This window comes from Pedococcus soli, assembly GCF_054782575.1.
This window is the reverse complement of the sequence record NZ_BAAGSF010000003.1, coordinates 580,357-623,039: the sequence shown is the minus strand read 5'-3', so window position 1 is coordinate 623,039 and position 42,683 is coordinate 580,357. Positions and strand designations below refer to the sequence as shown.

The following is a 42,683-nucleotide window of genomic DNA, read 5'->3' as shown; positions in this document are numbered from 1 at the left end:
GGCGACCACCACGACGATGAGCAGCCCCGCGACGGCGGCACGAGGACCGCTCAGCCGCGCGCCCACGAACGACTGGGGCAGGGCGAAGAACCGCGGGCCCGGGGGCGTCGGCCGACGGTGCCGACCACCCGTCGAGGGCCGCTGCGGCGGGCGTCGGTCGACAGCATGCGGACCCCCTACGTCCTCGAGCCAGTCACGGTCGGGCTGCCACGCGGTGACCGGTGGGGCCGCCGACGAGATCCGAGCCGGCGGAGGCTCAGCCGTGCCCCCAGCCGGCGGAGGGTCAGCCGTGCCCCGAGCCGGGAGGGCGCTGCCGGAGGCGAGCAGGGCCCGCAGTCGTGGAGAGGGCTCGGGCGGGCGGCGGCGCAACGGCATACGGGCACGCTAGGAAGCCCATCGCGGCTGGCCGAACCCGAAGGTTGGTCGTTGTGGACAGGGATCGCGGGGAGCTCAGGCTGTGGACGAGGAGCCGTCGCCGGACGTCGCGTCGCGACGGGCCGAGATCCACAGCTCGATGTTGCGCCGGTGGCGGTAGATGACGAGCAGCGCCAGCACGACGCACCAGGCACCCGTGTCACGCGAGCCGAACGGCACCCACCGCAGCCACGACACCAGGCCGAGGGCGAGGAGCAGCAGGCAGGCCGAGACGGACGCCCCCGCGACCCACCGCAGTCGCCACACGAGCAGCACGAAGACCAGCACCATGACCAGCCCGAACCACGGCTCGACGGCGAGGATCGCCCCCAACGACGTCGCCACGCCCTTGCCGCCCTGGCCCTTGAGGAACGGCGACCAGATGTGGCCGAGGACGACCGCGAGCCCGACGACGAGCGCCGTGACGGCACCGAGGAAGTGCGCCGCGAGCAGGACCGGCAGCAGCCCCTTGAGCACGTCGAGGACGCCGACCACCACACCCCAGCGGGCGCCGAGGACGCGGCCGGCGTTCGTCGCCCCGGGGTTGCCCGAACCCGACGACCGCAGGTCCTTGCCCAGGAGCCTGGCGAGGATGGTCGCCGGGTTGACCGCCCCCACGACGAAGGCCACGGCCGCGGCGATCGGTACCTTGGCGAGCTCCCAGGAGGAGGCGTGCCCGAGCGTGACGAGGGTGTCCACGACGGCTCAGGCCTCCACCGGGGGCTGGCCGTCGGCCGCCGCCGCGGAGCGCGGGGAGGGCTCCGCCTCGGAACGCGTGGATGGCTCCGTCGCAGGGCGCGGGGAGACCGCCACCGCCAGCGTTCCCGGACCGACGTGCGCCCCCACGACGGCACCGAGCTCGACGACCGACACCTCGTCGGCGCTCTCCACCCGCGACCGCAGCCGCTCGGCGAGGTCCTCGGCGCGGGCGGCGGAGTCGAGGTGGTGCACCGCGATGTCGACGCCGGACCCATCTCCCGACGACGTGGCCGCGGAGACCGCGATCTCCTCCAGCCGGGCCAGGGCGCGGGTCGAGGTGCGGACCTTCTCCAGCGGCCGGATGCGTCCGTCGACGAGCTCGAGGATCGGCTTGATCGCCAGCGCCGACCCGAGGAAGGCCGAGGCCGATCCGATCCGGCCGCCACGCCGCAGGTGCTCCAGGGTGTCCACGTAGAACACGACTCGGGCCCCGGCCGCGCGTGAAAGTGCTTGTGCCGCAACCTCGTCCAGCGAGGCACCCGCGTCAGCGAGCAGAGCCGCCGACACGACGCCATACCCCATCGCCATGCCGAGGGAGCGCGAGTCGACCACGCGCACGGGCACTGGGGACTGCTTCGCTGCGAGGTGGGCGGACTCGACGGTCGAGGACATGTCGGCCGAGATGTGCACCGACACGACACCGTCCGCTCCCCCGGCAGCAGCCTTCTCGTACGCCTCGAGGAACGCCTGGGGCGACGGCCGTGACGTCGACACCGGCCGGAACGCGCGCAGTGCCGTGGCCACCTGGGCGGTCGTCACGTCGACACCCTCGCTGAACTCGGTGCCGCCGATCACCACGTGCAGGGGCACGACCTGGATGCCGTGGGCGTCGACGACCGACTGCGGCAGGTAGGCCGTGGAGTCGGTGACGATGGCGACGGACACGTCCGAAGGCTACCCGCGCAGGGCAGCCGCGAGCAGCACCGCCGAGCCGAGGGCCAGCACGACCCGGACGTGGTTCCAACGGGTCCACGACACCCGGTATGCCGCCCACTCACCGGCGGCGCCCGGGTCGCCCGCGTCGAGCGTGGCCAGGGCGTTGTTGCGGGGGACGTTCGCAGCTGCGGTGACGACGAACGCGAGCACCCCGAGGATCGCACCCGCCAGCACGAGGGCACGCGACTCGCCCACGGGAGAGCCCTCCACACCCCAGCCGGCCAGGACCGCCACCGCGGACACGAGGGAACCCACCGGCGACACCATCAGCGGCACCATGAGCAGGCTGCGGGGCGCGTCCTCGTTGATCCGCTGCATCGCCCGGATCCCCTCCGGCGGGTCGAGCCGCCCGAGGGACCGCATGACGAACGCGGAGAACGAGAACAGCGCCCCCGAGAGCAGGGCCGAGGCCAGCGCGGTCAGCGCCACGACGACCTCGACCCAGCTCATCGGACCGGAGACCTGGCCCGGCGACCTAGACCGGGACCACGTTGACGAGCTTGGGCGCCCGCACGATGACCGTGCGGATGCCACCCTCGGTCGCGGCGACGACCTTCGGGAGGGCCAGCACCTGCTCGCGCAGGGCGTCCTCGCTGATGTCGGCCGGGACCTCGAGGCGGTCGCGCACCTTGCCCTTGATCTGCACGACGCAGGTGACGGTGTCCTCGACCAGCAGGGCGGGATCGGCCACCGGGAAGGCCTCGAACGTCACCGTCTCCTCGTGCCCCAACCGGGACCACAGCTCCTCGGCGATGTGCGGCGCCAGCGGCGCCGTCATGACGACGAGCTTCTCCGCGGCCTCGCGCGGCACTGCGTCCAGCTTGGTCAAGGCGTTGTTCAGCTCGATCAGGCGGGCGATGGCCGTGTTGAACCCCAGCGTCGGGAAGTCGCGCGAGACGGCGTCGATGGTCTTGTGCAGGGCCCGGGCCGTCGCGTCGTCCAGGGGCGCGTCGACGACCCGGACCTCCCCGGTCTCCTCGTCGATCACGTTGCGCCACATGCGCTGCAGGAAGCGCTGTGCACCGACGACGGCTCGCGTCTCCCACGGCTTGCTGAGCTCCAACGGTCCCATGGACATCTCGTAGACGCGCAAGGTGTCGGCGCCGTACTGCTCGCACATCTCGTCCGGGCTCACGACGTTGCCGAGCGACTTGCCGATCTTGCCGAACTCGCGGGTGACCGGCTTGCCCTGCCACGTGTAGGACGGCTCGCCCCCGGCGTGGTCGGGCACCTCGACGACCTCGGTCGCCTGGACGATCTGGCCGCGGTCGTCACGGTAGGCCGGAGCCTGGATGTACCCCTGCGAGAAGTACTTCCGGAACGGCTCGTCGCTGCTGACGTGGCCCAGGTCGTAGAGCACCTTGTGCCAGAAGCGGGCGTAGAGCAGGTGCAGCACCGCGTGCTCGACACCACCGATGTAGAGGTCGACGCCACCGGGGTCGGTCACGCCCGCGGGCGCACCGTCGACCGGCGTCTCCCGCGGACCCATCCAGTAGCTCTCGTTCTCCGGGTCCACGAACGCCGCGTCGTTCGCCGGGTCGAGGTAGCGCAGGTAGTACCAGCACGAGCCCGCCCAGTTGGGCATGGTGTTCGTCTCGCGACGGTACTTCTGCACCCCACGGCCGTCACCCAGGTCGAGCTCGACCTCGACCCACTCGCGCGCCCGACCCAGAGGCGGCTCGGGCTGCGAGGAGGCGTCATCGGGCTCGAAGGTCTTGGGAGAGTAGTCGGGGACGTCCGGCAGCTCCACCGGCAGCATCGACTCGGGCACCGCGTGCGCGACACCGTCCTCGTCGAAGACGATGGGGAACGGCTCACCCCAGTAGCGCTGCCGGCTGAACAGCCAGTCGCGCAGCTTGTAGTTGACGGTGCCCTCACCGAGTCCCTTGCCGGACAACCAGTCGATGATCGCGGCCTTGGCCTCGGCGATCGGCAGGCCGTCCAGCGAGATCTCGTCGTTCGAGGAGTTGATCGCCGCACCCTGGCCCGTGAACGCCTGGTCCTCCGGGTGGCCCTCGGTCGGCTGGACGGTCCGGATGACCGGCAGCTCGTACTTCGCCGCGAAGTCCCAGTCGCGCTCGTCCTGACCGGGGACCGCCATGATGGCACCGGTGCCGTACCCCATGAGGACGTAGTCGGCGATGAAGACCGGAACCTGTTGCCCGGTCACGGGATTCGTCGCGAAGGCACCGGTGAAGACACCGGTCTTGTCCTTGCCCTCGGTCTGTCGCTCGAGGTCGCTCTTGCGCGACGCCGCCAGCCGGTATGCCGCGACGGCAGCGGCCGGCGACCCCTCGCCCGCCGTCCAGGCGGGGTTCGTCCCGGCAGCCCACTCGCCGGCCGGGACCAGCGAGTCGACGAGCGGGTGCTCGGGGGCCAGCACCATGAAGGTGGCGCCGAACAGCGTGTCGGGACGGGTCGTGAAGACCTCGATCGCGGCGTCGTGCCCGACGACCGGGAACCTCACGTGTGCACCCTGGCTGCGCCCGATCCAGTTGCGCTGCATGGCCTTGACCTTCTCCGGCCAGTCCACGCGGTCCAGGTCGTCGGCCAGACGGTCCGAGTAGGAGGTGATGCGCATCATCCACTGGCGCAGGTTGGTCTTGAAGACGGGGAAGTTGCCCCGCTCCGAGCGCCCGTCGTTGGTGACCTCCTCGTTGGACAGCACGGTGCCCAGTCCGGGGGCCCAGTTGACCGGCGCCTCCGAGGTGTAGGCCAGCCGGAAGTCGTCCAGCACGGCGGAGCGCTCCACGGGCGCGAGGGACGCCCAGTCCCCGCCCCCGGGCACGGCACGAGCACCCGAGGCGAACTCCTGCACCAGCTCGTCGATCGGGCGGGCCCGACCCACGCCACCGTCGGGCCGCACGGCTTCGGGGTCGTACCAGGAGTTGAAGATCTGCAGGAAGATCCACTGGGTCCACTTGTAGTAGCCCGGGTCGATCGTCGCGATCGTGCGGCGGTCGTCGTGCCCCAGCCCCAGCCGGCGCAGCTGGCGCTTCATGACGACCATGTTCTCCTCGGTCGTCTTGCGGGGGTGCTGGCCCGTGCGCACCGCATACTGCTCCGCGGGAAGGCCGAACGCGTCGTAGCCCAGGCAGTGCAGGACGTTCTTGCCGGTCATCCGGTGGTAGCGCGCGAAGACGTCGGTGGCGATGTAGCCCAGGGGGTGGCCCACGTGCAGCCCGGCGCCGCTGGGGTAGGGGAACATGTCGAGGACGAGCAGCTTCTCGCGGTCGGCCACCTTCTCCGGCTCGGCCCAGGGACCGGCGGGGTTGGGCGCGTGGAAGGTGCCCTCCTCCTGCCAGCGGTCCTGCCAGGCCAGCTCGATCTGCTGGGCCAGCTCGGCGGTGTAGCGGTGCGGCGTCTCGCTCATCTCATCCTCGTGTCGTGTCGCGTCTGGCGGACGGGGGCTGCTCTCACTGCGGGTACCCACAGCAGGTGGTACTCACAACAAAGCCCCTCGCGGTGGAGGGGCTGGCCGCGGTGGCCTCGGTGATCCGGGGGCCAACGCGGCTATCGAAGGAGGAGCTGCCGTGCCATGCAGCTAGGTTAGCGCAGGCCAGCAGGGGTGGAGCAGGTGCACACGCGTGGTGGGTGGTCGCCCGAGCCGTCAGTGGTGCAGCCCGTGGACCACGGCGTGGCCCCGCCCACGGGAGATGAGCCACCGGTTGACCGGCACCGTGACGACGAACGCGATGGCGAGCGAGGCCACCAGCGACGCCCAGAACAACCAGCTGGCCAGCCCGGCGTCCAGGGCACCCGGGACGACGAGGATGAACCCGTTGTCGACGACCTCCATCACCGAGATCGACACCGTGTCCGCCGCGAGCGCGACACCGAGGGCGGCCCGCAGCGCGAGGCCCGAGCCGAGCACCGAGCGCATCGTGAGCCCGTACCCGAAGACGAACGCCAGGACGACCGACAGCAGGACGGTCCCGAGGTTGTGCAGGTCGAGGGCGGTGCCGATGACCATCCCCAGCACCTCCCCGATGGCGCAGCCCGTGAGGCAGTGCAGCGTGGCTGCCGTCGCCTGGCTCCAGAGCGACCCGCCGGGGTGGTGCATCGTGTGGGTGTCCATGGTCCGGGCAACGATACCCCCGGGGGGTGTATTCCTCAGGCGGCCGCAGCCACGTCCACGAGCTCTCGGCGGAGGCCGGCGATGATCGACGTCAGCAGCCGCGACACCTGCATCTGGCTCACCCCTAGCACCCTGCCGATCTCCGACTGGGTCCGCTCCTCCACGAAACGCAGGTGGACGATCAGCCGTTCACGTTCGCTGAGGTGCTCCACTCCCTGACGCACCACCTGGAGGCGCAGCAGGTGGTCGACGTCGGCGCTCTCCCGGGCCACGACGTCGACCCCGCCCCCGTCCTCCGTCGGCAGGTCGAGCGACACGGCCGTGTAGGCAGCGCCCGACAGCCGCGCGCTGCGCACCTCCTCGACGTCGACCGCGAGCGCCTGGGCCAGCTCGGCCGGCGTGGGCCAACGGTGCAGGTCCTGGCTGAGCCGGTCCTCCTCGGCGATGACCTGGACGCGGACCTCCTGGAGGCGTCGGGGCGGGCGCACGGCCCAGCCGGTGTCGCGGAAGTGACGCTTGACCTCGCCGAGGATCGTGGGGAGTGCGTACGAGGCGAACCCGTTGCCGGCACCGACCCGGTAGCCGTGAGCGGCCTTGACGAGGGCCATCCGACCGACCTGGACGAGGTCGTCGGTGTCGATGCCGCGTCCGCCGTAGCGACGAGCGACTCGTTCGGGCAGGTCCAGCGTGAGGAGCACGGCCTCCTGACGCAGTCGTTCGACGGTGTCGGCGTCCCCACAGCCCTCGGCCCTGGCGAGCAACCGGTCGGCCAGGTCGTGTCGGGACGCGAGGTCGTCGGGCCCGGACTCGGCCGGGTGGGGTAGGTCTTGAAGTGGAGCAGCCATGAAGGTCCCGTCGCGCGGAGGAGGACCATGGCGCCGCTGTTGGACCACGTGTCTGCCCTCAACACAACCACCGCTGGCCACCACCCGCAACAGCGGGCGGATCCCCCGGATGTGCGGGCCGCCGCGCGAGAGCGATACTTCTGCCATGTCACCGAGCATCCCCCGCGAGGCCTCCGAGGCCTTTGCCTCCCTGGCCGAGCTCGTCTACTCCGGAGCCGACTGCCAGGAGGTCCTGGACACCATCTGCGTCCGTGCCGTCGACATCATCCCCGGCGCCGACCACGTCTCCATCGCGTCGTTGGCCGCGGACCGCACCCTGACCTCCCGCGCCGCCAGCGACGACGTGGCGGCCCTGATGGACCGGCTCGAGACGGAGGCCGGAGAGGGACCGTGCCTCGACAGCATCCTCGAGGACTCCTTCCAGCGCGACGAGGACATCACGACCACGTCGACCTGGCCGGCCCTGGCGGAGCTGACGATCGCGCGGACCCCCGTGCGCGGCATGATCGGCTACCGCCTCCAGCAGGGCGAGGGGGGCCGTTCGGCCCTCGACGTCTTCTCCGACACCCCCGGCGCCCTCACGAGCGAGTCGGCGGACATCGGTGCCGTCCTGGCGGCGTTCACCTCGGTCGCGCTGACCGCGGCCGACCGCCAGGCCGACGTCGAGAACCTGCGTCGTGGGCTGGACAGCAACCGGGAGATCGGCAAGGCCGTCGGCCTGATCATGGCCGCCCACGACGTCGACGCCGAGCAGGCGTTCGCCATCCTGCGCAGCGCCTCCAGCCGCACCAACACCAAGCTCGCCGCCATCGCGGAGAAGATCACCAGTAGCCACGGCCGCAGCACCTCCTGAGGGCCCTCCCGTGCTCGCCGGTCGCCGTTGTCGGTGCAGGGGTCTACGTTGAGGGGCAGTAACCACTAGCCGGTCAAACCACGCGCCAGCTGCCCTGTCGGGCTCTGCTGACGCAGGCTCGACTCCCCTCCCTGGAGGAAGTCTTGAGCACGGTTGTCGCCTCGGTCCCTGCTGGACACGTCTACGTACGCCACCTGTCCCCCGTTGGCCCCGCCCCCACCGGGGGCAAGAGCCCCGGCCCGGGCGCCCCAGCGGTCGTCCGGCTGCCCGACCCGCCGTCGGGATCCTCCCCGGACTCGCCCTGGTGGCCCCCGCGCATGCTCACCCCGGAGTGGGTGCACGAGCACGCCGACGAGTTCGACGTGATGCACGTGCACTTCGGGTTCGACGCCGTGTCCCCCGAGGACCTCCGGGGCGTCGTCGCCGCCCTGCGCAGCCACGACCTACCCCTCGTGCTCACCGTCCACGACCTGCGCAACCCCCATCACGAGACCCCCGAGGCCCACGAGGCCCAGCTGGGCGTCCTCGTGGCGGAGGCCGACGAGCTCATCACGCTGACCGAGGGGGCGGCCGCGACGATCCTGCGCCGTTGGGGACGCGCCGCCACGGTCCTGCCGCACCCCCACGTCGTCCCCGATGCGTGGCTCGAGCAGCCGCGCGTCGACGGCCGGTCCTTCGTCATCGGGATCCACGCCAAGAGCCTGCGCGCCAACATGGACCCGGTCCCCCTCGTCGACGCCCTCCTCGAGGCCCTGCCCACCCTCCCAGGGGCGGTGCTGCGGGTCGACGCGCACACCGACGTCATGACCGCGGGCTTCCCGCGCCACGACGAGGTCCTGTCGGAGCGTCTGCGGTCCCTCGCCGACGCCGGGCGGCTCGAGCTCGCCGTGCACGACTTCTTCACCGACGACGAGCTGTTCGCCTACCTGCACGGGCTGGACGTGTCCGTCCTCGCCTACCGCTTCGGCACGCACTCGGGCTGGCTCGAGGCGTGCCACGACCTCGGCACCTGGGTGGTTGCCCCCGACTGCGGCTTCTACGCCGACCAGCGCCCCGTCCTGTCGTATGCCGCGTCCGGCCCCACCCGCACGTCCTCCTTCGTCGAGGCCGTCCGGACCGCCCACGACCACTGGCTGGCCGGGGAGGCGGCGCCGCGCGCGTCGGTGCGCGAGCGCCATACGGAACGGGCGTCACTGGCCCGTGCGCACGAGGCGATCTACGCGCGGGCCATCTCCCGCGCCGGGACACGGGGGCTCGCATGCACGTCGTGATCCTCGCGTCGGCCCGCCACCCGCTGCGCCAGCCGTTCGCCGGGGGGCTCGAGTCCCTCACCTGGGCCCTGGTCAAGGGTCTGCGCGCCCGCGGTGTGGAGGTGACCCTGTTCGCTGGGCCCGGTAGCGACCCTGCGCTGGACGCCCGCGAGATCACCGTGCTGCCGCTCCAGCTCAGCGACGCGGCCCGCTCCGACGTCTCGATGCCGGCGGAGTCCTGGCTGCAGGAGCACCACGCCTACCTGCAGGTCATGCTCGAGCTGGGCGGTCGCACCGACGTGGACCTGATCCACAACAACAGCCTCCACCATCTCCCGGTGGCGCTCGCGCAGTCGTGCCCGGCGCCGATGCTCACGACCCTGCACACCCCGCCGACGCCGTGGCTCGAACCAGCGATCCGGCTGATGGACCAGCAGCGGTCACGGTTCGTCGCGGTGAGCGGCTACACGGCCCGCCAGTGGGGTCACGTCACCGAGGCCGCCGTCGTCCACAACGGCATCGACACCGGTGTCTGGACCCCCGGCCCCGGCGGTGACGACCTCGTCTGGGTCGGGCGCATCGTGCCCGAGAAGGCACCCCACGAGGCGGTCCGCATCGCGGCGGCCAGCGGGCGCCACCTGCGACTGGCCGGACCCATCGGCGACCCCGCCTACCACCGCGATGTGCTCGAGCCGCTGCTCGGACCGTCCGCGGAGTACGTCGGACACCTCGACGTCCCGAGCCTGCGCACGCTCGTCGGCGCCAGCGCCGCCATGCTCGTCACCCCGGCGTGGGACGAGCCGTACGGGCTCGTCGCGGCCGAGGGGATGGCTTGTGGCACACCGATTCTCGGGTACCGACGGGGTGGCCTGCCCGAGTTCGTCGTCCCCGAGTGCGGGGTGCTCGTCGACCCCGGTGACATCGCCGCCGCGGCAGCCCAGGTCGATGCCGTCACCCGCCTCGACCGCGCAGCCTGCCGGGCCCACGCGGTCCAGCACTGCTCCCTCGACGCCATGGTCGACGCCTACCTCGAGGTCTACCTGAGCCTCGCCCGGACCAGTCTGGCCGCCGCGTGATCGGCTACTACGCGCACCACCACGGGGCCGGCCACCTCACCCGCATGCAGAGCATCGCGGCTGTCCTGGACGAGCCGGTATGGGGCCTCAGCTCCGGTCCACGCCCACCCGGGTGGACGAGCGGCTGGACCGACCTGGCCCGGGACGACGACCCTCCGACAGGGAACCCCTCGGAGCGGGACGTGACCGCCCACGGGGTCCTGCACTGGGCGCCCCGGCACCACACCGGCCTGGCCCGACGGGCGGCGCAGCTCACCTCCTGGGCCGCCGACGAGCGCCCACGCGCCGTCGTCGTCGACGTGTCGGTCGAGGTCGCCCTCCTGGCCCGCCTGTCCGGCGTACCCACCGTCGTCGTGGCCATGCCGGGACAGCGCGAGGACCGCGCCCACCGGTTGGCGTACGACACCGCCGACGCGCTGCTGGCGCCGTGGCCCCGCGGCGCCCACGACCTGCACTGGCCGGACCGGTGGGTCGACAAGGCATGGTTCGTCGGGGGCATCTCCCGGTTCGACGGACGCACCCTGCCGGCCCCCTCCACCGACGCGGCCACCCCGGCGGACCGTGCCGACGGGTCAGGCGACCGGACCGTCCTCCTCCTGTGGGGCGCCGGCGGCCGGGCGACCACCGACGCCGACGTCCGCGCCGCCCGCGCCGCGACCCCGGGGTGGACCTGGGTCGAGCGCTCCCCCGGGCACCACGGGTCGAGGGACCTCTGGGACGACCTGCAACGTGCCGACGTCGTCGTCACGCACGCGGGCCAGAACGCCGTTGCCGAAGCCGCCGCGGCACGTCGTCCGGCGGTGGTGGTGGCCCAGCCCCGACCCCACGCCGAGCAGGAGTGGACGGCTCGGCGCATCGACGACTGGCGGATCGCCGTGGGTCGCACCGAGTGGCCCGAGCCCGAGGACTGGCCGGAGCTGCTCGAGCTCGCCGTGGCACGCGGCGGGCACGGCTGGGCACGCTGGTCGGACGGCACCGGAGCCCAGCAGGTGGCCGACCACCTGACCCGGCTCACCAGCGCAGGGATCGCCCCGTGACCGGCCGGCCCCGTACCGCCGTGGTCACGATCGTGCGCGGCCGCCACGAGCACCTGCGAGGGCAGCTGTGGGGCCTCGCGCGGCAGAGCGCCCCGGCCGACCTGCACGTCGTCGTGGCCATGGACGACCCCGAGATCGCCGCCGTCGTCTCCGACGCCGGTTCCACCGTGGGTTCGACCGTCCTCGACCCGGACCAGGTCAGGTCCGTCTCCGGGTCGTCGTCCGGGTCGTCGTCCGGGTCGTCGTCCGGTTCCTCGCCCAGATCCACCTGCATGGGCACGCCCACGTTGGTCGTCCCCGTGGACCTCGACCCCGGTGGCGAGCTGCCCCTCGCCCGCGCCCGCAACACCGGCGCCCTGACCGCGATCGCCGCCGGAGCCGAGCACCTCGTCTTTCTCGACGTCGACTGCATCCCGGCCCCGGGGACGCTCGAGCGCTACACGCAGGTCCTCGGCGGTGACGGGCATGGTCCCGTCGGAGCGCTCGCCGCCCACCAGAGCCCGGTCGTGGCCTGCGGGACGGTCGCGTACCTCCCGCCAGTCGCCCACGCCCGGGACTACCGCCACGACCGGCTGGACGAGCTCGCCGATCCCCACCCGGGTCGACCGGCGCCGGACGAGCGCGCGGTCCTGGTCGCCGACGACCTGCGCCTGTTCTGGTCGCTGTCCTTCGCCGTGACGGCCGCGGACTGGGGGCGCCTGGGCGGGTTCAGCGAGGACTACACCGGTTACGGCGCCGAGGACACCGACTTCGGCCAGCGCCTGGGTGCTGCTCGCGGGACCATGCTCTGGGTCGGCGGCGCCGCGGCGTACCACCAGCACCACCCCACCGACACGCCCCCGCTGGGACACCTCACCTCGATCGTCCGCAACGCCAACGTCTTCCGCGACCGGTGGGGCTGGTTCCCGATGGAGGGGTGGCTCGCGGCGTTCGCGGACCGCGGCCTGGCACGGCTCGACGCCCGAACCGGCCGTTGGGTCACCACGTGAGCCGCGCCCGGGTGTCCGGTTTGAACCGGTCCTGCGCGGGTAGGGACAGACTGGAGCCGTCCGGCTCCAACAGCGTGGGCCGGGCGGCTCCACCCGAGGCGACTCCAGCGACCTCCGTAGCCATCCCCACCAGGAAGAAGCTCGAACCATGAGCAGGATCAGCACCGGCCACGACGGCATCGTCACCGTCACCAGAGAGGTCACCGCCCCGGCGCAGGCCGTCTGGGACGTCCTCGCCGACGGCTGGGACTACGCCACCTGGGTCGTCGGCGCGTCCCGGGTCCGTGACGTCGACCTCAGCTGGCCCGCCGAGGGGTCGCGGCTGCACCACTCGTTCGGTGTCTGGCCGTTGGTCATCTCCGACACGTCCAAGGTGATCCGGTCCGACGCGCCGACCACGCTGACCCTCGTGGCCCGTGGGTGGCCGGCCGGCGAGGCAGCCGTCGTCATCACCGTGACCGCCCGGGACGAGCGGTCGTGTTCGGTCGCGATCGCCGAGGATGCCGTCAAGGGTCCGGGCACGCTGGTCCCCAAACCGTTGCGGCAGCTCGCGATCGGCCCACGCAACGTCGAGGCCCTCCGCAGGCTCGCGTACCTCGCCGAGGGTCGTCACCGCGAGCGCGTCACGTCCTGAGCAGGCGGTCCCACGCGGTTCGGGTCAGCGCCCGGCGCACGGGCCCGGTGAGCCCGTTCGCCCCGAGAGCCGCCCGGGCGGCGTTCCAACCACAGGCACCGTGCACCCCACCGCCGGGGTGCGCCGAGGCGCCGGCGAGGTAGAGCCCGGGGATCGAGGTCTCCGGCCGACCGAGCCCGGGTGTGGGGCGGAACACCAGCTGCTGGTGCAGGGCTGCCGTGCCTGCGTTGATGGCTCCCCCCACGAGGTTCCCGTCCTCGTTCTGGAGGTCCGCCGGGCCCTGGACGTGACGTGCCACCTGGCTGCCACGGAAGCCGGGCGCAACGCGCTCGACCGCTTCCTCCATGCGATCCACGTGCGCGGCGAGCCGGTCCTCGTCCCACTCGTCGTGGGGCACGTGGGTGTAGGCCCAGGCCGACTCCGTCCCGGCCGGCGACCTGGACGGGTCCGAGGTCGTCATCTGCCCGAACAGCAGGAACGGCCGTTGCGGGACCCTGCCGACCGACAGGTCGGCGGCGAAGTCCACGAACCCGTCGTTGTCGACCCCGAGGTGCACGGTACCGGCACCCCGGGCGGCCTCTGCCGTCCACGGCACGGGTCGGTCCAGCGCCCAGTTGACCTTCACCGTCGCGTTGTCCCACTGGAACCGGTCGAGGTCGCGGTGCAGCTTCGCCGGCAGCGGGTGGCCGGCCAGCAGCTCGCGGTAGAGCGTGGTCGCCGGCACGTCGGCGAGCACGCCGCGACGGGCCCGCAGGGTGGTGCCGTCGGCCAGCTGCACCCCCGTCGCCTGACCACCGGAGGTCGTCACCGAGGTCACCGGGCTGCCCGTCAGCACGCGGACTCCGCGGCTCTCGGCGCGTCGTCGGAGCGCGCCTGCGAGCTCCCCTGCCCCGCCCTCCGGGACGGGGAAGCCCACGTCCTGGCCGAGCATGCAGAGCAGCCACCCGAACAGGCCGCTGCCGGCGGCATCCGGCGGCACGTCGCTGTGCAGGGCGTTTCCCGTGAGCAGCAGCCCCGCACCCTGTCCCCGGAACCGTTCCTGGCCGATTCGCCGCGACGGCGTCAGGGCGAGGCGGGCGAAGTCGAGCGTGCCGCCCGCGCCCATCCGTCGCACCATCCGCAGGGCGGAGGCCGCGGGCGGGAACGGTGTGAACAGTGCGTCGAGCAGCGGGTCGCGGATGCGGTCCCAGCCCTCCACGAGCTCCATCCAGGCCTCGCCGTCACCGGCCGCCTCGGCCTCGAGGCCCGCCGCGGTGTCCTCCGCGCGGGAGCAGAGCAGCGCAGCGCTCCCGTCGTCGAGGGCGTGCGCGAGGACGTGCGGCGCCCGACGCCACACGAGACCGTGCTCCTCGAGGTGCAGGTCCTTGATGATCGGGCTGGCGGCGGCCAGGGGGTAGAACGCGCTGAACAGGTCGGTGGTGTACCCGGGTGCGGTCACCTCGGCGCTTCGCACGGCTCCGCCCACCTCGTCGTTCGCCTCGACCAGGACGACGTCCCAGCCTGCGTCGGCGAGCGCGTTGGCGGCGACGAGGCCATTGGGTCCTGCGCCGACGACGACGGCGTCTGCAGTGCTGACGGACATGGGTTCCTTCGTCGGGTTGGGGCGGGTCCGGGCGGGTCCGGGCGGGACCGTCCACTCTGGCACGGCTGGTCCCGGCCGGCTCGCCCGGCCGTCAGGAAGGGGGGACGTTCCTGCTGTCGAGGGCGAGCTCGAAGACGTGGGCCATCGCTGCATACCCCTTGTCGTTGGGGTGGAAACGGTCCGGGGCGAGGCGGCCACGCCACGAGCGGGGGCCGTGACGCCGGATGTCCGCCAGGACCAGCCGGCCCTCTGCCTGGCGCTCGCGCAGCAGCGCATCGAGCCGACGGGCCTCCTTGTGGGGGTTGGGCAGGTTGAGCACGACGGCACCGTCGGGCAGCCGGTCGAGCAGGGTGGCGAACCGGGCCGACATTCCGGCCCGGTACCGCGGGGTCACGACGTCGTTGGAGCCCAGGACGACGGTGACGAGGTCAGGGACCTGGCCGGCCGCGACGAGCGCCTCGAGGGCCGGCACCTGTCGCTCGAGCGCGTCGTCGATCCGCGCCCCGGTGACGGCGAGGTTGACCACACGGTACGGCCGCCCTTGCTCGCGCAGGTGCTCGGAGAGCTGGCCGACCCAGCCCCGGTCGAACGACGAGGCGCCGATCCCTTGGGTCATGGAGTCACCGAGGGCGACCCAGAGCGGGCCGTCCTGGGAGAGGGCGCGTCGGTTGGCCTCCGCCCAGTCCTGGGCGTACGGGTCGATCTGCCTGCGCACCGACCGGACCCCGGGCAACAGGGCCTGCAGCACCGCCATGAACGCCCCGGTCGGGCGACCGCTGGTGTTGTCGTAGTCGAAGGTCGCGGTCACCGGTCCATCGTCCCAAACAGTGCGGGTGGCCGCCCGCGGGGCGGCGGGGCGCCGTCCGGGGCGGGCCGTCCGGTGCGGGCCGGTTCGAGCAGGAGGGAGGAGCTCGGTCAGCGGCTGGTGCGGGAGTCGAAACGTCCCGGGACGACGACACCGCGAGGGGCGGCGGCGGCCGTGCGCACGAGGACGCCGACGGCGCCGAGGACGACCAGGAGCGCGCCGGCCAGGAACATCAGCATGAGCATCTCGGGTGAGGTGGGGGTGAACATGGGTCAACTGTCTCCTACGACAATTGACGTACTGAGGTTTTCGGCGTCACACCAGACGACCAGCCAGCCCGCGCTGACCGAAGGGTCTAGGCCCGGGTCAACAACTGGTCAAGACCTGCCCCTGGACCCCGAACGCAGAAGGACCAGACACGAGCCGTGTCTGGTCCTTCTGTCGTTCGGTGGAGCTGAGGGGAACCGTCGCCCAGGGGCGCTGCGCGCCGGAGGCTCCTCCCGAATCCCCCATACACATTCCTCGAACGACATAAGGACCAGACGAAAAGCGTGTCTGGTCCTTATGTCGTTCGGTGGAGCTGAGGGGATTCGAACCCCTGACCCCTTCCATGCCATGGAAGTGCGCTACCAACTGCGCCACAGCCCCGAGTTTCCCCGAGAGGGTGTCCCCCGGAGGCGACTGCGGAAGTTTACCCAGTGACCCACCCGTTTCACCAAATCGGCTCAGGCGTGGGCGTTCCATGCGGCGATCTGCCACCCGGTACGGCCGTGCCGGAGCTCGGCCCAGTGGCAGTTGCCCAGGGTCAGCAACGCGTGGGTGGCCAGGTGCTGATCCACCCCGAGCAGGTCGGCGATGCCGGCGCGGGTCGAGACGCCGTGGGCCACGACGGCGACGCACTCCCCCGCGCCGAGCCCGTCCAGGACCTCGCGCAGGGCCTGACCCGCACGGGCCCCGACCTCGGCGAGGGTCTCGCCGTCCACTCCGCGACGGACGTCTGCGACGTCCATCTGCTCGAGCAGGTCGGCGTACCCCGCCCGCACCTCGGCGGTGGCCAGCCCCTGCCACTGCCCCACGTGGATCTCACGCCAGCGAGGGTCGAGGGTCACCTCGATGCCTGCGGCCTCGGCCACGTGCTCGGCCGTGACGCGGGCACGTTGCAGGTCCGAGGTGACCACCCGGGTCGGCCGGTATGCCGCGATGGCGCGGCCCGCGGCGCGGGCCTGCTCCACGCCGAGGTCGGACAGCGCGGTGTCGAGCTGTCCCTGCCAGACGCCGCCGGCGTTGTGCTCGGTCTGCCCGTGCCGGACCAGCAGCAGGCGCCGTCCGTCGCTCACGCGTCGCGGCGCTTGGGCACGCCCAGGTCGATCTCGGGGCAGTCCTTCCAGAGGCGCTCGAGCTCGTAGAACTCGCGCTCCTCGTCGTGCTGGACGTGGACGACGATGTCGCCGAAGTCGAGCAGCACCCAGCGGCCGTCCCGCTCGCCCTCGCGGCGGATCGGCTTGGCACCCTTCTCGCGCAGCGTGTCCTCGACGGCGTCGACGATGGCGCCGACCTGTCGGTCGGTGCTGGCGGAGACGATGACGAAGACATCGGTCAGGGCGAGCTGCTCGCTGACGTCGATGCCGGCGATGGTGGTGGCGAGCTTGTCGTCGGCCGCGACGGCGGCCGCCTTGGCGAGCTCGAGGGATCGGTCGGTGGCTGGCACTGCACTCCTACGTTCGTGCCGCTGCGCCGACAGGTGAGCCGGCGGCATACAGGCGGTATTTGTTGATGTACTGGACGACGCCGTCGGGCACGAGGTACCAGACGGGTTCGGACCGCTCCACGCGAGCGCGGCAGTCCGTGGAGCTGATGGCCATGGCCGGCACCTCCTGCAGGCTGACCCGGTCGGCCGGCAGGCCGGACTCCGACAGGACGTAGCCCGGGCGGGTGACCCCGACGAAGTGGGCGAGCTCGAAGATCTCGTCCGCGTCCTTCCACGACAGGATCTGGGCGAGCGCGTCGGCACCGGTGATGAAGAAGAGCTCGTCGTCGGGGCGTTGCGTCTTCAGGTCACGCAGGGTGTCGATCGTGTAGGTGGGTCCCGGCCGGTCGATGTCGACACGGCTGACCGTGAACCGCGGGTTGGACGCCGTCGCGACGACGGTCATGAGGTACCGGTGCTCCGGAGGGCTGACCTCCCGGGCGTCCTTCTGCCAGGGCTGCCCGGTGGGGACGAAGACGACCTCGTCGAGCCCGAACCTCGTCTGGACCTCGGAGGCGGCCACGAGGTGGCCGTGGTGGATCGGGTCGAACGTCCCGCCCATCACCCCGAGACGCATGCTCAGTGGTGGCCGCCCTGGGGTGAGCCGTGGTCGCCGTCGTGGTGGACGGGGCCGGCGAGCTTCTGCGCCGTGCCGCGGAAGCCCCAGAGGACCCCCAGCAGGGCGAGGAACGAGACGAACGCGAGGGCACCGAAGGCGTACGGCGACATGGGCAGCTCGCGGAGGGGCTCCTCGGCAGCGGCATACAGGTTCGACAGAGACGACGACATGGGGCCCAGCCTACCGGTCACGGGCCACCACGCCTCACGCCCGTTGTCCACCGATGTTGTGCACATCCCTGTGCACAACGTGCTGCCCCAGCGGGACCGGATGTGGACAACGGTGTGGGCAACCGGTGGACAGAAAGAGCTTGGCGAAACCCCTTGCGGGGCAACAGAACCGGCCGCTAGAAATCTCTCACGCGCTCCGGTCGGAGGGTCGGGAAGGGGAAACCCGGACCGACACGAGGACCAGGGCACAGGTCAGCCGGATAACGGTGGACCGCCTCGACCGGGTCCGCCCGGACGGGGTCCTGGGGCCCTCGGGTCCCGGGTTCGCGGGCGACGCCGCGGAGGAACTCCGAGACCGCTGACCAGATCGCACCGACCCGCGGCACCGGTTCGCCGGAGCCGTGGGAAGCCACCGTCGCAGTGGGTACGACCCGGTCCGCCGGGAGCGTGCGCGGTCGACCTGGGGCAGAGTCTTGGCCGGTTCGTCCGGTCGCGAGCTGCACCACCCGTGGGACCAGCAGCCACCTCGGTGGCCGCCGGGCCCGCCGCGGGAGCCACGTCCACCTCGGTGGCCGCCGGCACCGCACCCGTGGGACGCACGACCGCTTCGGCGGCACGGCGACCCGCACCCGTGGGACGCACGACCGCCTCGGCGGCACGGCGACCCGCACGTGGTGATCCACCCGCCACCGGTTCGCCGGAAGCGGTGGGAGCACCGCAGAGGGCCCCTCGAACTCATACTTCGAGGGGCCCTCACCTTTTGTGCCGATCGGCCGATGGTGCAGGTCCTAGTCTTGGACCATGTCGCCGGAGCTCAGCATCGTCATCCCCGTGTACAACGAGGAGGACGTCCTGCCCCTCCTGGCGGCCCGCCTGCGCCCGGTCGCCGACACCCTCGGCACCACCTACGAGGTGGTCACGGTCGACGACGGCAGCAGCGACGGATCCCCAGTCGTCCTCCAGCGGATGCTGCGCGACTGGCCCGAGCTGCGCATCGTCCGGCTGCGCGCCAACGCCGGCCACCAGGCGGCCATCTCGGCCGGTCTGGCCACGGCGCGGGGCGGCTACGTCGTCACGCTCGACGCCGACCTCCAGGACCCGCCCGAGGTCATCCCCGAGATGCTCGCGCAGGCCAGGCTGCACGGCGCCGACGTGGTCTACGGCGTTCGTTCCGACCGCTCCACCGACTCGGTCTTCAAGCGGCTCAGCGCCCGGGCGTTCTACCGGCTGATCCGCCTGCTGTCCGGCACCGGGGCCCAGGTCGACGCCGGGGACTACCGGCTCATGTCCCGGGCCACCGTCAACGCGATCAACGCCCTGCCGGAGCACCACCGCGTCCTGCGGTTCGTCGTGCCCGCGCTGGGCTTCCCGTCGGCGTCGGTGACGTACCGACGCGACGAGCGCGCAGCGGGCAAGTCCAAGTACCCGCTGGCCAAGATGATCCGGCTCTCGCTGGACAGCGTGACCGGCTTCTCGACCGCTCCCCTGCGGGCCGCGACCTGGCTGGGCCTGCTCGGCGGCGCCGCGGCATTCCTGCTGCTGGCGTATGCCCTCATCGCCGGCGCGACCGGACACACCCTGCCGGGCTGGACGTCGACCGTCGTCGCCGTCGCGGGTGTGGGTGCCGTGCAGCTGCTCTGCCTCGGCATCCTCGGTGAGTACGTCGGCCGCATGTACGCCCACCTGCAGGCCCGCCCCACCTACTTCGTGGCCTACGACTCGCTGACCGGTCCGGTCACGCCCGCGGACGAGCCTCTACCAGCAGAGTCACACCGGGCATAGCCTTCACCGGCAGCCAGCGCTCGACCGTGACGATCGCGCGCAGGCCGAGGTTCACGACCGGGTGCACGGTCTCGAGGTCCGAACCGCTCGACGAACGGCGGCGCAGCGCCACCACCGGACGCAGCAGCACGTTCCAGGACGTCATCGAGGTCACCTCGAAGCCGCCGCGCTCGAGCACCTCCCGCAGCGTCGTGCGCGTGTAGCGGCGCACGTGGTCGACGGCGACGTCGTGGTCGGACCACAGCCGCGGGTCGGCAGGCACGGCGACCAGGAACCGGCCGCCCGGGCGCAGGGCCCGGGCCACCTCGGCCACCGCGGAGTCGTCGTCGAGGATGTGCTCGAGGACGTCGAACGCCACCACCAGGTCGAGGGAGTCGTCACCGACCGGAAGAGCCGTGGCGTCGGCCCGCAGGACGGACAGCCCACGGTCGGCCGCGACCTCGGCCCCCTCGGCGCCGTACTCCAGCGCGGCCACCGACCACCCGGCAGCCTCCAGCACCCGGGTGTTGCCGCCGCCGGCGGCGCCGATGTCCAGCGCGGTCCCCGGGGTGACACCGGAGATCATCCGCGACAGGAGGTGCCGACGCTCGCGGTACCACCAGTGGGCGTCCTCGAGCGCGGCCAGCTTTCGGACCTCAGTGCCTTCCACGGGCGCTCATCCTGCCATGCGCCCGGAGCGGGTCCGGGATGCGTCCGGTATGCCGCGTGGCCGGCTCAGCTGCGCACCTGTCCGTCGCCCTCGACGACCCACTTCGTCGTCGTGAGCTCGGGCAGCGCCATCGGTCCGCGGGCGTGCAGCTTCTGCGTGGAGATGCCGATCTCGGCACCGAAGCCGAACTCGCCCCCGTCGGTGAACCGGGTCGAGGCGTTGACCATGACGACGGCCGCGTCGACCTCGCTGGTGAACCTGCGGGCCGCCGCACGGTCCTCGGTGACGATGGCCTCGGTGTGGCCCGAGCCGTACCTGCGGATGTGCTCCATGGCCGTGTCGAGGTCGGGGACGACGCGCACGCTCATCTCGAGCGCGAGGTACTCGGTGCCCCAGTCCTCCTCCGTGGCGGCCTCGTGGGGCACTCCCGCGCGCTCGGCCGCGGAGCCCGACGCGTCGTCGGTGTGCAGGACGACGCCTGCGCCGGAGAGCTCGGCGAGCACCTTGGGCAGGAAGTCGGCGGCGACCGACTCGTGGACGAGCAGCGACTCGGCGGCGTTGCACACGCTCGGCCGGTGGGTCTTGGCGTTGACCGCGATCGCGAGCGCCTTGTCCAGGTCCGCCGCGACGTCGACGTAGACGTGGCAGTTGCCGACGCCGGTCTCGATGACGGGCACGGTCGACTCGGTGACGACGGTCTGGATGAGGCCCGCTCCCCCACGCGGGATGATCAGGTCGACCAGGCCGCGGGCGGTGAGCAGCGCGCGCACCGCGTCCCGACCGCCCTCGAGGAGGGTGATCGCGTCCGCGGGCAGGTCCTGCTCCACGAGCGCGTCGCGCAGGACGTCGACGAGGGCGCGGTTGGTGGACCCGGCGGCCGAGCCACCACGCAGGATGACGGCGTTGCCGGACTTGAGACCGAGGCCGGCAGCGTCGACGGTGACGTTCGGACGGGCCTCGTAGACCATCCCGACCACGCCCATCGGGACGCGGACCTGCCGGATCTCCAGGCCGTTGGCGAGGGTCGAGCCACGCACCACCTCACCCACGGGGTCCGGCAGGGCGGCCACGTCGCGCAGCGCCTGGGCCACGGCGGCGACCCGCTCGGGACTGAGGGCGAGGCGGTCGAGCAGGCCCTGCGCCATACCGGAACCGCGACCCCGCTCGAGGTCCTCGGCATTGGCGGCGACGATGCGGTCGGTGGCCGCGTCGAGGGCGTCGGCCAGCGCACGCAGAGCGGCGTCCTTGTCGGCGCGCGAGAGCAGTGCGAGCCTTCGGGAGGCGGTGCGGGCGGCGCGGGCCGCGTCGGCGACCTGGGCGACGGCGGCGGGATCGATCTCGGCCATGGTCCAAGGGTAGGCCTCGCGGTCCGGCGCACGGGCCCACGACCACCTCCCGGACCACTGGTTGAATGGGCGGGTGAGCATCCTGTCGATCCAGTCCTCGGTCGCGTACGGCCACGTCGGCAACAGCGCCGCCGTCTTCCCTCTCCAGCGCCTCGGCGTGGAGGTCTGGCCGGTGCACACGGTGCACTTCTCCAACCACACCGGGTATGGCGCGTGGCGCGGTCCGCTGATGCCCGCCGACGACGTGCGGGCGGTGATCCAGGGCATCGGGGAGCGCGGAGCGTTCCCGAAGGTCGACGCCGTGCTGTCCGGCTACCAGGGTGGCGAGGAGATCGGCGACGTCATCCTCGATGCGGTCGCCCAGGTCAAGGCCGCCAACCCGGACGCGATCTACGCGTGCGACCCGGTCATGGGCAACGCCAAGAGCGGCTGCTTCGTGCACCCGGCCATCCCGGTCCTGCTGCGCGAACGCGTCGTCCCGGCCGCCGACCTCATCACGCCGAACCAGTTCGAGCTCGGGTTCCTCACCGACACCGAGCCGCGCACCATCGAGGACACCCTTGCCTCGGTCGACCTCGCCCGGGCCATGGGGCCGTCGACCGTGCTGGTCACGAGCGTCGAGCGCCCGGACGCCCCGGAGGACACCATCGAGATGATGGCTGTCACGGGCGACGGCGCCTGGGTCGTGCAGACACCGCGACTTCCCATGAAGGCCAACGGTTCCGGAGACGTGACTGCCGCGTTGTTCACGGCCCACCTGCTCGAGACCGGCGACCCGTCCGTGGCGCTGGCCCGGACCGCGAGCAGCGTGTTCGACCTGCTGCAGACCACGCTCGACTCGGGTGAGCGCGAGCTGCAGCTCGTGCAGTCGCAGGAGTCGCTGGCCAACCCGCGGATGCAGTTCGACGTCACCCGGGTCCGCTGACCCCGCTCCCCGCGGCAGGCTGCACCCCCGGGCAGCAACCCCCGCCAGCAACCCCCCGCAGCAACCCCCCTGCAGCAACCTCTGCTAGCAGAGGTTGCTGCAGCAGGGGTAGGGAGCAACCTGCCCCTGCGGCAGCACCCTGCGCTGGGTGGCAACCGATCTGCACTGCCAAGCGTCCTACGGGTATGAGACCGGTCCCCGCTGCCGCGCGCCGACGCCCCCTCACCCGACACGGCGTCGCGGTCGTGGCGACCGGTCTCGTCGGGGTCGTCCTGCTCGCGGGGTGCGGCCGTGACGCAGGACCGGGCTCCGGTGCACCGAGCAGTCCCAGCGGCGACCCGGGCCGGACCTCGAGGGCGACGCAGCTCCTCGACCGGTTCGCAGCGGTGCAGAAGGGCGGCGATCCCCTCGCCCTCGCGATCCCGCCGGGCGAGATGGTCAGCCAGGACGGCACCTGGGAGGACGCCGTCGGGGACAACGACAAGCGGGCCTCGCTCTCCGGCCACCTCGTCGCCATCGCCCCGCTGCCCACCTCGTCGGACAAGGGCGTCGTCGTCGACGGCACCGGCCGCCGGGTGCCCACGAGCCTGGTGTCGGCGACGGACACCCTGGCCGAGATGACCCGGGTACGCACCGACTGCAACGGCTGCACCGACCTCGGGGTGACCTCGGCCCGGCTCACGACCATGCAGGTCAGCACCTCGTCGGGCACCGCCACGGTGCCCGCCTGGCGGTTCGCGCTGAAGGGGACCGCGGTCGGCCTGCTGAGAGTCGCCCTCCCCGACTCTGCCCTCGTCGAACCGCCCGAGGAGACCTCCCCGCAGCCCGGCGACGGCCCGCGGGTGGACTCGTGGAGCCCGGGCCCGGACGTCCGCACGATCCGGTTGCACTTCGTGGGAGCGCCGGACGCCACCGGCCCCTGCGGAGCGGACTACCGGGCTGAGCAGTGGTCGTCCGGCACCGCCGTGGTGGTCACCGTCGTGCATGTGCCTCGGACGCCGCCGCCGACGGACGTGGCCTGCCCCGCCATCGGGGCCCTGCGCACCGTGGACGTCGCCCTCGACGACCCGGTGGCGTCACGCACGGTCCTCGACCTCGCCGGCGGCGCGATCGTCCCCCGCACCCGGGGTCAGGTCGACGGCATCCCCGTCCGCTGACGGCGACCCACGGCCGCGGCGCCGAGCCACGTCTGCCTCGCCCAACCACGGCCGCGTCCGCGGTCGGGCTAGAGCAGCACCAGGTCGTCGCGATGGACGACCTCTCGCTCGTACTCCGGCCCCAGCTCCTTGGCGAGCTCACGCGTCGACCGCCCGAGCATGCCCGGCAGCTCGGCCGAGGTGTAGTTGACGAGCCCACGCGCGATGACGCGGCCCTCGACCGTGCACAGGTCGACGGCGTCACCGTCGGAGAAGGACCCCTCGACCGCCGTGATCCCCGCGGGGAGCAACGAGGTCCGGCGCTCGGTGACCGCTCGCACCGCACCGGGGTCGAGCAGCAGCCGACCCCGAGGTGTCGTCGCGTGCTCGAGCCACAGCTTGCGCGAGGTGCGCTTGGAACCGGTGGGCACGAACACCGTGCCGACGTCAGCCCCCTCCAGGGCGGCAGCGATGCGGTCGGACGAGGTGAGCACCGTGGTGATGCCGGCGGCGTTGGCGATGGTGGCGGCCTCGACCTTGGTGAGCATGCCGCCGCTGCCGATGCTCGAACCGGTGCCCCCGATGACGAGCTCGTCCAGCCCGGCCCCACCCACGACCGACGGCACCCGCTGGCTGCCCGCCAGGCTGGGCGGCCCGTCATACAGGGCATCCACATCGGTGAGCAGGAGCAGCCCGTCGGCGTGGACGAGGTGGGCGACGAGCGCCGCGAGGCGGTCGTTGTCGCCGAAGCGGATCTCCTGCGTCGCCACCGTGTCGTTCTCGTTGACGATCGGCACGATGCCGAGCTCGAGCAGGCGGTCGAGGGTGCGGCGGGCGTTCGTGTAGTGCGAACGGCGCGTCACGTCGTCGGCGGTGAGCAGCACCTGGCCGACGGTGAGCCCGTGGGTACCGAACGCCCGCTGGTATGCCGCCACGAGGGCTCCCTGCCCCACGCTGGCGGCCGCCTGCTGGGTCGCGAGGTCGCCGGGGCGGCGGGCCAGCCCCAGCGGGCCGATCCCCGCCGCGATGGCGCCGGACGAGACCAGCACGACCTGCTGGCCGGCGAGGCGCCGGGCCGCGAGCACGTCGACGAGCTCGACCAGGCGGGCCTCGTCGAGCGACCCGCCACCGGCGTGGGTGAGGGAGGACGACCCGACCTTGACCACCAGGCGCCGGGCGCGAGCCACGTCGCGACGGCGGTCGGCCACGCTCATCCCTCGGTGTCCTCGTCGTCCTCGCTCTTGGCCGTGGCCCAGTGCCCGGCCCGGCGCTCCTCGGCCAGCTCGGCGCGGGCAGCAGTGCGGGCGGCCCGACGGTCGGCGTAGTCGGCCCGCTTGTCCTCACGGGTCGGACGGGTGGCCTCCTCGAGGCGCAGGTCCGTCCCGCGCTGGCCGAGCAGCTCGGCACCGGCGATGAGGGTGGGCTCCCAGTCGAAGACGACGGCGTTGTCCTTGGGGCCGATGAGCACGGTGGCCCCGGCGACGGCGCCGGCCTTGAAGAGGGCTTCCTCGACGCCGAGGCGGCCGAGGCGGTCGGCGAGGTAGCCGACGGCCTCGTCGTTGGAGAAGTCGGTCTGGCGCACCCAGCGGGTGGGGCGCTCGCCGTCGATGCGGAAGACCTCGCCGTCGGGGGTGTTCTCGCGGACGATCCGGAACCCGCTGTCGTCGACCGACTTGGGACGGATGACGACGCGCTTGGGCGTCGCCGTCGCGATCTCGAGCTCCTTGCGGGCCTCACCGACGTGGCGGGACATGGCGAACATCAGCTCGCGCAGGCCCGTGTGGGCGATCGCCGAGACGATGAACACCTCGATGCCGCGGGCCTCGAGGTCGGGCTTGACCATCTCGGCCAGCTCGTGCGCCTCGGGGACGTCGGCCTTGTTGAGGACCACGATGCGGGTGCGCTCGGCCAGCGGCCGGCCGCCGAGGGAGTCGTCCGGCACGTACTGCGAGAGCTCCTCCTCGATCACGTCGAGGTCGGTCATCGGGTCGCGGCCCGGCTCGAGCGTCGCGCAGTCGATGACGTGCACGAGGACCGAGCAGCGCTCGACGTGGCGCAGGAACTCCAGTCCCAGTCCCTTGCCCTGGCTCGCGCCGGGGATGAGCCCGGGCACGTCCGCGACGGTGAACCGGAACTCGCCGGCCTGCACCACTCCGAGGTTGGGCACGAGGGTCGTGAACGGGTAGTCCGCGATCTTGGGCCGGGCCGCGGACAGCACCGACACCAGCGAGGACTTGCCTGCCGAGGGGAACCCGATCAGGGCGACGTCCGCGAGCGACTTGAGCTCGAGCAGGATGTCGCCGGAGTCGCCCGGCTCACCGAGCAGCGCGAAACCGGGCGCCTTGCGACGGGCGGACGAGAGGGCCTTGTTGCCGAGTCCCCCACGCCCACCACGGGCCACGACGAACTCCGCGTCCTGGCCGACGAGGTCGGCCAGGACCGTGCCCTCGCCGTCCTTGACGACGGTGCCGGGCGGGACGGGCAGGACCAGGTCGCCACCGTCGGCGCCGTTGCGCTCGTCGCCGGCTCCGGGCTTGCCGTTCGTCGCCGTGCGGTGGGGGTGGTGGTGGTAGTCGAGCAGCGTGGTCGCCTGGGGGTCCACCCGCAGGATGACGTCACCGCCGCGACCACCGTTGCCGCCGTCGGGTCCACCGAGGGGCTTGAACTTCTCACGCTTGACAGAAGCAACGCCGTGTCCGCCGTCGCCCGCGGCGACGTGCAGCACGACGCGGTCGACGAAGCTGGTCATGGGGCTCTTCTCTCTGTTCTGGTTGGTGCGTCCCCGAGTCTAGGAGGGGACGTGCGCTCAGGCGGACGACAGAAGAGGGCGGGCCCCGATCAGGCCCGCCCCCTTCGGGGAGGTATGGCGCGTGGCCGGGCCACGCGTCATACCGAGAGTCAGCTGGCGTCCGCGGTCTCGAGCGGGACGATGTTGACGACCTTGCGACGGCGCTTGGTGCCGAACTCCACGTTGCCCGCGACGAGCGCGAACAGCGTGTCGTCGCCGCCACGGCCGACGCCCTCACCGGGGTGGAAGTGCGTGCCGCGCTGGCGGACGATGATCTCGCCCGCGTTGACGAGCTGGCCGCCGAAGCGCTTCACGCCGAGTCGCTGGGAGTTGCTGTCGCGACCGTTGCGGGTCGAGGACGCACCCTTCTTGTGTGCCATGTCAGTGCCTGCCTTCTGCTAAGTCTGTGGGGTCCGAAAAGGGTGCCGACTCAGGCGTCGATCGAGGTGATCTTGACCTGGGTCGAGTGCTGACGGTGGCCCTGACGCTTGCGGTAACCCGTCTTGTTCTTGAACTTCATGATCGTGATCTTCGGGCCCTTGGTGGGCTTCACGACCTCGGCCTTGACGGTGACCTTGGCGAGCTTGGCGGCATCGCTGGTCACGGTCGAGCCGTCGACGATCAGGAGGGGGGTCAGGTCGATGCTGTCGCCAGCCGCGCCCTTGACCTTGTCGATGATGAGGACATCGCCGACGGAAACCTTCTCCTGGCGACCACCAGCGCGAACAATCGCGTACACGTGGAACTCTCTTTCGTACTTCGGGAGGCACGCGCTCTCTGTCTGGACCGTCCGATAGCTACCCGCGTTCGTTGCGGACATCAGAGCGGTGGGCGCACCGAGGGTTGAGAATACCGGGTGGTTGCCCTGCCGACCAAACTGGCTCGGCAGGGCTGACCAGCGGCGATCAGGAGTCGGACGCCCCGGACTCGGCCTCGACCGCGCGCGGCGGCCCGGCCGGGGCCACGACGCGACCGCGACGGCGCTTCTTGGGCGCTGCCGCAGGGGCCGCTTCCGGGGTGGGTTCGGCGGCGGGTCCCCCGACCGGTCCCGCGACCGGGGCGGCTGCCTCGTCCGGCTCAGGGGAAGCGGCGGACTCGACCTCGGGCTGGGCCTCGGGTGCCGGTGCAGGCGACTCGGAGACCTCGGCGTGCTGCGCCACCGCGGTGTCGTCGCTGCCCTGCGTGTCCTGGGTGTCCTCGGAGACCTCGGCCTCCGGGGTGGCGTGAACCGACTGCTGGTCCACCGACTCCTGGTCGGCGGCCTCGTGCACCTCGACGACCGGCTCGTCCTGGGCCGGCACGGCCAGGAGGGCCTCCTCGTCGTGGTGCTCCCCCGCGGACTTCAGGGCGGCGGCGTGGGCGGCTGCGGCGATCTGGGCCGGGGTGGGTCCGCCGTGGGCGGGGCTGCTGCTCTCCTGGCCACCCTGCGACGCTCCACCACGGGGGCCCTGGGCTGCGGGGGCGTCCGAGCCCGACCGGGCACCCCGGCGGCCGCGCGTGCTGCCGCCGCCGGCTGGGCCGGTCTGGCCGCTGCGCTGGGACTGGCCGGACGAACCGCCGTTGTCGCCGCCACCGCCGGACCGGTCCACCGGGTCGGCGTGGACGATGATCCCGCGCCCGCCACAGTGCTCGCAGTTCTCCGAGAAGACCTCGATGAGGCCGGACCCGACGCGCTTGCGCGTCATCTGCACCAGGCCCAGCGAGGTGACCTCCGCGACCTGGTGCTTGGTGCGGTCGCGGCCGAGGCACTCGAGCAGGCGCCGGACCACGAGGTCGCGGTTGCTCTCGAGCACCATGTCGATGAAGTCGATGACGATGATGCCGCCGATGTCGCGCAGCCGGAGCTGGCGCACGATCTCCTCGGCCGCCTCGATGTTGTTCTTGGTGACCGTCTCCTCGAGGTTGCCCCCGGACCCGACGAACTTTCCGGTGTTGACGTCGACGACCGTCATCGCCTCGGTGCGGTCGATCACCAGGGAGCCACCCGACGGCAGCCAGACCTTGCGGTCCATCGCCTTGGCGATCTGCTCGTCGACGCGGTAGTGCGTGAAGAGGTCCTCCTCGGAGGTCCACTTGTGCAGGCGCTCGGCCAGGTCGGGCGCCACGTCGCCGAGGTACTCGCTGACCTCGCCGTACGCCTGGTCGCCCGCCACGACGAGGGAGGTGAAGTCCTCGTTGAAGACGTCGCGGATGACGCGGACGGTCAGGTCCGGCTCGCCGTGGACGAGGACGGGGGCGCTGCCCTTGCCCTTGCCACCGGACTTGGAGTCGGCCTTGGCCTTGATCTTCTCCCACGTCTTGGTGAGGCGCTCGACGTCGGCGCGCAGCTCCTCCTCGCTCGCGCCCTCGGCCGCGGTGCGGACGATGACGCCGGCCCGGTCCGGGACGACCTCCTTGAGGATGCCCTTGAGGCGGGCGCGCTCGGTGTCGGGGAGCTTGCGGGAGATGCCGGTCATGCTGCCCTCGGGCACGTAGACCAGGTAGCGGCCGGGCAGCGAGATCTGGCTGGTCAGGCGGGCGCCCTTGTGGCCGATCGGGTCCTTGGTGACCTGCACGAGCACCGAGTCGCCTGACTTGAGGGCGTTCTCGATGCGCTTGGGCGCGTTGTTGTCCAGGCCCGCGGCGTCCCAGTTGACCTCACCGGCGTAGAGCACGGCGTTGCGGCCCTTGCCGATGTCGACGAACGCCGCCTCCATGGAGGGCAGCACGTTCTGGACGCGGCCGAGGTAGATGTTGCCGGCCATCGACACGTTGGTCTCGCGGGAGACGTAGTGCTCGACGAGGACGTCGTCCTCGAGCACACCGATCTGGGTGCGGCCCTCACGCTCACGGACGACCATGACCCGCTCGACGCTCTCGCGGCGGGCGAGGAACTCGGCCTCGGTGATGATCGTGCGGCGGCGACCGGCCTCACGGCCCTCGCGGCGACGCTGCTTCTTGGCCTCGAGCCGGGTCGAGCCCTTGACGCTCTGCGGCTCGTCGCTCTGGCGGCGGGCCTCGCGCACCCGGGTCACGGTGCCGGGCGGGTCGTCCCCCTCGGCGGAGGATCCGCTGCGGCGGCGGCGCCGACGACGACGGCTCGAGGTGCTCTCGCCGTCGCCCTGCTCGTCCTCGGCGTCCGGGCCGGTCGACGAGGTGTCGTCGCCGTCCTCGTCGGACGAGTCGGAGGAGCCGGAGGACTCCGAGGAGTCGGTCGGGTCGGTGTCGGACTGGCCACGCCCACGGCCACGGCCCTTGCCGCCACGACGACGACGGCGACGGCCGCCCTCGGAGGGGCTGCTCTCGTCCGAGTCGGAGTCGGAGTCGGCGTCGGAGTCGACGTCGACGGAGTCGGCCTGGTCGGCAGGCGCCTCGTCGTCACGACGCGAGGCGTCGGTGGACTCGGCGGTCACGCCACCGCGGGAGCCACGGCCACGACCGCGTCCTCGGCCACGTCGGGAGCCGCTCGCCTGCTGCTCGGACGGGGCGTCGTCCTGCGAGGTCTCTTCCTGCTGCGCGTCGGCGGCGGGCACGACCTCGGAGGTCGGCTCGGTCCCACCCGTCTCCGGCGTGGATCCTGACGTGGCAGCCGGGGTCGACTGGGTCGCCGGGGGTGCTGCGGCCGGCGCGGGCGCACCGGCGGCGGCGCTGGCCCGGCGGCGGCGCGGGGCGGCCTTGGCGGGGTCGGGCGCCTGGAAGAGCAGCCCGAAGCTGGGGACGTTCGCCGCGCTCTCGGCGGCTGCCTGCTCGGCGGCGGCCTCGGCAGCGGCCTCGGCCTCCTCGTCCGTGTCGAGCTCGCCGGCGTCCTCGGACACGGCGGGAAGCACGTCGTCCGCGGGAGCAGGAGCCACCACGTCGGCCAGCGGGGCCTCGGGCGCGAGCGCAAGGGCCTCCTCGTCGAGGACGGCGGCACCGGTCTCGGCAGGTGCGGCGGCGGCCTTCTTCGAGGTGCGCTTGGCGACCGCCTTCTTCGCGGTCTTCTTGGCGGCGGCCTTCCTGGCCGTCTTCCTCACCGGGGCCTCGGCAGCCGCAGCCGGGAGGTCGGTGGCCTCGTTCGTCGCAGCCGCGTCGGTGGTCACGACCTCGATCGCAGCGGGCTCGACGGCCACGGGGGCGCCTGCGCTCGGCTCTGCGGGCCCACCCTCGGTCGGAGCGTCGGCGGGAGCCGGGGCGGACGTCTTCTTCGTGGCCCGACGCGGCGCGCGCTTGCGGGCCGGAGCCTTGGCCGGCGGTGCGTCGACCGGAGCAGCAGCTGCCTCGGCCGAGCCGTCGGTGCCTTCGGTGGTGGGGAACTGGTCTTCCGTGGAGGCCATGTCGGCGTCCTTCCGTCACCCACGAGGTGAGGGCCACACCCGAAGGTCCCGAGGGCCTTCCGATCAGCCACGTGGTGCGCGGTTCGTGCAGTCGTGTCGGCAACGGGTGCTGTCGACACGGAAGTCAGTGGTCTTACGCCAGACGAGGCTCGCGCAGGTCGCGCGGCACCAGGTCAGGCGCCGTCGTCGTCCTCGTCGGCAGCCAGTGGATCAGCCACCCCAGCGGTTGCGGAGTGCAGCGGGCCTTGCGCCAGTCGGGTCACCAGGGGTGGTGTCGGTGGTGCCAGCTCCGTTACTGCTCGCAGCGCGGTCAGGACGTCGTCGGGGCGTACAGCCGGTGTGGTGTGCCGTACGACCACCCGCAGTATCGCACAGTCGGCCTCCTCAGAGGCGCTGACGTCCAGCGACACGACGGCAGATCTCACGTCGAAGGTCCGCGGACCGGTCTTGAACGTCCGGCTGACCTCGACCACCTCGCGCGCGAGGAACTCGTCGGCCGCCGCCCGCACCTCCTCGACAGGGACCCCACGGAACTCGATCACCCAGTCGCTCGCCTGCAGCCGGTCGGCCAGGGACCCGGGGGCCGCCTCGACCACCTCGAGCACGTCGAGGCCGTCCGGCAGCGCCTCGTCGAGCGCGGCCCGCAACGACTCCGTGTCCACGCGCTCGGTCACCGAGATCTCGAAGTACTCGGCCTCGCTCGCCGTCCCCGTGGGCGCGGCGTTCGCGTAGCTGACCTTCGGGTGCGGGTGGAACCCGGCGGAGAAGGCCATCGGCACCCCGGCACGACGCAGCGCCCGCTCCAGGGCGCGCTGGAAGTCACGGGTGGAGGAGAACCGCAGGCGACCACGCTTGGCGTACCGGATCCGCAGCTTCATCACCGCCGGGGCGGGGGGCGGGCCTTCGGGTACGCGCTGTCGAGCCATGGTCGGCAAGCCTAGGGGCGGCACCCGCCCCCTACGGAATCCGCACTCCCCTGCAGCACTGCCCACCCCACCTCTAGCGTTGGGCCATGGCAACCCTGGACCGCTCGCGACTGGCCTCCCTCCTCGCCGCCGAGCAGGCGGCATACACGAAGGACCACCCGCGCAGCCGCGAGCTCTTCGAGCAGGCGGACAACCTCTTCGGCCGGGTGCCGATGACCTGGATGAACATGTGGACGGGCGGCTTCCCCCTCTACCTCGACCACGCGACCGGGAACCGGGTCACCGACGTCGACGGCCACACGTACGTCGACTTCGCGCTCGGTGACACCGGCGCCATGGCCGGCCACTCCCCCAGGCCCACCGTCGCCGCGGTGCAGCAGCGGGCCGGCGAGCTGGGCGGCATCACGACCATGCTCCCCACCGGCGACGCCCAGTGGGTGGGTGCCGAGCTCGAGCGACGGTTCGGTATGCCGCTGTGGAGCTTCACCCTGTCGGCCACCGACGCGAACCGCTGGGCCATCCGGCTCGCCCGCCTCGCGACGGGCAAGCCCAAGGTGCTCGTCTTCGCGTACTGCTACCACGGGTCGGTGGACGAGGCGTTCGCGCTCCCGGGGCCCGAGGGCAAGGCGCAGAGCCGTCCGGGCAACGTGGCGCCGCCGGTCGACCTGAGCCTCACCACCCGCGTGGCGACGTGGAACGACCTCGAGTCCGTCGAGGCAGCGCTGGCCCACGGCGACGTCGCCGCCATCCTCACCGAGCCGGCGCTGACCAACATCGGGATCGTGCTGCCCGAGGACGGCTTCCTCCCGCGCCTGCGGGAGCTCGCGACCGAGCACGGCGCCCTGCTGATGATCGACGAGACCCACACCTTCTCCGCCGGGTGGGGCGGCGCGACCCGCGAGTGGGGCCTCGAGCCCGACATCTTCGTCATCGGCAAGTCCATCGGCGGCGGGATCCCCTGCGGGGCCTACGGCATCAGCCGCGAGGTGGCCGCCGCGGTGACACGCCACACCGACGCCGGCGACGCCGACATCGTCGACGTGGGTGGCGTCGGCGGCACGCTGGCCGGCAACGCGCTGTCGACCGCGGCGATGCGGGCGACCCTCGGCGAGGTGCTGACCCAGGAGGCCTTCGCCCACATGGTCGAGCTGGCGACGGAGTTCACCGCGGGCGTGCAGGCGACCTTGGACGAGCTCGACGTGCCGTGGTCGGTCGCCCAGCTCGGGGCCCGTGCGGAGTACCGGTTCACGCGGCCGGCCCCGCGCACCGGTGAGGAGTCCGCGGCCGCCGCCGACGACGAGCTCGACGCCTACCTGCACCTGGCCCTGTGCAACCGCGGCGTGCTGATGACGCCGTTCCACAACATGGCGCTGATGTGCCCCGAGACCTCCCGCGCCGACGTGGACCGGCACACCAGCGTCTTCCGTGAGGTGGTCGGCGCCCTCTTCGACTGAGGCCCGCGTCCCTTCCGCGGGACCGTTCGGCGCACGGCCCGGAATGTCCGGTGACCGGGTGGCAGCCCCGGCGTAACTTCGGGACGTGGACCACTTCGGCACGAAGCGGCCCCTGCGAGAGAAGCGGAGGGTTGAGAGGTGTTCATCCAGATCATCCAGGGAAGGTGTCGTGACGCCGAGCAGGTGCACCGGCTGAACGACGAGTGGCGCGAGACCCTGGGCCCGATGGCCCACGGCTGGCTCGGCGGGACCTACGGCATCACCGACGACGGCGAGTTCGTCGGCGTCGTGCGGTTCGAGAGCCGGGAGGCAGCGGCGAGGAACTCCACCCGCCCCGAGCAGGGCGAGTGGTTCGAGCGCATGCGGGCGTGCTTCGACGGCGAGGTGACGTTCCACGACTGCGACGACGCAGTGATGTTCCTCGACGGCGGGTCCGACGACGCGGGGTTCGTCCAGGTCATCCAGGGGCGGGTGGCCGACCCCATGCGGTTCCGCAGCTTCATGGAGCAGCCGATGGACGTGCTGCACGAGCAGCGGCCCGAGATCATCGGCGGCACGATCGCCATGGAGCCCGACGGCTGGTTCACCGAGACCGTCGCGTTCCGCAGCGAGGAGGAGGCGCGAGCCGGCGAGGAGCGGGAGATGCCGGAGGACGCGCGGAGGGAGTGGGAGTCGCAGATGGCGGCCATGTCGGACGTCCGCTACCTCGACCTGCACGCCCCGTGGTTCGCGAGCGCGATGCCGCGGGAGTCCATGACCTGAGGCCGCACCCCGGAAAGATGTATGCCGCCCGCTCCCCCCGGCTCGAGAGCCTGGGTGAGCGGGCGGCTGTCCTCAGAGCTCTCCGCACGAGCGTTCCGAGGCACTCACCGGCGAGGCGGTGAAGGGGCCGTCTCGCCGACGCGTGAGCGGTCAGGAGGAGACGACCGCGTGCACCACGCCTGCCCCTCGACCAGATGGTGACCGGTCTCCGGGCAAGTCCCATTCGACACTGCGAACGCGCCCTGTCCCGATGACAAATGTCACCGATGTGGCGCCCAGTTGCAGCACACTGACGGGATGGAGTGGACCCTGCTCGCCGGCCTCGAGCCCGCAGAGCGCGAAGCAGTGCTGGCGTGCGGTCGACGGCGCCACTATCGACGCCACGAGATCGTCTGGCACGAGGGCGATCCCGGCGACACCCTGCACCTGGTGCGATCCGGTCGGCTCGCCGTGCGGGTGACCACGCCGGGTGGTGACCGGGCGACCCTGGCCGTCGTCGGACCCGGTGACGCCGTCGGCGAGCTCGCCCTGCTGAACCGTCCGCACCGCCGCACGGCAACCCTCGAGGCACTGGAGGACGTCGAGACGCTGGCCCTGGGACAGCAGGACTTCCACGACCTCCGCGCCCGCCACCCCGCCGTCGACGACATGCTGCTCGAGCTGCTGGCACAACGGGTGGAGCGGCTCGGCCAGCAGCTGCTGGACTCGCGCTACGCCAGCGCCAACCGGCGGGTCGCCCGCGCGCTCGCCGACCTCACCAGGGCGTACGGAGCCGACGGCCCGGTGGTCATCCCGCTGACGCAGGACGAGATCGCCGACCTCGCAGGGACCACGCGCCCCACCCTGAACCAGGCACTGCAGTCGTTCGCCGCAGCCGGGCTGGTCGTCCTGTCCCGGGGACGGATCGAGGTGCGCGACGTGGCCGGTCTGCGCCGCCGCGCCGGCGCCTGACGCTGCACACAGGTTCCGCACCGGGGTGGACGCCCCATGCGCAGGACGTCCACCGGGCACGCGCCAAGGAGCGTGGGACGGGTGCCGTCGCACCCGCCCCACGCTCCCCCTGTCGACGACCGGGTCAGCCGAGGTAGACCCAGCCGGCACCGGCGGTGCAGGGCCGGCTGGTCACGCACCGGTAGTCGCCAGAGTCGGTCATGTTCACGGACAGGCTGCTCTGGACGGCGCCGATGGCGGAGGTCCAGACGATGCTGGAGAGGACGCGGTAGTACCCGGAGCCCTGCGTGGGGAGGATCGACAGCGCCGGCAGCGTCGCCGAGACCTGGGCGGAGGGGATGGTGACCGAGCCGCGGTTCGTGCTGATCGTGGACCAGCCGGTCGAGTAGTAGCGCTGGGTCGTGTAGGTGACCTGGACCGTCTGGTTGCCGGACGCGGTGCGCTGGACCGTGGCGCCGGGCTGGTAGACCCACTGGTGCCACATCGGGCCCGTGACTGCCGAACCGGTGTTGTAGTGCGCGCCCTGGACCTGGTAGATCGTCGGCATCACCGGGACGTTGCTCCGGCTCGCGACGGTGTAGGCCTGCGACGGGGCGCCGACCGCGAAGGTGACGGCCACGGCAGCTGCGAAGGCGGCAACCAGGCGGGCGATGACTCGGGGTGAGGCGGCGGTGAGGATCTTGGTGTTCATGGCTGCGGGTCCTTTCAGGAGCTGCGGGAGGCTGATGTCCTGAGGATGGCCCCGGGCCACCCCTCCCCTCTGTCCGCGCGCTGACACACCGCCTGTCAGCCTGGTGACGCAGCCCCTGCCGCCCGCAGGTGGTAGAGGTGCAGCGCGCCGTAGTCCTTGGCCGTCGGGGCGATCCCGACGTAGTCGCACCGCAGCTCAGGCGCCTCGAGCGCGAGCAGGGCCGCGAACTGTTCGGTGACGTAGGTCTGGCCGACGGGGGTCCGGGGCTCGATGCGCGCGGCCCGGACGACGGCGGCCCCGAAGAAGGCGTCCTCGTCGCGGATGCGGTCGCGGCCCGGGTGCACGGGCCCGACGTGCCCGCTGATGCGCAGGCCGCTCACCGACGCGAGCAGGGGGGAACCTGCGGTGGTCTCGGCCACGCTCTCCTGCCACCGCAGAGCGCAGCGGGCGGCCGAGGCCGTGTCACGCATGACGACGTGGACCGCGTCGCCCCACGTCTGACGGGCGAGCACGACGTCGCCGAACCCCTCGAGCACCTTCCCCAGGCCGCCCATCACCACGTCCATGAACAGCGGGATGACCTCGTCGGGCAGGCCGCTGAACCCTGCCACGTCGCAGAACAGCATGGCGCGGACCTCACGTCGGCCGGACGGAGGCTCGCGTCCGACCGCCTCACCGGTGCCGCCGCTGTCGACGACGACGCTCCGGCCCTGGACGGCCTCCCAGTCGGCGACGTCGGCCGCCACCCCCGTCTCCCCGGCGACGCCGTCCCACACGGCGACCTGGACGGCCGGTGCCTCCATCGCCTGGGCGCGCAACCGCGCCATACCCATCGCGACCCGCGAGCCGAACCGGAAGAGCACGTCCTCCTCCCCGTGCAGGGCGTCGTTGACGACGGTCACACTTCGCGCCGCGGCGAGGCAGGCACGGAACCGTTCGACCCAGTCCTGGCCGAACGGTGCGACGGAGGCGCGGACGAAGGCCTCCTCCGGGAAGGGCAGGACGACGTTGTAGGCGCCCCCACGAGCAGCCAGCTGCTCGGCGACGAGGATGTCGGCGCCGGCTGCCAGCGAGCCGAAGGCCACCCTCACCCCCTCGCGCTCGAGGACGCGCGCGACCTCCGCCGTGGCGGGGCCTTCTGCGGCCCTCGGGAACCTCCCCCGGCCATCACCTGCGACGGGCAGGTGCCCGGTGGCGTGGGCGACGGCAGGGTTGCGCAGGGGGGCGAGGAGGTCCGCCTCCAGCCCGAGGTGCGCGCAGAGCCGCGCGAGCTGGCGGCGGGTGGCGGCGCGGGAGGCGAAGTCGTTCGGCCCCATGACCGCAGCAGCGACGACGGCGCGGTGGGCGAGGTCGAGGTCGCCGATGACGAGGGCCAGCTCGGCACACGTCACGGCGGCCCAGTAGTCCTCCCAGGGCTCGCCGACGGACGGCAGGGCGGAGCGGGCGAGCTCGGCGGCACGCGGCCGCTCACCGGCCAAGGTCCACAAGGTGGCCGCGTTGGCGGCTGGGTACGCGTCGTCCCACCGTCGGTGCACCGCTTCGTAGGCACGGGCTGCATCGGCGAGCAGCTCCGGACGGTCGGCACCAGCCGACTCGAAGGCGAGATCCTTCGCCAGACGGGCCCGGAGGGCGTCGATGTCGAGCCCGAGACCGCGGTCGGGGACGGCGAGGACGTCCACGTCCAGGAGGTCTTCCGCAGCCGACCGGGCCTGAGTGAGCGCACCCGAGCGCGCCAGGGCGAGAACAGCGAGGTATCGGGTCCGGAGTGCCGAATCCCCTTTGTTCAGAAGCAATCGCGCCTCGTCGTAGGCCGCGAGGTAGTTCCCGTCAGCCATCAGGGACTCGATCGTCACCCGGTGATTGTCTCGCTCCCGACGGCGGGCAGAGCAGTATCCGGGAACCAGAGGAAAGCCTGATCGGACGGGTCTAGCATGCGGCTCAGGTCGCGGACCCCTTGGTCCGCTCCGTCCCTGCGGAGGTGACCCGTGATGGGTCCGTACGACGTCTTCATCTCCTACGCCCACTCCGCGGATGCAGAGCTGGCCGCGCAGCTCCAACGGGGTCTGCAGTCCCTCGCGCGACCGTGGCACCGCAGGTCTGCACTGCGCGTGTTCCGCGACGAGACCGGGCTGTCGGCCAACCCCGGCCTCTGGACCTCGATCTCGGCAGCCATGGCCGAGTCGCAGTGGCTCGTCCTCCTCGCCTCGCCCGAAGCGGCCCGATCCGTCTGGGTCGACCGCGAGGTCGAGCAGTGGCTCCGGGACCACGACGCGAACCGCATCCTCGCCGTCGTCACCGGCGGCACCTGGGCCTGGGACCCGGTGCGCAACACCTTCGACGAGAGCTCCGACTCGGTACCCCCGTCCCTGCTCCACGCCTTCACCGAGGAGCCACGCCACGTCGACATGCGTTGGGCCGCAGCGGAACCCGCGGCACTGCTCGACCTGCGCCACCCCCGGTTCCGCGAGCAGGTCGCCGAGGTCGCGGCCCCCGTGCACGGCGTCACCAAGGACGACCTCACGGGCGAGGACGTGCGACAGTACCGACGGACCCGTCGCCTCGCCGGAGCCGCCGTCGCCTCCCTCGTCGCCCTGCTCCTCCTCGCGAGCACCGCGGCCGTCGTGGCGTACGTCCAGTCCGGTTCGGCGCAACGCAACGAGACCCTGGCCGTCTCCGCGCGACTCACCGCAGAGCAGGCACAGCAGCGCGCCCTCGATGCCGCTGACCTCGCACTGACCCGACAGGCTGAGGCGGAGGCCTCTGCCAAGCTTGCCCTGCAACGCAAGTCGGAGGCCGAGGCCTCTGCGCGGCTCGCCATCAAGCGCAAGAGCGAAGCCGATGCCGCTGCTGCAGAGGCGCAGCGCCAGCGCGGCATCGCGGACGACCAGCGTGGTCAGGCAGCGCAGAGCGCAGCCGAGGCGGTGGCGCGTCGCACCGAGGCAGAGCGGCAGACCGTCCTGGCCGAGGAGGCAGCGACACGGGCGGACGCCGCGGCGACAGAGGCGAACCGGCAGCGCAGCAACGCGGCTGCGAGCGCCGCCGTCGCCGTGCAGAGGGCGGACGAGGCGCGCAAGGCGCAGCAGAAGGCGCTGGCGCTGGCGAACGACCTGTCCCGGCAGGCCCAGGTGCTCAGCGCACAGAACGCACAGCTCATCGACCAGGCGAATCGGATCAAGCGGGCGCAGGACACCATCCTGGCGGCCAACGTCGAGCTCACCGGCCGGAGCCTGCTCTCCGCCGCCCAGGCTCGGCAGGCCGAGGGTCAGCACGACGTCGGGCTGCTCCTGCACGCCCAGGCCCTCACCACCGGTGCGCAAGCCGCACAGGCGCGAGTCAGCCTCGCCACCGAGCTGGCCCAGACACGAGCGGCACGCTATCTCCCCGGACCGGAGACCGGCGGTGACCTGGTGTCGGGTCGTGACCACGTCGCCACCGGCGGCGCTGCCTCCACGGACCAACCGGGCCTGGTGTGGGACCTGCGCGACCTGACCAAGGCACCGGTGAGGCTGCAGACCGCTCCGGCCGCCGGACCGGCCCTGGCGGGCCGATCGACAGTGGGCCCGGCCATCGCCGGCCGTGCCGCTGCTGCTGCGTTCGAGCTGCCACCACCCCCTCCGCCGCCGCCTCCGCCCGGGCCGGGCCCGCTGCCACCTGTGCCCGAGTTCGCCCGCCAGGTCGCGCTGCACGGGTTCGACGCCACGGGCACCCGGCTCGTCGGGGTCACTGCTGACCTCACACTCGCCCGCGTGTGGGACGCCACCACGGGAGCCGCACTGCTGGACGTGCCCACCCGGTCGCAGGGATTTGCCCCCGTGGACGTCCAGCTGTCGCCCGACGGTCGGACGGCCCTGGTCCAGACCGACACCGAGGCAGCCGACGCCCACCCGACGGTCGTCGCCGTGGATCTCGCCAGGGCGACGGTGGTGCGGAGCTGGTCGGGTTGGCTGCGGACCGCGCGGGGCCACCTCGGCACCTACCGGGAGGCTGCTGATGCCAGTCCCTTCGCGAAGGACGGCCACCACTTCCTGTACCTCGACGGCGCCACCAATCGTTGGGCCGTCGGGGACACGATGGCTGCTTCGACCACACCACTGATCGGGTCCAGCGCCCTGGTCGCGCCGCGCTTCTCCGAGGACGGCACGGAAGTGCTCGTGGTGGTCGAGTCGGGCTACTTCGTGCTGCGCCTGCAGGTCGACGACGGGACACCGGTCGGGGCGACGTTCCTCAGCGAGAACGGGGCACCTGCTCCCGTCCTGTCAGTCGACCGGGACGAGAGCTCCGGGATGCTCGGGGCGTTGCTGACCGATGGCCGGCTGGCGCTGTTCTTCGACGACGGACGCCTGTTCTGGTCCTCGTCGGGCCCTGCGTGCCCGGAGCCCGCCGGTGACGTGAGCTTCGACTCCAAGCGCTTCGACCTCGTGGCCAGCTGTACCCAGCTGGGCCGGCCCATCCGGCTGGTGGTGGTGCCCCTCACCGCCCCCAACAACCTGCGGGACTGGCCCCTCGACGGCACGCCGGTGACCGACGTCGTGGTGGAGTTCCCCGAGACCTGGGCCGTCCTGGGCGACAGCGGGACCATCGTGCACTTCCCGTACCACGGGGCCCTGAGCGAGTTCACCGAGCCGCGCTTGGGTCTGACCGGCCCCTGCGCGGTGCGCCGCTCCCCTCACGAGATGGTCTGCGGAGGCGCCCACGTCCCCCTGACCGGTCTGAGCAACGGCGCTGATCCCGAGGTGGTGGTCCCGGGGACCGTCGCCACCTCGACGACCCTCGGCACCGGGGACTCCTGGTATGCGGTGACGGCCACCGGGCGCGTGGTCCAGGTCGACCCGACACGGCCCCGTCCGGGGGCGACGTTGCCTGACGTCACCACCACCGTGGGGTTCGCGGTCACCCCGGACTCTCGTTGGATGGTGTCGAGCGACACCACCGGCTCCATGGTCACCGACCTCACCACCGGACAACGGGTACGGGCCCAGGTCAAGGGTGCGGCCGAGCTCGTCGGGCGCGTGTCGGTCCCTGGCCGCGACCCGGCTGTCGTCCTGAGCCGCCTGGAGGGCGTCGACCAGAACGGTGCAGGCTTCAGCGCCGTCGTGGACGCCCGCACGGGTCGTCCCTGGGAGCTCGCCCTTGACCCGCTGACCGTCGCCGCGCCGGGAGGGACGGCGTTGGCGAGCCTGGCCAACGGTGCGGTGACCGTGCGGACCGGGTCCTCCCTGTCCACGGTGCGCTCGGTGCCTGCCCCCGATGCGGGCGGCGGACCGGCGACGACGCCAGACAGCCGGTCGTGGCTCGCGGTGCGCGACGGCGGGGCCACGGTCGCCTACATCGGCAGTGTGGTCGGCAGCCCGCAGGCGGGCGGCTCCGCACGGCTGGTGGTGCGGGACGTGGCCACGGGAGGAACCCTCATGACCGCTGCGCTCCGCTCCGACGAGGGTGTGGCCACCTTCTCACCGCAGCTGTCGTTCACTCCCGACGGGTCATCCCTGGTCATGCGGACTCCTCGCCGCGTCGTGAGCTGGTCGACCGCCTCCTGGACGCGCGCTGGTGAGGTCGTGCTGCAGGGCGCGTGCGGTGAAGGGGCCGCTCCGGTGATCGATCCCACCGGAGCGTTCGTCGCTGCGGGCGGGCGTCTGTACGCCACGGGAGACCTGTCGACGGTGGACGCCACCCTCGGGTGCCACGACGCCGTCGCCTACAGGAACGGCGACCTCGTCCTGCTCGACCGGGTCGACGGACGGCTCACGGGGAGCAGCGTCCCCCTCGGGGTCGCCTCGCTGGGTACGAGCGCCTGCTCGGAAGCCGGCCGCAACCTCGGCACCAAGGAGTGGCTCCAGTACCTGCCCGCGGCACCCTCGACGCCGACCTGCCGTCAGTGGCCGAGCGGCTGAGCGGCTGGGCAGCTGAGCTGACGCGACGGCACGCCTCCCCATGTGTCCGGGGAGGCGTGCCGTTGCAGCGACTCAGTGCGTGTGCGACTCCAGCATGGCCTGACGTCCCGAACCCAGGACGGTGAGCGGCAGCAGGGTCTTGCCGGTCGGCCCGACCTCGATGTCGGTGCCCATCTGGGGGCAGACACCGCAGTCGAAGCACGGGGTCCAGCGGCAGTCGTCCACCTCGGTCTCGTCGAGGGCGTCCTGCCAGTCGGCCCAGAGCCACTCCTTGTCGAGCCCCGAGTCGATGTGGTCCCAGGGCAGCACCTCGGACTCACCGCGGTCGCGGGTGGTGTACCAGGCGACGTCGACGGGCAGGTCCGCGAGGGCGCTCTCCGCGGCGGTCATCCAGCGCTCGTAGGAGAAGTGCTCGCTCCACCCGTCGAACCGGCCACCGTCGCGCCACACCTGCTCGATGACCTTGCCGACGCGCCGGTCACCACGGGACAGCAGTCCTTCGACGATGCCGGGCTTGCCGTCGTGGTAACGGAATCCGATCGACGAGCCGTAGCGGCGGTCGGACCGGATCGCCTCGCGCAGCTTGGCCAGTCGGGCGTCGGTCTCCTCGGCGCCGAGCTGACCGCACCACTGGAACGGCGTGTGCGGCTTGGGCACGAACCCACCGATCGAGACGGTGCAGCGGATGTCGCGACGACCGCTGACCTGGCGACCGGTCTCGATGACCTTCTTGGCGAGCTCCGCGATCTGGAGCACGTCCTCGTCGGTCTCGGTCGGAAGGCCGCACATGAAGTAGAGCTTCACCTGTCGCCACCCCGCGCCGTACGCGGCGGCGACGGTGCTGATGAGGTCCTCCTCGGACACCATCTTGTTGATCACCTTGCGGATCCGCTCGCTGCCGCCCTCGGGGGCGAAGGTGAGGCCGGAGCGGCGACCGTTGCGGGTCAGCTCGTTCGCGAGGTCGATGTTGAACGCGTCGACCCGGGTCGAGGGCAGCGACAGGCCCGTCTGGGTGCCGTCGTAGCGGTCGGCCAGGCCCTTGGTGATGTCCGCGATCTCGGAGTGGTCCGCCGAGCTCAACGACAGCAGGCCGACCTCCTCGAACCCCGTCGCCGCCAGCCCGCGCTCCACCATCTCGCCGATGCCGGTGATGCTTCGCTCCCGCACCGGACGCGTGATCATGCCGGCCTGGCAGAAGCGGCAACCGCGGGTGCACCCCCGGAAGATCTCGACGGACATGCGCTCGTGGACCGACTCCGCGAGCGGCACGAGCGGCTGCTTCGGGTAGGGCCACGC

Annotated in this window: 38 protein-coding genes and 1 tRNA gene (1 of these 39 running past the window's edge); 13 read left to right on the top strand and 26 right to left on the bottom strand. The window is 72.2% G+C overall.

The window, feature by feature from the left end; all coding sequences use genetic code 11:
- From ACYVKF_RS05980 to ACYVKF_RS05950, 7 genes are all read right to left on the bottom strand, one after another.
- Nucleotides 1–375: hypothetical protein (locus ACYVKF_RS05980; protein WP_460965516.1), on the bottom strand; the 375-nt coding region annotated here is incomplete at its 3' end.
- Between the two features lie 75 nt (nt 376–450).
- Nucleotides 451–1,113 carry a glycerol-3-phosphate 1-O-acyltransferase PlsY gene (plsY, locus tag ACYVKF_RS05975; protein WP_460965514.1) on the bottom strand — a complete coding sequence of 221 codons (663 nt, stop codon included), beginning with the start codon at nt 1,111–1,113 and terminating at the stop codon, nt 451–453.
- Nucleotides 1,114–1,119: 6 nt separating this feature from the next.
- Nucleotides 1,120–2,058: a DegV family protein gene (locus tag ACYVKF_RS05970; RefSeq protein WP_460965512.1), complete on the bottom strand. Its 939-nt coding sequence runs from the start codon at nt 2,056–2,058 to the stop codon at nt 1,120–1,122.
- Nucleotides 2,059–2,067: 9 nt separating this feature from the next.
- The gene (locus tag ACYVKF_RS05965) at nt 2,068–2,559 is read right to left on the bottom strand and encodes an anthrone oxygenase family protein (protein WP_460965510.1); all 492 of its coding nucleotides are present in this window, start codon (nt 2,557–2,559) and stop codon (nt 2,068–2,070) included.
- A 25-nt stretch (nt 2,560–2,584) separates the two neighbouring features.
- The gene (gene leuS, locus ACYVKF_RS05960; RefSeq protein ID WP_460965508.1) at nt 2,585–5,482 is read right to left on the bottom strand and encodes a leucine--tRNA ligase; all 2,898 of its coding nucleotides are present in this window, start codon (nt 5,480–5,482) and stop codon (nt 2,585–2,587) included.
- A gap of 237 nt (nt 5,483–5,719) precedes the next feature.
- Nucleotides 5,720–6,187: a DUF4396 domain-containing protein gene (locus tag ACYVKF_RS05955; protein WP_235530637.1), complete on the bottom strand. Its 468-nt coding sequence runs from the start codon at nt 6,185–6,187 to the stop codon at nt 5,720–5,722.
- Between the two features lie 35 nt (nt 6,188–6,222).
- Complete coding sequence (locus ACYVKF_RS05950; RefSeq protein WP_460965506.1) at nt 6,223–7,032, bottom strand: sigma-70 family RNA polymerase sigma factor; 810 nt, start codon at nt 7,030–7,032, stop codon at nt 6,223–6,225.
- 145 nt (nt 7,033–7,177) lie between these two features.
- Between ACYVKF_RS05950 and ACYVKF_RS05945 the strand changes: the two genes are divergently transcribed.
- The 6 genes from ACYVKF_RS05945 to ACYVKF_RS05920 all read left to right on the top strand — a co-directional run bounded on the left by ACYVKF_RS05945 (nt 7,178) and on the right by ACYVKF_RS05920 (nt 12,871).
- Entirely contained in the window at nt 7,178–7,885 is a 708-nt protein-coding gene (locus ACYVKF_RS05945; protein ID WP_056915040.1) for an ANTAR domain-containing protein, read from the top strand.
- Nucleotides 7,886–8,028: 143 nt separating this feature from the next.
- Nucleotides 8,029–9,156, top strand: a complete 1,128-nt coding sequence (locus ACYVKF_RS05940) for a glycosyltransferase family protein (protein ID WP_460965504.1) — start codon at nt 8,029–8,031, stop codon at nt 9,154–9,156.
- On the top strand, nt 9,144–10,211 hold the full coding sequence (locus tag ACYVKF_RS05935) for a glycosyltransferase (protein ID WP_460965502.1): 1,068 nt from the start codon (nt 9,144–9,146) through the stop codon (nt 10,209–10,211). Before ACYVKF_RS05940 ends, ACYVKF_RS05935 begins: the two co-directional genes overlap by 13 nt.
- Complete coding sequence (locus tag ACYVKF_RS05930; protein ID WP_460965500.1) at nt 10,208–11,248, top strand: glycosyltransferase; 1,041 nt, start codon at nt 10,208–10,210, stop codon at nt 11,246–11,248. The genes ACYVKF_RS05935 and ACYVKF_RS05930 overlap by 4 nt, the downstream gene beginning before the upstream one ends.
- Entirely contained in the window at nt 11,245–12,237 is a 993-nt protein-coding gene (locus tag ACYVKF_RS05925) for a glycosyltransferase family 2 protein (RefSeq protein WP_460965498.1), read from the top strand. Before ACYVKF_RS05930 ends, ACYVKF_RS05925 begins: the two co-directional genes overlap by 4 nt.
- Before the next feature lie 148 nt (nt 12,238–12,385).
- The gene (locus tag ACYVKF_RS05920) at nt 12,386–12,871 is read left to right on the top strand and encodes an SRPBCC family protein (RefSeq protein ID WP_157581359.1); all 486 of its coding nucleotides are present in this window, start codon (nt 12,386–12,388) and stop codon (nt 12,869–12,871) included.
- Here the strand turns inward: ACYVKF_RS05920 and ACYVKF_RS05915 are convergent.
- The 8 genes from ACYVKF_RS05915 to ACYVKF_RS05880 all read right to left on the bottom strand — a co-directional run bounded on the left by ACYVKF_RS05915 (nt 12,861) and on the right by ACYVKF_RS05880 (nt 17,794).
- Complete coding sequence (locus tag ACYVKF_RS05915; RefSeq protein ID WP_460965496.1) at nt 12,861–14,453, bottom strand: phytoene desaturase family protein; 1,593 nt, start codon at nt 14,451–14,453, stop codon at nt 12,861–12,863. The genes ACYVKF_RS05920 and ACYVKF_RS05915 overlap by 11 nt on opposite strands.
- A 91-nt stretch (nt 14,454–14,544) precedes the next feature.
- Complete coding sequence (locus tag ACYVKF_RS05910; RefSeq protein ID WP_460965494.1) at nt 14,545–15,261, bottom strand: SGNH/GDSL hydrolase family protein; 717 nt, start codon at nt 15,259–15,261, stop codon at nt 14,545–14,547.
- A 107-nt stretch (nt 15,262–15,368) separates the two neighbouring features.
- The gene (locus tag ACYVKF_RS05905; RefSeq protein ID WP_157581361.1) at nt 15,369–15,527 is read right to left on the bottom strand and encodes a hypothetical protein; all 159 of its coding nucleotides are present in this window, start codon (nt 15,525–15,527) and stop codon (nt 15,369–15,371) included.
- Between the two features lie 306 nt (nt 15,528–15,833).
- A tRNA-Ala gene (locus ACYVKF_RS05900) sits at nt 15,834–15,906 on the bottom strand.
- Between the two features lie 77 nt (nt 15,907–15,983).
- On the bottom strand, nt 15,984–16,595 hold the full coding sequence (locus ACYVKF_RS05895; protein ID WP_460965492.1) for a histidine phosphatase family protein: 612 nt from the start codon (nt 16,593–16,595) through the stop codon (nt 15,984–15,986).
- On the bottom strand, nt 16,592–16,966 hold the full coding sequence (gene rsfS / locus ACYVKF_RS05890; protein WP_056915047.1) for a ribosome silencing factor: 375 nt from the start codon (nt 16,964–16,966) through the stop codon (nt 16,592–16,594). Before rsfS ends, ACYVKF_RS05895 begins: the two co-directional genes overlap by 4 nt.
- A 7-nt stretch (nt 16,967–16,973) precedes the next feature.
- Entirely contained in the window at nt 16,974–17,567 is a 594-nt protein-coding gene (nadD, locus tag ACYVKF_RS05885; protein ID WP_056917178.1) for a nicotinate-nucleotide adenylyltransferase, read from the bottom strand.
- Nucleotides 17,568–17,584: 17 nt separating this feature from the next.
- Complete coding sequence (locus ACYVKF_RS05880) at nt 17,585–17,794, bottom strand: hypothetical protein (protein ID WP_460965489.1); 210 nt, start codon at nt 17,792–17,794, stop codon at nt 17,585–17,587.
- Nucleotides 17,795–18,595: 801 nt separating this feature from the next.
- Between ACYVKF_RS05880 and ACYVKF_RS05875 the strand changes: the two genes are divergently transcribed.
- A complete protein-coding gene (locus ACYVKF_RS05875; protein ID WP_056915050.1) occupies nt 18,596–19,576 on the top strand; it encodes a glycosyltransferase family 2 protein in 981 nt (326 codons plus the stop codon).
- On the opposite strand, the gene ACYVKF_RS05870 is transcribed toward ACYVKF_RS05875, so the two are convergent.
- A complete protein-coding gene (locus tag ACYVKF_RS05870; RefSeq protein WP_056918156.1) occupies nt 19,530–20,225 on the bottom strand; it encodes a class I SAM-dependent methyltransferase in 696 nt (231 codons plus the stop codon). The genes ACYVKF_RS05875 and ACYVKF_RS05870 overlap by 47 nt on opposite strands.
- A 65-nt stretch (nt 20,226–20,290) precedes the next feature.
- A complete protein-coding gene (locus tag ACYVKF_RS05865) occupies nt 20,291–21,571 on the bottom strand; it encodes a glutamate-5-semialdehyde dehydrogenase (RefSeq protein WP_460965487.1) in 1,281 nt (426 codons plus the stop codon).
- Between the two features lie 73 nt (nt 21,572–21,644).
- Between ACYVKF_RS05865 and pdxY the strand changes: the two genes are divergently transcribed.
- Nucleotides 21,645–22,496 carry a pyridoxal kinase PdxY gene (gene pdxY, locus ACYVKF_RS05860; RefSeq protein WP_460965485.1) on the top strand — a complete coding sequence of 284 codons (852 nt, stop codon included), beginning with the start codon at nt 21,645–21,647 and terminating at the stop codon, nt 22,494–22,496.
- A 185-nt stretch (nt 22,497–22,681) separates the two neighbouring features.
- Nucleotides 22,682–23,653, top strand: a complete 972-nt coding sequence (locus ACYVKF_RS05855) for a hypothetical protein (protein ID WP_460965483.1) — start codon at nt 22,682–22,684, stop codon at nt 23,651–23,653.
- A 68-nt stretch (nt 23,654–23,721) separates the two neighbouring features.
- On the opposite strand, the gene proB is transcribed toward ACYVKF_RS05855, so the two are convergent.
- From proB to ACYVKF_RS05825, 6 genes are all read right to left on the bottom strand, one after another.
- The gene (gene proB, locus ACYVKF_RS05850) at nt 23,722–24,846 is read right to left on the bottom strand and encodes a glutamate 5-kinase (RefSeq protein WP_460965481.1); all 1,125 of its coding nucleotides are present in this window, start codon (nt 24,844–24,846) and stop codon (nt 23,722–23,724) included.
- Entirely contained in the window at nt 24,843–26,381 is a 1,539-nt protein-coding gene (gene obgE / locus ACYVKF_RS05845) for a GTPase ObgE (RefSeq protein ID WP_056915055.1), read from the bottom strand. The genes proB and obgE overlap by 4 nt, the downstream gene beginning before the upstream one ends.
- A gap of 149 nt (nt 26,382–26,530) precedes the next feature.
- Nucleotides 26,531–26,800 carry a 50S ribosomal protein L27 gene (gene rpmA, locus ACYVKF_RS05840; protein ID WP_056915056.1) on the bottom strand — a complete coding sequence of 90 codons (270 nt, stop codon included), beginning with the start codon at nt 26,798–26,800 and terminating at the stop codon, nt 26,531–26,533.
- 50 nt (nt 26,801–26,850) lie between these two features.
- Nucleotides 26,851–27,159, bottom strand: coding sequence for a 50S ribosomal protein L21 (rplU, locus tag ACYVKF_RS05835; protein ID WP_056915057.1), 309 nt, complete (start codon nt 27,157–27,159; stop codon nt 26,851–26,853).
- Between the two features lie 166 nt (nt 27,160–27,325).
- On the bottom strand, nt 27,326–30,712 hold the full coding sequence (locus ACYVKF_RS05830) for an Rne/Rng family ribonuclease (RefSeq protein ID WP_460965478.1): 3,387 nt from the start codon (nt 30,710–30,712) through the stop codon (nt 27,326–27,328).
- A gap of 173 nt (nt 30,713–30,885) precedes the next feature.
- Nucleotides 30,886–31,638: a TIGR03936 family radical SAM-associated protein gene (locus ACYVKF_RS05825; RefSeq protein ID WP_460965476.1), complete on the bottom strand. Its 753-nt coding sequence runs from the start codon at nt 31,636–31,638 to the stop codon at nt 30,886–30,888.
- Nucleotides 31,639–31,724: 86 nt separating this feature from the next.
- Between ACYVKF_RS05825 and ACYVKF_RS05820 the strand changes: the two genes are divergently transcribed.
- The 3 genes from ACYVKF_RS05820 to ACYVKF_RS05810 all read left to right on the top strand — a co-directional run bounded on the left by ACYVKF_RS05820 (nt 31,725) and on the right by ACYVKF_RS05810 (nt 34,805).
- The gene (locus ACYVKF_RS05820) at nt 31,725–33,092 is read left to right on the top strand and encodes a transaminase (protein WP_460965474.1); all 1,368 of its coding nucleotides are present in this window, start codon (nt 31,725–31,727) and stop codon (nt 33,090–33,092) included.
- Nucleotides 33,093–33,230: 138 nt separating this feature from the next.
- Nucleotides 33,231–33,854, top strand: a complete 624-nt coding sequence (locus tag ACYVKF_RS05815; RefSeq protein WP_460965472.1) for a hypothetical protein — start codon at nt 33,231–33,233, stop codon at nt 33,852–33,854.
- A 297-nt stretch (nt 33,855–34,151) separates the two neighbouring features.
- Entirely contained in the window at nt 34,152–34,805 is a 654-nt protein-coding gene (locus ACYVKF_RS05810) for a Crp/Fnr family transcriptional regulator (protein WP_056915062.1), read from the top strand.
- A gap of 124 nt (nt 34,806–34,929) precedes the next feature.
- Here the strand turns inward: ACYVKF_RS05810 and ACYVKF_RS05805 are convergent, their stop codons facing one another.
- Nucleotides 34,930–35,496: a hypothetical protein gene (locus ACYVKF_RS05805; RefSeq protein WP_460965470.1), complete on the bottom strand. Its 567-nt coding sequence runs from the start codon at nt 35,494–35,496 to the stop codon at nt 34,930–34,932.
- Between the two features lie 95 nt (nt 35,497–35,591).
- A complete protein-coding gene (locus ACYVKF_RS05800) occupies nt 35,592–37,349 on the bottom strand; it encodes a tetratricopeptide repeat-containing protein (RefSeq protein WP_460965468.1) in 1,758 nt (585 codons plus the stop codon).
- Nucleotides 37,350–37,484: 135 nt separating this feature from the next.
- On the opposite strand from ACYVKF_RS05800, the gene ACYVKF_RS05795 reads away from it, so the two are divergent.
- Entirely contained in the window at nt 37,485–41,387 is a 3,903-nt protein-coding gene (locus ACYVKF_RS05795; RefSeq protein WP_460965466.1) for a toll/interleukin-1 receptor domain-containing protein, read from the top strand.
- Nucleotides 41,388–41,459: 72 nt separating this feature from the next.
- Here ACYVKF_RS05795 and ACYVKF_RS05790 read toward each other — a convergent pair whose 3' ends face one another.
- Nucleotides 41,460–42,683, bottom strand: partial view of a TIGR03960 family B12-binding radical SAM protein gene (locus tag ACYVKF_RS05790; protein WP_460965464.1) — the 3' portion only. Its footprint extends 780 nt past the window's final position; 1,224 of the gene's 2,004 nt are visible here — the last part of the coding sequence; its start codon lies beyond the right edge, outside the window — the gene reads right to left on this strand; its stop codon occupies nt 41,460–41,462.

Bases quoted from the DNA above. Each gene is read 5' to 3' on its own strand.
- ACYVKF_RS05915 (WP_460965496.1), bottom strand. From the start codon at position 14,453: ATGTCCGTCAGCACTGCAGACGCCGTCGTCGTCGGCGCAGGACCCAAT.
- ACYVKF_RS05935 (WP_460965502.1), top strand. From the start codon at position 9,144: ATGCACGTCGTGATCCTCGCGTCGGCCCGCCACCCGCTGCGCCAGCCG.
- ACYVKF_RS05905 (WP_157581361.1), bottom strand. From the start codon at position 15,527: ATGTTCACCCCCACCTCACCCGAGATGCTCATGCTGATGTTCCTGGCC.
- proB (WP_460965481.1), bottom strand. From the start codon at position 24,846: ATGAGCGTGGCCGACCGCCGTCGCGACGTGGCTCGCGCCCGGCGCCTG.
- ACYVKF_RS05965 (WP_460965510.1), bottom strand. From the start codon at position 2,559: ATGAGCTGGGTCGAGGTCGTCGTGGCGCTGACCGCGCTGGCCTCGGCC.
- ACYVKF_RS05955 (WP_235530637.1), bottom strand. From the start codon at position 6,187: ATGGACACCCACACGATGCACCACCCCGGCGGGTCGCTCTGGAGCCAG.
- ACYVKF_RS05865 (WP_460965487.1), bottom strand. From the start codon at position 21,571: ATGGCCGAGATCGATCCCGCCGCCGTCGCCCAGGTCGCCGACGCGGCC.
- ACYVKF_RS05945 (WP_056915040.1), top strand. From the start codon at position 7,178: ATGTCACCGAGCATCCCCCGCGAGGCCTCCGAGGCCTTTGCCTCCCTG.
- ACYVKF_RS05795 (WP_460965466.1), top strand. From the start codon at position 37,485: ATGGGTCCGTACGACGTCTTCATCTCCTACGCCCACTCCGCGGATGCA.
- ACYVKF_RS05820 (WP_460965474.1), top strand. From the start codon at position 31,725: ATGGCAACCCTGGACCGCTCGCGACTGGCCTCCCTCCTCGCCGCCGAG.
- ACYVKF_RS05810 (WP_056915062.1), top strand. From the start codon at position 34,152: ATGGAGTGGACCCTGCTCGCCGGCCTCGAGCCCGCAGAGCGCGAAGCA.
- obgE (WP_056915055.1), bottom strand. From the start codon at position 26,381: ATGACCAGCTTCGTCGACCGCGTCGTGCTGCACGTCGCCGCGGGCGAC.
- ACYVKF_RS05830 (WP_460965478.1), bottom strand. From the start codon at position 30,712: ATGGCCTCCACGGAAGACCAGTTCCCCACCACCGAAGGCACCGACGGC.
- ACYVKF_RS05920 (WP_157581359.1), top strand. From the start codon at position 12,386: ATGAGCAGGATCAGCACCGGCCACGACGGCATCGTCACCGTCACCAGA.
- ACYVKF_RS05855 (WP_460965483.1), top strand. From the start codon at position 22,682: ATGAGACCGGTCCCCGCTGCCGCGCGCCGACGCCCCCTCACCCGACAC.
- ACYVKF_RS05880 (WP_460965489.1), bottom strand. From the start codon at position 17,794: ATGTCGTCGTCTCTGTCGAACCTGTATGCCGCTGCCGAGGAGCCCCTC.
- nadD (WP_056917178.1), bottom strand. From the start codon at position 17,567: ATGGGCGGGACGTTCGACCCGATCCACCACGGCCACCTCGTGGCCGCC.
- ACYVKF_RS05875 (WP_056915050.1), top strand. From the start codon at position 18,596: ATGTCGCCGGAGCTCAGCATCGTCATCCCCGTGTACAACGAGGAGGAC.
- ACYVKF_RS05825 (WP_460965476.1), bottom strand. From the start codon at position 31,638: ATGGCTCGACAGCGCGTACCCGAAGGCCCGCCCCCCGCCCCGGCGGTG.
- ACYVKF_RS05950 (WP_460965506.1), bottom strand. From the start codon at position 7,032: ATGGCTGCTCCACTTCAAGACCTACCCCACCCGGCCGAGTCCGGGCCC.
- ACYVKF_RS05805 (WP_460965470.1), bottom strand. From the start codon at position 35,496: ATGAACACCAAGATCCTCACCGCCGCCTCACCCCGAGTCATCGCCCGC.
- rpmA (WP_056915056.1), bottom strand. From the start codon at position 26,800: ATGGCACACAAGAAGGGTGCGTCCTCGACCCGCAACGGTCGCGACAGC.
- leuS (WP_460965508.1), bottom strand. From the start codon at position 5,482: ATGAGCGAGACGCCGCACCGCTACACCGCCGAGCTGGCCCAGCAGATC.